Origin of the sequence: Rhodococcus sp. IEGM 1305, assembly GCF_030058635.1 — a bacterium.
GTDB classification, from domain to species: Bacteria; Actinomycetota; Actinomycetes; order Mycobacteriales; family Mycobacteriaceae; genus Rhodococcus_F; species Rhodococcus_F opacus_D.
This window is the reverse complement of sequence record NZ_JASHKX010000047.1, coordinates 1-52397: the sequence shown is the minus strand read 5'-3', so window position 1 is coordinate 52397 and position 52397 is coordinate 1. Positions and strand designations below refer to the sequence as shown.

At 66.2% G+C, this 52397-nt stretch carries 56 protein-coding genes and 3 pseudogenes; 31 read left to right on the top strand and 28 right to left on the bottom strand.

What is annotated here, in order from left to right; translation table 11 throughout:
- From QM693_RS33885 to QM693_RS37970, 3 genes are all read right to left on the bottom strand, one after another.
- Positions 1-653: TetR family transcriptional regulator (locus tag QM693_RS33885; RefSeq protein ID WP_283354507.1), on the bottom strand; the 653-nt coding region annotated here is incomplete at its 3' end.
- Between the two features lie 1931 nt (positions 654-2584).
- Positions 2585-2971, bottom strand: coding sequence for a hypothetical protein (locus QM693_RS37975; RefSeq protein WP_477956815.1), 387 nt, complete (start codon positions 2969-2971; stop codon positions 2585-2587).
- Between the two features lie 46 nt (positions 2972-3017).
- The gene (locus QM693_RS37970) at positions 3018-3575 is read right to left on the bottom strand and encodes a protein kinase domain-containing protein (protein ID WP_502942695.1); all 558 of its coding nucleotides are present in this window, start codon (positions 3573-3575) and stop codon (positions 3018-3020) included.
- A 180-nt stretch (positions 3576-3755) separates the two neighbouring features.
- Here QM693_RS37970 and QM693_RS33875 point away from each other — a divergent pair, with 180 nt between their 5' ends.
- The 8 genes from QM693_RS33875 to QM693_RS33840 all read left to right on the top strand — a co-directional run bounded on the left by QM693_RS33875 (position 3756) and on the right by QM693_RS33840 (position 10274).
- A complete protein-coding gene (locus tag QM693_RS33875; protein ID WP_283354510.1) occupies positions 3756-4265 on the top strand; it encodes an SRPBCC family protein in 510 nt (169 codons plus the stop codon).
- Positions 4266-4558: 293 nt separating this feature from the next.
- A complete protein-coding gene (gene gvpJ, locus QM693_RS33870; RefSeq protein ID WP_280783773.1) occupies positions 4559-4876 on the top strand; it encodes a gas vesicle protein GvpJ in 318 nt (105 codons plus the stop codon).
- Positions 4873-5667 (top strand): GvpL/GvpF family gas vesicle protein, encoded by a 795-nt coding sequence (locus tag QM693_RS33865; RefSeq protein ID WP_283354506.1) that lies wholly within the window; start codon positions 4873-4875, stop codon positions 5665-5667. Before gvpJ (QM693_RS33870) ends, QM693_RS33865 begins: the two co-directional genes overlap by 4 nt.
- A gap of 1173 nt (positions 5668-6840) precedes the next feature.
- Positions 6841-7491: a hypothetical protein gene (locus tag QM693_RS33860; protein ID WP_283331807.1), complete on the top strand. Its 651-nt coding sequence runs from the start codon at positions 6841-6843 to the stop codon at positions 7489-7491.
- A 6-nt stretch (positions 7492-7497) separates the two neighbouring features.
- Complete coding sequence (locus tag QM693_RS33855) at positions 7498-8874, top strand: SRPBCC family protein (protein WP_283354505.1); 1377 nt, start codon at positions 7498-7500, stop codon at positions 8872-8874.
- On the top strand, positions 8871-9254 hold the full coding sequence (gvpJ, locus tag QM693_RS33850) for a gas vesicle protein GvpJ (protein ID WP_280783769.1): 384 nt from the start codon (positions 8871-8873) through the stop codon (positions 9252-9254). Before QM693_RS33855 ends, gvpJ (QM693_RS33850) begins: the two co-directional genes overlap by 4 nt.
- Positions 9254-10030 (top strand): GvpL/GvpF family gas vesicle protein, encoded by a 777-nt coding sequence (locus QM693_RS33845; RefSeq protein WP_283354504.1) that lies wholly within the window; start codon positions 9254-9256, stop codon positions 10028-10030. The genes gvpJ (QM693_RS33850) and QM693_RS33845 overlap by 1 nt, the downstream gene beginning before the upstream one ends.
- A gap of 4 nt (positions 10031-10034) precedes the next feature.
- Positions 10035-10274 (top strand): gas vesicle protein GvpG, encoded by a 240-nt coding sequence (locus QM693_RS33840; RefSeq protein ID WP_105423879.1) that lies wholly within the window; start codon positions 10035-10037, stop codon positions 10272-10274.
- 557 nt (positions 10275-10831) lie between these two features.
- Here the strand turns inward: QM693_RS33840 and QM693_RS33835 are convergent.
- The 11 genes from QM693_RS33835 to QM693_RS33785 form a co-directional block, all read right to left on the bottom strand.
- Positions 10832-11632 (bottom strand): SDR family NAD(P)-dependent oxidoreductase, encoded by an 801-nt coding sequence (locus tag QM693_RS33835; RefSeq protein WP_283354503.1) that lies wholly within the window; start codon positions 11630-11632, stop codon positions 10832-10834.
- Positions 11633-11657: 25 nt separating this feature from the next.
- Positions 11658-12680: a sugar ABC transporter substrate-binding protein gene (locus tag QM693_RS33830; protein ID WP_283354502.1), complete on the bottom strand. Its 1023-nt coding sequence runs from the start codon at positions 12678-12680 to the stop codon at positions 11658-11660.
- Positions 12677-13690 (bottom strand): ABC transporter permease, encoded by a 1014-nt coding sequence (locus QM693_RS33825; RefSeq protein ID WP_283354501.1) that lies wholly within the window; start codon positions 13688-13690, stop codon positions 12677-12679. The genes QM693_RS33830 and QM693_RS33825 overlap by 4 nt, the downstream gene beginning before the upstream one ends.
- Positions 13687-14685, bottom strand: coding sequence for an ABC transporter permease (locus tag QM693_RS33820; protein ID WP_283354500.1), 999 nt, complete (start codon positions 14683-14685; stop codon positions 13687-13689). Before QM693_RS33820 ends, QM693_RS33825 begins: the two co-directional genes overlap by 4 nt.
- The gene (locus QM693_RS33815; RefSeq protein ID WP_283354499.1) at positions 14678-16231 is read right to left on the bottom strand and encodes a sugar ABC transporter ATP-binding protein; all 1554 of its coding nucleotides are present in this window, start codon (positions 16229-16231) and stop codon (positions 14678-14680) included. The genes QM693_RS33820 and QM693_RS33815 overlap by 8 nt, the downstream gene beginning before the upstream one ends.
- Positions 16232-16489: 258 nt before the next feature.
- On the bottom strand, positions 16490-17272 hold the full coding sequence (locus tag QM693_RS33810) for an SDR family NAD(P)-dependent oxidoreductase (RefSeq protein WP_120661805.1): 783 nt from the start codon (positions 17270-17272) through the stop codon (positions 16490-16492).
- Between the two features lie 76 nt (positions 17273-17348).
- Positions 17349-17738, bottom strand: coding sequence for a nuclear transport factor 2 family protein (locus QM693_RS33805; protein ID WP_159922185.1), 390 nt, complete (start codon positions 17736-17738; stop codon positions 17349-17351).
- Positions 17739-17787: 49 nt separating this feature from the next.
- Positions 17788-18864, bottom strand: a complete 1077-nt coding sequence (locus QM693_RS33800; protein WP_283354498.1) for a maleylacetate reductase — start codon at positions 18862-18864, stop codon at positions 17788-17790.
- Positions 18861-19757: an intradiol ring-cleavage dioxygenase gene (locus QM693_RS33795; RefSeq protein ID WP_283354497.1), complete on the bottom strand. Its 897-nt coding sequence runs from the start codon at positions 19755-19757 to the stop codon at positions 18861-18863. Before QM693_RS33795 ends, QM693_RS33800 begins: the two co-directional genes overlap by 4 nt.
- A gap of 14 nt (positions 19758-19771) precedes the next feature.
- The gene (locus QM693_RS33790) at positions 19772-20497 is read right to left on the bottom strand and encodes an SDR family NAD(P)-dependent oxidoreductase (RefSeq protein WP_283354496.1); all 726 of its coding nucleotides are present in this window, start codon (positions 20495-20497) and stop codon (positions 19772-19774) included.
- Between the two features lie 44 nt (positions 20498-20541).
- Entirely contained in the window at positions 20542-21393 is an 852-nt protein-coding gene (locus QM693_RS33785; protein WP_283354495.1) for a sugar phosphate isomerase/epimerase family protein, read from the bottom strand.
- 256 nt (positions 21394-21649) lie between these two features.
- Here QM693_RS33785 and QM693_RS33780 point away from each other — a divergent pair, with 256 nt between their 5' ends.
- Positions 21650-22300 carry a helix-turn-helix domain-containing protein gene (locus QM693_RS33780; protein WP_283331789.1) on the top strand — a complete coding sequence of 217 codons (651 nt, stop codon included), beginning with the start codon at positions 21650-21652 and terminating at the stop codon, positions 22298-22300.
- Between the two features lie 698 nt (positions 22301-22998).
- Complete coding sequence (locus QM693_RS33775) at positions 22999-23679, top strand: MFS transporter (RefSeq protein ID WP_283354494.1); 681 nt, start codon at positions 22999-23001, stop codon at positions 23677-23679.
- A 60-nt stretch (positions 23680-23739) separates the two neighbouring features.
- Here the strand turns inward: QM693_RS33775 and QM693_RS33770 are convergent, their stop codons facing one another.
- From QM693_RS33770 to QM693_RS33755, 3 genes are all read right to left on the bottom strand, one after another.
- The gene (locus QM693_RS33770; protein WP_283354493.1) at positions 23740-24450 is read right to left on the bottom strand and encodes a class I SAM-dependent methyltransferase; all 711 of its coding nucleotides are present in this window, start codon (positions 24448-24450) and stop codon (positions 23740-23742) included.
- Between the two features lie 765 nt (positions 24451-25215).
- On the bottom strand, positions 25216-25416 hold the full coding sequence (locus tag QM693_RS33760; protein ID WP_280783754.1) for a hypothetical protein: 201 nt from the start codon (positions 25414-25416) through the stop codon (positions 25216-25218).
- 166 nt (positions 25417-25582) lie between these two features.
- Positions 25583-26131: an STAS domain-containing protein gene (locus QM693_RS33755; protein WP_283354492.1), complete on the bottom strand. Its 549-nt coding sequence runs from the start codon at positions 26129-26131 to the stop codon at positions 25583-25585.
- Between the two features lie 394 nt (positions 26132-26525).
- On the opposite strand from QM693_RS33755, the gene QM693_RS33750 reads away from it, so the two are divergent.
- The 3 genes from QM693_RS33750 to QM693_RS33740 all read left to right on the top strand — a co-directional run bounded on the left by QM693_RS33750 (position 26526) and on the right by QM693_RS33740 (position 28261).
- Positions 26526-27044: a MarR family winged helix-turn-helix transcriptional regulator gene (locus tag QM693_RS33750; RefSeq protein WP_283354491.1), complete on the top strand. Its 519-nt coding sequence runs from the start codon at positions 26526-26528 to the stop codon at positions 27042-27044.
- 5 nt (positions 27045-27049) lie between these two features.
- Complete coding sequence (locus QM693_RS33745) at positions 27050-27892, top strand: EamA family transporter (protein WP_283354490.1); 843 nt, start codon at positions 27050-27052, stop codon at positions 27890-27892.
- Positions 27893-28012: 120 nt separating this feature from the next.
- Positions 28013-28261, top strand: coding sequence for a DUF6480 family protein (locus QM693_RS33740; RefSeq protein ID WP_005256658.1), 249 nt, complete (start codon positions 28013-28015; stop codon positions 28259-28261).
- 33 nt (positions 28262-28294) lie between these two features.
- On the opposite strand, the gene QM693_RS33735 is transcribed toward QM693_RS33740, so the two are convergent.
- On the bottom strand, positions 28295-28600 hold the full coding sequence (locus QM693_RS33735; protein WP_283354489.1) for an ATP dependent DNA ligase: 306 nt from the start codon (positions 28598-28600) through the stop codon (positions 28295-28297).
- A gap of 100 nt (positions 28601-28700) precedes the next feature.
- On the opposite strand from QM693_RS33735, the gene QM693_RS33730 reads away from it, so the two are divergent.
- On the top strand, positions 28701-29066 hold the full coding sequence (locus QM693_RS33730; RefSeq protein WP_283354488.1) for a hypothetical protein: 366 nt from the start codon (positions 28701-28703) through the stop codon (positions 29064-29066).
- Between the two features lie 391 nt (positions 29067-29457).
- Here the strand turns inward: QM693_RS33730 and QM693_RS33725 are convergent, their stop codons facing one another.
- A complete protein-coding gene (locus tag QM693_RS33725) occupies positions 29458-30390 on the bottom strand; it encodes an NADP-dependent oxidoreductase (protein ID WP_283354487.1) in 933 nt (310 codons plus the stop codon).
- Between the two features lie 298 nt (positions 30391-30688).
- Between QM693_RS33725 and QM693_RS37965 the strand changes: the two are divergent.
- A pseudogene (locus QM693_RS37965) lies at positions 30689-31502 on the top strand (SDR family NAD(P)-dependent oxidoreductase).
- A gap of 104 nt (positions 31503-31606) precedes the next feature.
- Here QM693_RS37965 and QM693_RS33715 read toward each other — a convergent pair.
- Positions 31607-31963 carry a glutamate--cysteine ligase family protein gene (locus QM693_RS33715; RefSeq protein ID WP_280783738.1) on the bottom strand — a complete coding sequence of 119 codons (357 nt, stop codon included), beginning with the start codon at positions 31961-31963 and terminating at the stop codon, positions 31607-31609.
- 383 nt (positions 31964-32346) lie between these two features.
- Here QM693_RS33715 and QM693_RS33710 point away from each other — a divergent pair, with 383 nt between their 5' ends.
- Both QM693_RS33710 and QM693_RS33705 read left to right on the top strand, forming a co-directional pair.
- A complete protein-coding gene (locus tag QM693_RS33710; protein ID WP_502942694.1) occupies positions 32347-32676 on the top strand; it encodes a helix-turn-helix domain-containing protein in 330 nt (109 codons plus the stop codon).
- A 130-nt stretch (positions 32677-32806) separates the two neighbouring features.
- Positions 32807-33595 carry a GAF and ANTAR domain-containing protein gene (locus QM693_RS33705; protein ID WP_283354486.1) on the top strand — a complete coding sequence of 263 codons (789 nt, stop codon included), beginning with the start codon at positions 32807-32809 and terminating at the stop codon, positions 33593-33595.
- 55 nt (positions 33596-33650) lie between these two features.
- On the opposite strand, the gene QM693_RS33700 is transcribed toward QM693_RS33705, so the two are convergent.
- Both QM693_RS33700 and QM693_RS37960 read right to left on the bottom strand, forming a co-directional pair.
- Positions 33651-34064, bottom strand: coding sequence for a DUF6292 family protein (locus tag QM693_RS33700; protein ID WP_283354485.1), 414 nt, complete (start codon positions 34062-34064; stop codon positions 33651-33653).
- A gap of 214 nt (positions 34065-34278) precedes the next feature.
- A pseudogene (locus QM693_RS37960) lies at positions 34279-34366 on the bottom strand (Hsp70 family protein); the annotation flags it as partial.
- A gap of 352 nt (positions 34367-34718) precedes the next feature.
- Between QM693_RS37960 and QM693_RS33695 the strand changes: the two are divergent.
- A complete protein-coding gene (locus tag QM693_RS33695; RefSeq protein WP_283354508.1) occupies positions 34719-34913 on the top strand; it encodes a hypothetical protein in 195 nt (64 codons plus the stop codon).
- Positions 34914-35002: 89 nt separating this feature from the next.
- On the top strand, positions 35003-35281 hold the full coding sequence (locus tag QM693_RS33690; protein WP_283331765.1) for a hypothetical protein: 279 nt from the start codon (positions 35003-35005) through the stop codon (positions 35279-35281).
- A 200-nt stretch (positions 35282-35481) separates the two neighbouring features.
- Here the strand turns inward: QM693_RS33690 and QM693_RS33685 are convergent, their stop codons facing one another.
- The gene (locus QM693_RS33685) at positions 35482-36003 is read right to left on the bottom strand and encodes a MerR family transcriptional regulator (protein WP_280783732.1); all 522 of its coding nucleotides are present in this window, start codon (positions 36001-36003) and stop codon (positions 35482-35484) included.
- Positions 36004-36130: 127 nt separating this feature from the next.
- Here QM693_RS33685 and QM693_RS33680 point away from each other — a divergent pair, with 127 nt between their 5' ends.
- The 8 genes from QM693_RS33680 (at position 36131) to QM693_RS33645 (ending at position 43337) form a co-directional block, all read left to right on the top strand.
- Complete coding sequence (locus QM693_RS33680; RefSeq protein WP_105419949.1) at positions 36131-36553, top strand: Hsp20/alpha crystallin family protein; 423 nt, start codon at positions 36131-36133, stop codon at positions 36551-36553.
- 68 nt (positions 36554-36621) lie between these two features.
- A complete protein-coding gene (locus QM693_RS33675) occupies positions 36622-36945 on the top strand; it encodes a hypothetical protein (protein ID WP_283354484.1) in 324 nt (107 codons plus the stop codon).
- Between the two features lie 397 nt (positions 36946-37342).
- Positions 37343-37732: a J domain-containing protein gene (locus QM693_RS33670; RefSeq protein WP_283354483.1), complete on the top strand. Its 390-nt coding sequence runs from the start codon at positions 37343-37345 to the stop codon at positions 37730-37732.
- A 574-nt stretch (positions 37733-38306) separates the two neighbouring features.
- Positions 38307-39842, top strand: coding sequence for an IS21 family transposase (gene istA, locus QM693_RS33665; protein WP_283354482.1), 1536 nt, complete (start codon positions 38307-38309; stop codon positions 39840-39842).
- A gap of 87 nt (positions 39843-39929) precedes the next feature.
- The gene (gene istB, locus QM693_RS33660) at positions 39930-40709 is read left to right on the top strand and encodes an IS21-like element helper ATPase IstB (RefSeq protein ID WP_283354481.1); all 780 of its coding nucleotides are present in this window, start codon (positions 39930-39932) and stop codon (positions 40707-40709) included.
- A 573-nt stretch (positions 40710-41282) separates the two neighbouring features.
- On the top strand, positions 41283-41669 hold the full coding sequence (locus QM693_RS33655; protein ID WP_283354480.1) for a MerR family transcriptional regulator: 387 nt from the start codon (positions 41283-41285) through the stop codon (positions 41667-41669).
- A gap of 424 nt (positions 41670-42093) precedes the next feature.
- Positions 42094-42594, top strand: a complete 501-nt coding sequence (locus QM693_RS33650) for a hemerythrin domain-containing protein (RefSeq protein WP_283331761.1) — start codon at positions 42094-42096, stop codon at positions 42592-42594.
- A gap of 32 nt (positions 42595-42626) precedes the next feature.
- Complete coding sequence (locus QM693_RS33645; RefSeq protein ID WP_280783835.1) at positions 42627-43337, top strand: hypothetical protein; 711 nt, start codon at positions 42627-42629, stop codon at positions 43335-43337.
- 31 nt (positions 43338-43368) lie between these two features.
- Here the strand turns inward: QM693_RS33645 and QM693_RS33640 are convergent.
- The 4 genes and pseudogenes from QM693_RS33640 to QM693_RS33625 form a co-directional block, all read right to left on the bottom strand.
- A pseudogene (locus QM693_RS33640) lies at positions 43369-43948 on the bottom strand (methyltransferase domain-containing protein).
- Positions 43949-43988: 40 nt separating this feature from the next.
- The gene (locus QM693_RS33635) at positions 43989-44450 is read right to left on the bottom strand and encodes a CinA family protein (RefSeq protein WP_280783834.1); all 462 of its coding nucleotides are present in this window, start codon (positions 44448-44450) and stop codon (positions 43989-43991) included.
- Positions 44451-45081: 631 nt separating this feature from the next.
- A complete protein-coding gene (locus QM693_RS33630; RefSeq protein WP_283331759.1) occupies positions 45082-45411 on the bottom strand; it encodes a hypothetical protein in 330 nt (109 codons plus the stop codon).
- A 100-nt stretch (positions 45412-45511) separates the two neighbouring features.
- Positions 45512-45934 (bottom strand): Hsp20/alpha crystallin family protein, encoded by a 423-nt coding sequence (locus QM693_RS33625; protein ID WP_283331758.1) that lies wholly within the window; start codon positions 45932-45934, stop codon positions 45512-45514.
- Between the two features lie 837 nt (positions 45935-46771).
- Between QM693_RS33625 and QM693_RS33615 the strand changes: the two genes are divergently transcribed.
- The 3 genes from QM693_RS33615 (at position 46772) to QM693_RS33605 (ending at position 50412) form a co-directional block, all read left to right on the top strand.
- The gene (locus QM693_RS33615) at positions 46772-47827 is read left to right on the top strand and encodes an FUSC family protein (protein ID WP_283331965.1); all 1056 of its coding nucleotides are present in this window, start codon (positions 46772-46774) and stop codon (positions 47825-47827) included.
- 896 nt (positions 47828-48723) lie between these two features.
- Positions 48724-48870: a hypothetical protein gene (locus tag QM693_RS33610; protein ID WP_283354479.1), complete on the top strand. Its 147-nt coding sequence runs from the start codon at positions 48724-48726 to the stop codon at positions 48868-48870.
- Positions 48871-49008: 138 nt separating this feature from the next.
- Positions 49009-50412, top strand: coding sequence for a diguanylate cyclase domain-containing protein (locus QM693_RS33605; protein WP_283331755.1), 1404 nt, complete (start codon positions 49009-49011; stop codon positions 50410-50412).
- A gap of 258 nt (positions 50413-50670) precedes the next feature.
- Here QM693_RS33605 and QM693_RS33600 read toward each other — a convergent pair whose 3' ends face one another.
- Positions 50671-51033: a cupin domain-containing protein gene (locus QM693_RS33600; protein ID WP_283331753.1), complete on the bottom strand. Its 363-nt coding sequence runs from the start codon at positions 51031-51033 to the stop codon at positions 50671-50673.
- 467 nt (positions 51034-51500) lie between these two features.
- Here QM693_RS33600 and QM693_RS33595 point away from each other — a divergent pair, with 467 nt between their 5' ends.
- Positions 51501-51623, top strand: a complete 123-nt coding sequence (locus QM693_RS33595; protein ID WP_283354478.1) for a hypothetical protein — start codon at positions 51501-51503, stop codon at positions 51621-51623.
- Positions 51624-52397: the final 774 nt, after the last annotated feature.

Here is a 52397-nt window from a genome sequence, read left to right as displayed (position 1 = left end):
CCACCGCACGGTGATGCGGGTAGCCGTGACACACATACACCTCTACAGTCTGCTACACGAGTGGCAGATAGTATGAGATCTATGTAGACGCTGGGTAGAAGCAGGTGCCAGGTTGTGGTCAGCCGGACGGGCAGATCGTCGAGGTGCCCGGTGGCTGCGGCCAGTAGGCGGGCTCCGGAGAGGGTTTCGACCAGGAGAAGGGCAATGGCGTCAGGATCGTCTTGGTGGAGGTCGCCTTCGGCGATGGCGCGGCGGGCGAGTTGTTGGTAGTCGGACAGCCAGGTGGTGAGCAGCGGCGTGCCGGTATCTGGACGGTCGGGAACTTCGGTGATCAGGCGGAACGCCGCTCGGACCGTGGCGTCGTTGACGACAGGATCGAGCAGGGTGCACGAGATGCCGGTCAGTGCTTCGAACGCGGGAATGTGGGAGGTGCGGAAGGGGTTGCACGCGATCGCGAAGCGGGCGCTGCCGGCGTCGATGACTGCGCGCGCGAGTTCTTCCTTGGAGTTGAAGTGGTCGTAGAGAGCGCCCTTGCTGACGTGAGCGCTGGTGGTGATCGTGTTCAGCCGGGCACGGGCATACCCGACTCGGGCGAACACCACTGCCGCTGCCTGCAGCAGCGCCGCACGAGTGACTTCCGCCCTCTTCTGCATCACTGATCACCTCAGTCGAGGCGACCGCACTACCCGAGATCCGGACCCGGATCCCGCGTGGCCGGGACGAGCGTGCTGGCGGCACGGGAATCGGGAACGCTGTGCGGCACCCCGCTCTCCGTGCACGGCTCCCGCCGCGCGCAACAACGCCGGAACAGAGTCCGACTGGTCTGTTTCATTCTCCTCTCAACAATTGCGGATGTCACCGTTGGTTCGGCGCTCTAAGCACTCGTGGATGATCCACCCCGCCGCTGAGTCGATGTCGATTCGTCTCTTGATGTTGTGGGTAAGCCGGGAATCCATCTATCCCTACCGTCACCGAAAGTGGGCACTGTCGGCTATCTCGAGCGCCGTTTGAACCACGAGCGCGACGAGGTGTGGCGGGTGCTCCGCCTGCTGCATCCCGCGTGCGCAGACAGGGGACATGGCGTGCCGTCTTCAGGCGCCCAGTCCGCTCGAGTATGCGAGCGGGGCAATCGTGCTGCGGTGAGACATCACCGGCGACGGTCGCTCGCGGTCGGTTCTGCAGTTCAGCCACTGTTGCCCCAGCCGGGAGGGCGGCATCGAAGAGAAGGGCTGGTGGCTCACCGAACTCGACGTCCTCGGTGAGCTACTCGAGGGCGCGGACGTGACCGATTTCCGGCGCCGTGCCGATGACATGATCGACCGCTGCCGACGCGCGTTCGGATAACAAGGGGATCGAGGGCAGATGAGTCCTCACTCCTCGGTGGACTGCTCGAGTCGGTACTCGGTTCACGATGTGGTGGGCGGTAACAGGGCTGAGGGACCTCGACGTTGTCGGAGAGATTGTCGCGCATCTTGTCCACTTCCTGCTCGATCCGGTCGACGGCGCTGTCGTTGCTGAGGACGGTGACCACCCCTGCGGCAAGGCGATCGAGATGACGATCGCCAGCGCGCTCAGCACCAGGCCGACGACCGCCACCCCCTTGCCGGTGATCCCCACCTGGCGGCAGCCCGCCGGCCGATCACTCCGAGGATCAACCCTATGATGCCCAGCAGCCCGACCGGGGACAGGATCACAATCAGCACACACACGACGCGGCCACCCCGAAGGCGAGCGCGAAGGCCGCGGCCGCGCTGGTGCGCGCCCGCCTGGTGACCACCCGTTCCTCGACAGCGACAGGCTGGTCGTCGACAGGGCACTCGTCGACCCTAGGCTCTATGCGCCGCGGGTCCTCATCGCGTCCCGGGCCGCTCAGCGGTCTGTTCATCGTTACCTCTGTGTCGGTCGTTTGCCATGCGGCGCACCTCGACGCTCGGTGTGCCACCCAATACGCCCAGCTCACGTGCGCCCCAACCCGGACCGAGCCCACCGCCGTCCTTCGCTGCACGCGGTACCTCTACTCGGACGTGGGAAGGAAGCCGCCGATGCGGCGGCGGGATTGACCAGTGAGGTGAGCGGCGTGGCAGGCGTACCGCCGCATCGACGCGGGTACCCGATCTGGGTGGGGCAAGGGAATGTCGAGAGGCCCCTCGTGAAGGTGATCGTTGATGAGCAATCTGTACTATCCACTGGCTGTTGCGCTGTACATCCTCGTGGCACTCTGGCAAGGCAATCTCGGCCACTGGTGAGATGCGCCGAGGGCGTCCGGCGGGTCCGGGTGGAGTGCCGCCCGATGTAGAAAATCGACGAGACTCGACGACCCACCCTTTGTGCTCGTCGATGGTGGAACGGTGTGCCCGAAAACGGGGGTTGGTCGATGTCCGGGGGACGGGTGAGGATACGTCAGCACGACGACCGTGAGGGAATCGCCTATGAGCGTGTGGATCCCGAGCGTCGGTGCCATTCGGTGGCCAGGGTCAGGCCAGGCGTCACCTTGGGTGCGATGAGGTTTCATCTTCCATTCTGACGCCCCAGCAAGCGGCGATGTCCATTCCTCGTGGTGGAGGCAAGTGCGTGGGCGGTCCGTTCAGTTCCCGCCGCCGTTGCCGCGGCCGCCACCGTTGTTGCCCCCGTTGCCGTTTCCGTTGCCGTTTCCCTGGTTCCCGTTGCCCGGACCGCCCTGGCCGTTGCCTCGGTTGCCGCCGCCCTGGTTGCCGTTCCCGCCGCCGGTGCCCGCGCCTCCGCCCGGTGCGGTGTCGTCCGGCGCGACAATGTCCGGTGCCGGGGCGATCGGTTCCGTGCTGATCATCGTGGCCGGCGGCGGCGCTGCCGGGGCGAGGCTGCTGCTCGGGGTGGGAGCGGACGGCGACAGGACCGAGGTCGACCCTATGGTGCTGCCCTCGTCCTGCGACGCGACGGCCAGTGCCAGCAGCGCGATAGCCACCAGTACTGCCGCGACCGCGGCGATGATCACCCCGGTACCGGGTGACCGTCGCGGCTGTGCGGGTGGAGGCGGGGGATCAGCGGCGACCGGGACGGGGGTGAACACCCGGGTTGGGGGAATCTTGCGCGGATTCGTGAGGGCCGCACGCATCTGCGCCGCGCTGGCGAACCGCTGCTGGGGGTCGCGGCTGAGGGCGCGCTCGATCACGGCGATCAGCGTCGGATCGAGGTCGGGGCGCACCGCGGCGAGCGGTTCGTATTGACCGTTGACGATCGCGTGAGCCAGCGACATGATCGTGTCCCCGGTGCAGGATTCCCGCCGCGTGTGCGGCACCGAGGGCGTCGAGGGTTTGGGTGAGAATGGTCCGCGCTCGCGGTGCGGGGAGCGGGCCGGCGAGGAGGTCGTCGAGCAGGGTCCGTCCGGGCAGGCGTTCCATCACGATGTACGGGGCACCGTGGTCGTCGCCGCTGTCGTGGACGGCGACGACGTTCGGGTGGTTCAGTGTCGCGGCGAGGCGCGCCTCGGACTCGAAACGCCGCCGGGTCTGCGGTACCGAGGCCATTTCCGGGCGCAGCACCTTCACCGCGACCGCCCGGGCCAGGCGCTGATCCCACCCGTCGTACACGTCGGCCATTCCGCCGCGGCCCAGCACCTCACGCAGCTCGTACCGACCTGCGAGAATCACCGACACCGACATACGTTCACGCTAGTTGGCGCGGCCACCGTCCGGTAACCACGCCGCCGACCTGGTCGGTACTCGCCCGCTTTCCACGCCAACCCTGTGGGCGTCCCCGTGGGCACCCAGTCCGTCCGAATGCACGCGGCTTTCGTGTGGGATCGGCGAGAGCCGGGTACGCGAGGGGGGCATGAGCACACCGAAGAGGTCGACGTCGATGTTCCGGTCCGGGTCGCCTACGACCAGTGGACGCAATTCGAGACGTTCCCGAAGTTCATGGAGGGCGTGCGAGAGATCCGTCAGCTCGACGACACCCACACGCATTGGGTTCTCGATATCGCAGGGCAGATCCGTGAGTTCGATGCCACCATCACCGAACAGCATCCGGACGAGCGAGTGGCATGGCATTCGGACGCCGGCCCCGATCATGTCGGGGTGATCACCTTCCACCGTCTCGACGACGCCCACACCCGGGTGACCGCGCAGATGGACATCGACCCGGACGGGTTCGTCGAGAACGCCGCCGACAAACTCGGCGTCCTCAGCCACCGAGTCAAGGCCGACATGAAGAAGTTCAAGCACTTCATCGAAGAGCGCGGCACCGAAACCGGCGGCTGGCGCGGCGACGTCGACCGACCCACCCCCTGACTACACCCGGAAGAGGTGCTCCCTCCAAACCGCCACGGCCCCGTGGGGGCGTGGTCATCGGCAGCGGCTACCAGTCTCGGTTGGGGTCGGACCGTTTCGTACGGGCCGAATCGCCCAGGCTCCAGCGGTTTTGGCGGATCGAACTGCGGCCGTTGCGGGAAGTCCGGTAGTTCCCGCGCGGGCATCCGTTTTCGGGGTATGCCCGCGCGGAGGCGAGCCCGGCCGGGGCGCCGAGCGGACCGCACACACGACAAGTTCGGGGTGGGTGGTGGCGGGGAGCGAGGAGCGAAGCGATGACCACAGCGGGCGGTCCGAGTTCGAGCAGCCTGGCGGACGTCATCGACACCATCTTGGACAAGGGCTTGGTCATCGACGCCCGCATCGTGGTCGCGAGCGTCGACACCTACCTGCGTTTCGCCGAGGCGGCGAATCGACTGGCGATCGGCAGCGAACCCAAGGGCCTGTCCGACCTCGTGTCCGACGTCAAGGGCAGCGGCAGTACGAAGTCCAAGACCAAGGGCGTCCTCGAGGGCGTGGGGGAGACGCTCGGTGAGCTGCTCGGCGGATCCGGAAGCGACCGCGAACCGGCACCCCGACGGAGGCGGAAATGAACTCCGCCGACGACACCGACGACCACGACACCGACGAGGGTGCTTCGGCGGCCGTGATCTACGTGTACGGCATCGTGCCCGCGGACGTGCAACCCGAGAAGGACGCCACCGGCGTCCACGATGCCCCGATCGAGATCGTCAAACACGGCGACATCGCGGCGTTGGTCAGCGAGATCGACCCGGACCAACGCCTCGGCGCCCCCGCGGACCTGCAGGCCCACGCCCACATTCTCGACGGCACCGCGCACGTCGCCCCGGTGCTGCCGCTGCGGTTCGGTGCAGTCGTGTCAGATCGTGACGCGGTAATCCGCGAGTTGCTCGCCGAACATCACGACGAGTTCGCCTCCGCCCTCAATGAGCTCGAGGGCTTCGCCCAATACATGATCAAGGGCCGCTACGTCGAGGAGAGCATCGTGCGGGAGATCGTCGACGAGAGCCCGGAGGCGTCCGCACTGCTCGAAACGATCCGCGACCAGCCCGAGGAGCTCACCCGCGATGCCCGGATTGCTCTGGGCGAGCTCATCGGCCACAGCCTCGAGGACACGCGGGAGACAGACACCCGCACCACGCTCGAGGCGTTGTCACCGCTGACCGACACCGTCACCGTCCGCGAACCCACCCACGACGAGGATGCCGTGCAGATCGCGGTTCTCTTCGAGGTCGACCGACAAGAGGAACTCGAGCAGACGGTCGGGGACCTGGCCGCACGCTGGGACAACCGGGTCACCATGCGGGTGCTCGGTCCCACGGCCCCCTACGACTTTGTGGTGAGACCAAAGCGGGAGGACTGACGAAGGATCTCCGGCGTGCAGGATTCGAAGAGTCGGTGTTCACCTCCTTTGTCCATGCGGCCGGGAATTTCCGAGACCGGTCACTCTCGTGCACGGTGATATGAATATGCAGACACGGGACTCTCGGATATCCGATGTTGGCAAAACTTGTGTAGACATTAGGAGGCCCACCTTCTCGAACCACGCTTCGCGCAAGGCTATTCCGTGTTCGACCGGCCCGATTTCGGGGAGGCAATGTCGACTCGACTGCCCGGTCGCCCGCCGACCGAGCACCCCCCGCAGACCGAGCACCCCCTGCAGACCGAGCCCCATCTCACGGCCTAGGATGGCGGTCAGGACAGGGGGACTTGGCCGGTGATCGTGCTGATCAGGGCGGTGGCCCGGACGCCCTCAGGTGAGCCGGGCCACCGCGGCCTGATTACTCGGTCCGATGCCGTCGCCGAAGGCGGCGCTCAGCCACCTACCTCGAACGCGACGATGAAGTCGATTCCTGCAAACCCATAAGAATCTGCGCCTTTCCTGGTGCTGAATCCACGGGATCGTCGATCCCCGCTTGCGATGCCTATCGCGCTCAGAACGAGGAGCGTTTCGCGAAAAGCGAATTTCTCACATTATGAATTTAACAACCGCCCATGATGTTCCTGGGCAATCGATTTAGGAAATGGGGGTGACTTCAAAAGTCGGCGCATGTGCTTCTCGCGTGTATTTGCGTGATCCACGACGTGAGAGGGCCGTGGCCGCGCGCGGCCGAGGTCGGGGTGGGCGAGCACTCGACCTCGGTCCGCTCGCGACGGGGCGCCCCGCCGGCCGAAGGGGTTCGGCGGCCGGAGCGGGGCTGGCTGCCCGGTCCGCCTTCGCGGCGCGGGCAGCGTATTCAGCGGGTACCCACAGACAACCGCGGTACACGGGTATCCCGAGGACCGGCAGATCCCACGGTCATTCGGTGCGGTCCTGTCCGATCGTGACGCGGTGACGAAACGAACTGCTCGCCGAACACGACGGCGCGTTCGCCTCCGCCCTCCCGGAACTCGAGGGCTTCGCGCAGATTGAGTGTCGCCGGCCCGGGGTAGTCGGCGGGAACGAAGGCACCACCCACCGACCACGGCCCCCATCCTTTTCGCCGACGCCGGCGCCGAGGTGCACCACATCTTCTCGACGACAAGGGGTTGGGCGATGACAGGCAAGGGTCAGATGGCTATGGCGGTGGGTGCCGGTTACATGCTGGGCCGTACGCACAAGATGAAGCTGGCGTTGATGCTCGCCGGGTTCGGAGCCAGCAGACGTTTTCCCACCGGGTCGCTGGGTGTTCTCAACGAGGGCCGCAAGCTGCTCGCCGATTCTCCCGAGGTCGCCAAGCTCGGTGTGACGGTGCGCAAGGAGTTGATGAACGCGGTGAAGGCGGCCGCGGTGACTGCGGCCAGCCAGCGCATCGACTCGCTCAACACCCGGCTGGAGTCGGGTGAGGACCTGGTCGGCGGCCTCGGCAAGGCTGTGGGCGGGAAGAAGAAGTCCAAGCGGGCCCGTGTCGAGGAACCCGAGGACGAGTACGAGGGCGAGGCGTACGCGGAAGACGAAGGCGAACCCGATGACGAGGGCGACAACGAGACCGGTGACGACGATTCCGAACAGGCGCCCCGCGGCCGGAGGCGGCCCGCCCCGCGCCGCCGCTCGTCGAGTGGCGGTAGTTCCCGGCCCACCCGGTCCCGGTCGCGGTCGTCGAAGGACGACGACGAGGAAGACGATCTGGCCCGAGCCAGGGCCCGCAGGACGCGCGCGAAGGCGACGACCGATTCTGTACCCGTACGACGACGCACCCGGAAGTGATCAGCGATGACCTCGAATCTCGACAGCGCGGCGAAGAAGCTGCGCCAGAACGTGTCCGGTGCGTCCGGTGAGGCCGCATCGCTGTCACCGCTGAAGAAGGCGGCGCAGGGCCTGCTCGGCACCGTGACCGACAAGGCGATGTCCACCGTGTCCGACAAGGTGCAGGGTGCGTCCGGCCGGCTCACCGACTACGCCGAGGGCGGCGGCGGCAGCCTGCTGTCCGCGGTCACCGGCAAAGAGCAGCAGGGTGACGGCAACGGGGACGAGAAGGGCGACGGCAAGTCACTGTTCTCCGGGCTGACCGACAAGGTGAAGGAGACGGCGTCGGATGTGAAGGACGCGGTCACCGGTGGTGGCGGTGGCGGTAAGGGCAAGAAGCTCAAGTTGACCAATATCGTCGAAACGATCGATGTCGGTGTCCCGGTCCAACTGGCGTATAACCAGTGGACCCAATTCGCCGACTTTCCCTCCTTCATGAAGAAGGTCGAGCGGGTGGAGCAGGAGGCGGACGAGAAGCTCGAGTGGAAGGCTCAGATCTTCTTGTCGCACCGGACCTGGGAAGCGTCGATCATCGAGCAGGTCCCGGATGAGCGGATCGTGTGGCGTTCGAAGGGTGCCAAGGGTTTCATCGACGGGGCGGTGACGTTCCACGAGGTGACTCCCGATCTCACCCGCATCGTTCTGATCCTCGAGTATCACCCGAAGGGATTGTTCGAGAAGACGGGAAACCTGTGGCGTGCACAGGGGCGACGAGCACGGCTGGAATTGAAACACTTTGCACGCCATGTCATGACGCAGGCCGTTCTCCATCCTGACGAGGTGGAGGGCTGGCGCGGGGAGATCCAGGACGGCAAGGTCGTCGAACCCGAGGATGCCGAGGACAACAACGAAGAACCAGCTGACGACGAGACCGACGAGTACGAGGAGGAGGAGCCGGAGGAGGAGACCGGCGAGGACGAGGAGGAGGAGCCGGAGGACGAGACCGGCGAGTACGAGGAAGACACCGACGAGTACGAGGAGGAGCCGGAGGACGAGACCGGCGAGTACGAGGACGAGGAGGAGCCCGAGGAAGACACCGCCGAGGCGGAGGAGGAGCCGGAGGAAGAGACCGGAGAGGACGAGGACGAGGAGCCGGAGGAAGAGACCGCCGAGGACGAGGAGGAAGAACCCGAGGAGGAGCCCGCGCCGCGCCGGCGTCCCGAGCCGCGGCGGCGTCGTCCCCGGAAGGCCGCAGCAAAGAAGGCCCCCGCGAAGAAGGCCCCCGCGAAGAAGGCCCCCGCAAAGAAGGCCACAGCGAAGAAGACCACAGCGAAGAAGACCCCTGCAAAGAAGACCGCAGCGAAGAAGGCAACGCCGCGGCGTAGGAGAGGAGCACGCGCATGACCACGGCCGGTGGACCCAGCTCGAGCAGTCTCGCCGACGTCATCGACACCATCCTCGACAAGGGTCTGGTGATCGACGCGTACGTGCGGGTCTCGCTGGTCGGCATCGAACTGCTGACGATCGACGCCCGCGTTGTCGTCGCCAGCGTCGACACCTACCTGCGGTTCGCGGAGGCGGTGAACCGGCTCGAGATCGGCAGCGAGCCGAAGGGGCTGTCCGAGATCGTCTCGGGTGCCACCGAGGGCGGTGCCAAGCACAAGACGAAGGGGGCGCTCGAATCGGCGGGGGAGAAGCTCGGCGGCCTCCTCGGGGGCGGGGAGGAAGAGGAAGAACCAGAGCGAGAACGAGTGTCGCGCAGGTCGACGCGAGGTGACCGGTGATGGCTACCCCGGAGCAGACGAAGAAGACGACCGGTGTGTATGTCTACGGCATCGTCCCGGCCGACGTCGAGGTCGCCGAGGATGCGACCGGGGTCGCGGACGGCACCGTGGAGGTGATCACTCAGGGTGACATTGCCGCCCTGGTGAGCGGACTGTCGGTGGATCGGGCGCTCGGGGCGCCCGGGGACCTGCGGGCGCATGCGGATCTGCTGGACGGGGTGGCCGGGGTGGCGCCGGTGCTACCGCTGCGGTTCGGTGCGGTGCTCAGTGGCGCCGACGCCGTGCAGGAGGAACTGCTGTCGGCGCACGCGGACGAGTTCAGTTCTGCGCTCGAGCAATTGGCGGGCAAGGCCCAGTACATCGTGAAGGGCCGGTACGTGGAGAAGGCGATCCTGCGGGAGATCCTCGACGAGGACGATCAGGCGGCGGCGCTGCGCGAGGAGATCCGCGACAAGTCGGAGGACGCGGGCCGGCAGGCACGGATGGCCTTGGGGGAACTGGTGAGCAACGCGATCGCAGCCAAACGCGAACAGGACACCCGCAGGGTCGTCGAGGCGCTCGACGATCTCGCCTCTTCCGTGAACGTGCGCGAACCCACGCACGAGGAGGAGGCCGTGCAGGTGGCGCTGCTCGCCGATGTCGAGCGTCAGGACGAGCTCGAACAGGTGCTCAGTGAGCTGGTCCAGGAGTGGGACGGGCGGGTGGAGATGAAGCTGCTCGGACCGCAAGCGGCATACGACTTCGTGGTCACCCCGAAGCCTGAGGGGCAGGGCTGAAGGCATGGGTCTGTTCTCGTTCATCGTCACCTTGCCACTGCAACCGGTCAAAGGGGTGATCTCGCTGGCGGAGTTGATCCAGCGGCAGGTCGAGCAGGAGTTGCACGATCCGGCGCGCGCCCGCCGGGCGCTCGAGGAACTCGAGGAGGCCCGGGAACGTGGTGAGATCACCGAGGAAGAGGAGATGCAGGCGCAGCAGGCGATCCTCGACCAGATGACGGGCGGTGGCGAATCCATCCCCTGACTGAGTAGGGCAAACACGGCAGCACCGAGACCCGATCCGCCGCAACGGCGGAAACGAAGGACGGCTGCCAGCCTTACCAGAGGGTGAGGGGAAGGCCAGCCGCTTCGGCGCACCGGATCCGTTCCTCGATACTGTCAGGATCGTTACCGCGCGCGAGACCGGTGCTGATGGCGGCGGCAATGGCGCGGGTGCGTCCGTGGTTGTCAACACACTTCTCGTGCAGGTCATGCCTGGCAAGAATCCGACCCTCCTGTCCTCGACCGTCGGTCAGTCGATGTGCTCAGCGAGCCGGTATGGACGAGCAACGTTTGCGTGAACCGTAAATCGTGTCAGTCCTGCGGGGTTCCGCGTTCACGCGGACGCGGTCGAAACGACATCGCGGAGTAGCACGGACCGAGCGGACGAGTCGGTTCGCCATGCGCACACTACTTAGCGAGAGTAAATATCGGGAGGGCGGCGTGGAGCGCAGAACCCAGCCCAGGAAGGTGGCGACACGACGAATCGGGGCCTGTCGATGTTCTGACAGGCCCCGATTCGGTGCGCGTGTGCGCTGTGGGTCAGGTGATGCTGCGGAATGATCCGCCGTCGACGCCGTAGACCGAGGAGGTGACGTACGAGGCTAGGTCGGAGGCGAGGAAGACCACCACGTTGGCCACTTCCTCCGGAGTTCCGATGCGCTGCAGAGGAAGTCCGCGATGTTTCATCTCGACGTCGATGGACACCTCGCGGTGCACGCCGTGGACGGCGGCGAAGGTGTCGGCGAGGCCGCCCTCCATCAGCCACATCGGCGAGAGAATGGGGCCGGGTGCGACCGCGTTGACTCGCACGAGTGGGCCCTCGCTGATGGCCAGCGAGCTGGTGAACGACAGGATGGCTGCCTTGGACGCGGCGTAGTCCGGTCCGGCGGCGATCGGCTGGCGGCCCAGGTCCGAGGCGTTGTTGACGATGACACCGCGTCCGGCGGCCCGCATGGCCGGCAGCACGTGGGTGGCGGCGCGGACCTGGCTGAGGAAGTTCAGTTCGAGGGTGGAGACCCAGTCGGTGTCGGTGAGGCTGTCGAAGGTTCCCAGGCTGCCGGCGCCGACGTTGTTGAACAATACGTCCACCCGGCCGTCGTAAGGGGCGAGGACCTCGTCGAGGCCGCCGGTCACTCCGGTCTCGGTGCTCAGATCGGCCACGGCGTAGTGCACCTCGGTGACCTGCTCGAGTTCCTTGACGAGGATGTCGAGGCCGTGCCGGTCGCGGTCGAGCAGGGCGAGGCGGGCGTTTTCCGCGGCGAAGGCGCGTGCGGATGCGGCTCCGATTCCGGAGCCGGCGCCGGTGATGACGACGACCTTGTCCCCTAGTCCGGTTTCCATCGTGATTCCTCTCGGGCGTGGGTCGTTAGTTGGTGGCGGGTTCGGAGTACCCCTCGGGCAGGCAGCCGTTGGGGGTGAACTCGTCGAGGTTGTCCTTGGTGACCACCGGCAGCGGCATGTAGCTGACCGGCGGCACGTCCTTGCCGGCGAGGACGTCCATCATGGTGGTCAGGGCGTGGGTGGAGTCCCAGCATGGTGACTGGAACAGTGTCGTCGCCATGGAGCCGTTCTCGAGCAGGGACCGGGCGACCGGGGCATAGTTGTGGCCGAGGAGTTTGACTTGTCCAGCCATCCCCGCGGCGTCGAGGGCTTGGGCGGCGCCGGAGGCCATGATGTCGTCCGGGGTGACGAGGGCATCGATCTGGTTGCCGAATCGGCTGATCAGTGAGCTCGCTGCGGTCTGGGCCTGGTTCTTGTCGAAGTTGCCCGGCTGGGAGCCGAGGAGCTTGATGTCGGGGTGGTTGGCCATCTCGCGTTCGAGGCCGATCTGACGGTTGATCGCGGCCGCGTTGCCCGGGGTGCCGCCGATGTAGACGTAGGTTCCCTTGCCGCCGAGCAGCTTCGCGAGTTCCTTGCCCTGGAGTTCGCCGATTCGTTGGTCGTTCGGTCCGGTGAACGCGTGGTACAGGCTGGTGTCGAGGTCCTCGGGGGGCTGGGAGTTGCTGATGTCGACCGGAATTCCTGCCCGCTGGGCCTGGATCAGCATCGGCTGTTCGGCGCCGTAGAGCGCGGGCCAGATGACGATGCCGTCGACCTTCTTGGCGATCGCGATCTTCATCTGCGACGCCTGCACCGAGGCGTCGTAGTTCGAGTTCATCACGAACGCGTTGACGTGGTGTTCTTCGGCTGCCTTCCGCAGGGACGAGACGTAGTTGCGGCCGTACTCGTGGTTGCGGTCCATCGGCACGAGGAAAGCGATCGTCGGCCAGTCCTCGTTGTCGGTTGCCGCGCCGGGAGCGCCGCACGCGGTGCCGGTCAGCACGGTGGCCGCGCAGACGGCGATCGCGAGTGCGGCCCGGCGGAACAGTGAATTCTTGTGCGCCATCATCGTGCCTTTCCTGCTGCGGCAGCTGTGTGGTCCGAGGATGCACCCGTGAGGGGACCGAGCAGCGACGGCAGCCGCAGGGCCCGCACACCCTCCTTGGTCAAGACGATCGCGGCGAACAGGATCGCGCCGATGGCGATGCTCTCGACGCTCGAGTCCAGCCCGCTCATCTGCAGGCCGATGCTGATGCCGCCGAGTGCGATCGCCCCGATGACGGCGCCGATCACGCTGGCGCGGCCGCCGGACAGGCTTGCACCGCCGACGACGGCGGCCGCGATCGCCAGCAGCATCACCGTCGATCCCAGGGTGGGTGAGGCGGCGACCAGGTTGAGGGTGTCGACGACACCGGCGAGGCCGGCGACGCAGCTGCAGATGATGAAGGCGAGGATCTTGCGGGTGTCGATCGAGATCCCACCCGACGCCGCGGCTTCGGCGTTGCCGCCGATGATGTAGAGCTCACGGCCGGTACGCATCTTGGTCATGAAGAACCAGAGGGCGGCGGTCGCGGCGACGGCGATGACGATGTCCGGGGTGATCTGCCCGATCAGCGGGACGCTGAATTCCAGGGCCCGGGTGGCGTCCTGCAGCGGCACCGGGGCGCCGTCGGTGATCGCCAGGGCGAGACCTTGCAGGGTGATCAGCATGCCGAGGGTGGTGATGAAGGAGTTGATGCCCACCTTGACGACCAGGAGACCGTTGATCAGTCCCACCACCGCACCGGTGATCAGCGCGAGGGGGATCGAGACGGCGAGGTTGCCGGAGACCTGCGCGGCGACGGCCGCGGTGACGGCCATGGTCGATCCGACGCTGAGGTCGATCTCGCCGAGGACGAGGACCGGGACCAGCGCGATCGCCACCAGCCACACGTCGACGATGCGGGACAGGGCGATGCCGTAGGAGCCGAGTGCGGTTGGCTGTACTGCCAGCAGCACCACGACGACCAGGGCCAGCAGGATCACCGCCCGGAATGCGGTCCAGCTCTTGAACTGGGTCAGAAGAGTGTGGCCGTTCACTTGAGACCTCCACGTCGGCGCAGGATGGCGTCCGCCGCGAGGGTCGCGACGATGATGAAGCCCTGCACGAACTGTTGCCATTGGAACGGCAACCCGGCCAGGGACAGCACACTGAGCAGCACCTGGACGAACGCGACACCGAGGACGGTGCCCAGGATCGACCCGCGGCCGCCGAAGAGGCTGGTGCCACCGATGACAACGGCGGCGAGGGCGTTGAAGTCGTAGCCGGCGGACATCGTCGAGACAGCACTCGAGCTGTAGCCGGCCAGCGCCATGCCCGCCGCGGCGGCCCCGAGCGAGGAGACGGCGAAGGTGAGGGTGAGGGTGCGGGTGGTGTTCAGGCCGGCGATCCGGGCGGCACCGCGGTTGGTGCCGGTGGCCCGCAGCGAGTACCCGAAGCTGGTGGCGGAGAGCAGGTTGTGGGCGAGCACGGCCACGACGGCGAAGATCAGGAACAACACCGGAATGCCGGCGACGGAGGCGTTGCCGATCCACGACAGCAGCGTGGTGTTTCCGGAGTACTGGGCGCCGCCGGTGATGTAGTTGAGCACGCCCATGCCGGCGGTGGCGGTGGCCAGGGTGACGATGACGCCGTTGCCGCGCATCAGTCCGGCGCCGATGCCGTTGACGATCGCGAACACCAGGCACGCCAGGATCGCGGCCGGTGCGGCCACGGCGATGCCGTGCGGGCTCAACGCGATCACGACGATGGCGGCGAGGGCGATTTGCGGCACCACCGACAGGTCGATGATCAGGCCCGAGACGACCACGAACGTCATTGCCAGTGCGACGAATCCGAGGAAGGCGCTGTTACGCAGCAGCGTGCCGAGGTTCTGTGCGGACCAGAAACCGTCGAGTCCGACCGCGGCGAACAGCAGTAGTGCGATCAGCGCCCCGGTGACCACGATGGCGGTGGGGTTCTCATCGAATTTGCGCCGCAGGGGCGGCACGTAAGGTGCGACCTTCCCTGCCGGCGCGATCTGGGTGTCAGACATGTGCGGCTTCCTTGCGTTGGTGCGTGGTGTCGTGATGGGTGCCGAGCCGGACGATGGCCTGTTGGTCGGCCTCGGCGGCGGGCAGTTCGCCGGTGATCGTGCCGTCACGCAGGACCGCGATCCGGTCCGACAACGACAGCAGTTCCTCGAGGTCGGAGGAGACGACGATGACGGCGGTGCCCTTCGCGGTGAGGTTGCGGACCAGTTCGTGGATTTCGGCCTTGGCTCCGACGTCGACGCCGGCGGTCGGCTCGTCCAGGACGAACAATCGCGGATTGGTGGGCAGCCACCGGCCGAAAGCGACCTTCTGCTGGTTGCCGCCGCTGAGCAGTTTCACGGTGGCCGAGGTGTTGGCGGGGCGCAGGTTGACCTCGCCGGCGAGTCCGGTGGCCATCTTTTTCAGTGCCTTGGTGCGGATCTGTCCGAACCGGCTCAGCGCGGTCAGCGAGGGCAGCGCCAGGTTCTCGCGCACCGACCGGGCCAGCAGCACCCCTTCGGTGCGGCGGTCTTCCGGGACGAAGGCGACGCCGGACCGGACAGCGGAGCGGTAGGAACTGATGGTGCGGCGGTGGCCGTCGTAGCTGAGGGTGACCGATCCGCGGGAGCGGGGTTCGAGGCCGAGGATGGCCCGAACCAGTTCGCTGCGGCCCGAGCCCATCAGACCGCCGAGACCGAGGACCTCGCCGGCACGGACCTCGAGGCTGGTGCCGAACACCCCCGGCGCCCAGAGGTTGTCGACGGACAGCACCACCTCACCGAATGAGTCGGTCTTCTCTTCCCGCTCGTGTTGTTCCTGGTCGAGCAGTTTCTGCCCGACCATGCTCTCGACCAGCCGATCCGTGGTGGTCTCGGCGAGGTCGAGGTGCTCGACCAGGCGGCCGTCGCGGAGCACGGTGGCGCGGCTGCACAGTTCGAAGATCTCCCGCAGCCGGTGCGAGATGTACACGATGGTCACACCCTGATCGCGCAGGGACTCGAGCAGTTCGAGCAGCTGGTCGGTCTCCTGGGGTGTCAGGGAGGCGGTGGGCTCGTCGAGGATGAGGATCTGCGGGTCCAGGCGCAACGCCTTGGCGATCTCGACGAACTGTTGCAGGGTCGCCGGCAGCTGACCGACGAGGGTGTCGGGGTCGATGTTCACGCCCAGCCGCGCGCATAGTGCGGCGGCGATCGAGCGCATGGCTTTGCGGTCGACGAGTCCGTGTTTGGTGGGAGTGGTTCCGACGCAGATGTTCTCGGCCACGGTCAGGTCCGGGCACAGGCTCAGTTCCTGATGGACCAGTGCGATGCCGGCGGCCTTGGACGCTGCGGTTCCCCCGGACAGCGGTTGCCCGGAGACCAGCACCTGACCCTCGTTGGGGCTGTAGAGGCCGGCGAGCACCTTCATCAGCGTGGATTTGCCGGCGCCGTTCGCGCCGACGATGGCGTGGCAGGTACCGGAGTCGATGCGGATGCTCACGTCTTTGAGCGCGTGCACACCGCCGAAGTGCTTGCTGACCCCGGTCGCCTCGATGGCAGCGGGTGACGAAGCGGGAATCTGTGAGGTCACGGAGGGCTCCTGATACAGGCTGGGAAATAACGCGGTACTGCGGGGCTCGGGGGTAGAGACGCCCCAGACGGCTTTTCATCGTTACTTAACCGTGTGACGCCCACCATAGCATTTTGTTCAGCGTGACTGTCAACACCACGGAAATACTTAGTCATATCGATAAATGTTCATTATCGCTAAATACAGACGCGGTGGTAACCGATCGGGTGAATCCCGACCGGTTACCACCGCGGTGTCTGCGCCGAGGCGGCCGCAGGTCTAGAAGAAGACCTGCTCGCCGCCGGTGAGGTTGAGAGCGGAACCGGTGGTGAACGAGGCCTCGTCGGAGGCCAGCCAGGCGACCATCCTGCCCATGTCCTCGAGAGTGCCGAAACGTCCCGTGGGGATCTTGGCGTCGAGGTAGTCCTGCAGCTTCTGCTCGAGCGTAATTCCCTCGCTCTGAGCGATTTCCGCGAACGACTTCTCCATCATCTCGGTGTGCATGCAGCCGGGGCAGATGGCGTTGACGGTGATGTTGTAGGGCGCCAGTTCCAGCCCGAGGGCCTGCGTCATCAAGATGACGGCCGCCTTCGATGCGGAGTAGACCCCCTCGTTGGGGCGGGCGAGCTTGCCGAGCTGGGAGGCGGTGTTGATGATCCGCCCCGACTTTTGCTCTTTCATCACCCGGGCGGCCGCACGGGATCCGTTGAAGACGCCGCCGATGTTGACGTCCATGGTGCGGCGGAAGTCTTCGTCGGTGACGTCGGCGATTGCACCGTAGGTGTAAATGCCGGCGTTGTTGACCATGATGTCCAGGCGCCCGTGCGTCTCGACAGTGGAACCGACCAACTCGTCCACCGACGCCGCGCTGGACACGTCGACCTTGGCGGAGCTGCTCTTCGGGCTGCCGGCGGACTGCAGCGTGGCGGCGGTGTCCTCGGCGCTGTGCAGGTCGGCGCAGACGACGGTGGCCCCGCGCCGGGCGAGTTCGACGGCGATGCCCTCACCGAGTCCGCGGCTGGCTCCGGTGACGATGGCGATCTTGTTCTCGAGGGTGGACATGGGGAATCCAATCTGGTGTTCGGGTGGGGTGAGCTCCGCCGGCACGCCGGTGCACGGGGGAGTCGGGTGAGGGGGTTTACGCGGTGGGCACCGGGGTGGGCTGGTAGGCGAGGAATCGCCAGCCCGCATCATCGGTGTACTTCCATACGGCCAGGCAGCGGTTACGCAGCTTCTTCTCGCGTCCGCCGGCGGTGATGCTGGCGTTCATCTCACCGATGACGAGCGCGACGTCGTCGACGATCCGGATGAACTCGATCGGGTGGTCGATGTCGTGATAGACGTAGTAGCCTGACCGCACCTTGTCGAGGTAGGAGTCGAGGCTGTCCGTGTCGCCGGAGGAGTGCGAGTAGGCCAGGTCGGGGTGGCTGAGCTCGGCGAACCGGGCCAGGTCCTGGTCGACGATCGCCCGGTACCGGGCGTTTTCGAGATCCCGGATGGTGGTCGTCGCGTCGTGGGTAGCTGTCACGTCGGCTCCTGTGCTGTTCAGGGTGGGTGAGGGTGGGTGTCGTACCGGGTCATCGGCGGGTGGGCCGATCGCCGCGCAGAGCCTGGCCGAGGAGGTGACGCAGCCCGTCCTCGGTGACCGGGGTCGGGTTCGAGTAGGGGTTGGACAGGGCCTCGTCGATGACGACAGGGAGTTGGGTTTCGCGCACGCCGAGTTCTTCGAGCGAGTGCGGGATCTGCAGTTGCTGTTCGAGGTCCCACAACGCGGTCGACGGGTCACCGTCGGCGCCCAGCGCCCGCTGCAAGGCGGCCCGCGCTGCCGGGGCGTGGGATTCGTTGTAGGCCAGCACGTAGGGCAGCACGATCGCGTGCGTCTGGGCGTGCGGCAGGTCGAGGGATCCGCCGAGGACGTGGCAGAGCTTGTGGTGCAGCGACATCGTGGTCGCCCCCAGGCAGGCGCCGCACAGCCATGCCCCGTAGAGGGCTTTCGATCGGGCGTCGAGATCGTTGCCGTCGGCGACCACCGCGGCCAGAGATTCGGCGAAGGCGCGTACTCCCTCTTCGGCCATCAGCGAGATGATCGGCGAGGCGTCCGGGGCATAGAGCGCCTCGACGGCATGCGCGACCGCGTTCAGACCGCTGGCGGCCGAGATCTCCGCCGGCAGCGTGGCGGTCAGCTGTGGGTCGTAGATGACGCTCTGCGGCAGTACCTTCGCGTCGCGCCCGGTCTGCTTGCGCCCGTCGCGGGTCAGACCCCAGATCGGGGTCATCTCCGATCCGGCGTAGGTGGTGGGGATCGCGATGATCGGTAGCCCGTGTTCGAGGGCGATCGCCTTGCCGAGGCCGATCGAGGAACCACCGCCGATCACCACGCAGCTGTCCGCGCCGAGCTCGCGGGCCCGGTCCCGGGCGCGGTCCGCGGTCTCGACCGGCACGTGCATGCGGGCCTGGTCGAAGATGCCGGCACCGCGGTCACCGAGGTGATCCATGACGAGATCGGCCAGGTGGTTCTGCTCGGGGGTGCACAGCACCAGCGCCCGGCTCAGCCCGAGTCGGTCGAGTTCCTCCCCGACCTTGGTCACCGCGCCGACTTCGAAGCTCACCCGCATCGGCAGGGCCTGATAGTGGAAGGAGCTGGTGAAGGTCACAGTCCGGCCGCCTCTCGTACCTCGGATTCGAGCAAGGTCACATCGAAATGGACCGTGCGAAAAGGATTGTCGAACCCGAGCTCACGGGCCCGTTCCGGGTCATCGACCACCGGGAACTCCCGGATCAGGCTTTCCTTGACCCCGAACACGACATCGGAGTCGATATAGGGGGTGCCGTCGACGAACAGGTGGGTGGTGACCGGTTCGTGGCCGGGTGCGGTGACGATGAAATGCACGTGCGCCGGCCGGTTGGGATGGCGTCCGGTGATCGCCAGCAGTTCCCCCACCGGTCCGTCGTCGGGGATGGGGTAGTACCGGGGAACGATCGAGCGGAACCAGAACTTGCCCTCGTCGTCGGTGGTGAATAACCCGCGCAGGTTCAGTTCCGGCTGGATGCCGGGTTGCTGGACGTCGTAGAAGCCTTCGGCGTTGGCCTGCCACACGTCCACGCTCGCCCCGGCCAATGGGGTGCCGTCCGCGCTGCGGACCTGCCCGGTCACCAGGCACGGCTCACCACCGTCGTCGAGGGCGATGGTGTCGCCGAGCTCGCGCGGCGGGGAGTCGACCATGTGGAACGGGCCCAGAACGGTCTGCTCGGTGGCGTGATCGAGGGCGCGGTGGTTGATCGTCTCGACCAGCATCGATACCCCGAGGACGTCGGAGAGCAGGATGAATTCCTGACGTACGTCGTTGCAGGTGTGCCCGGTGCGGGTGAGGAAGTCGATGCCCTTCTCCCACTCGGACTCGGTGAGCTGGACGTCCTTGACGAAGTCGTGCAGGTGCTGGATCAGGGAGGTCAGAATCTGCCGCAGCCGGGGATCGGTGTCGGCTCCGAGGCTGTCGATCACCACCTCGGCTGAGCGGCCTTCGGTGAACAGTCCACGATCGGTCATCGGTTCAACTCCTTTCACGGTGCGGTGTAGCCGCCGTCGACCGGCAGTTCGATGCCGGTGACGTAGCTGGCCTCGTCGCTGGCGAGGAACAGTGCGCCGTAGGCGATTTCGCGGGGATTGGCGGCACGCTTCATCGGGGTGGCGGCGATCACGTCGGCGGTGATCGCCTCGTCCTGAGCGTCGATCATCGGGGTGCTGGCCAGACCTGGGTGCAGGGAGTTGACCCGGATGCCGTCGTCGACGTACGACAGGGCGGCGTTCTTGCTCATCATCCGCACCGCGGCCTTACTGGCCTGGTAGGCCGAGACTCCGGCGGCGCCGACGATGCCCCAGATCGACGAGACGTTGACGATCGAGCCGGCGTGCTGGGCCTGCATCGTCGGCAGGACCGAGCGCATGCCGTAGAAGACCCCGGTCTGGTTGACCGCGATGATGTTGTGCCAGTCGTTGAGGTCGATCTTGGCGATCGCTTCGTAGGAGCCGACCAGGCCGGCGTTGTTGACCAGGATGTCGATCCGCCCATGCGCGGCGATCACCGAGTCGACGAGCCCCTGCCAGCTGTCGAGTTGGGTGACGTCGAGGGGCGTGAAGGTGATGTTCGGGTGATCGAACGGCTCCGGCTCGCGCAGGTCGCCGACCACCACCCTCGCGCCTTCCTCGGCGAACAGTTCCGCCGTGGCGCGGCCGATACCGCGAGCTCCGCCGGTGACGATAGCTACCTTCTGATCCAACCGCGCCATTGCGATGTCCTCTTCTTTCGGTATTCGATCCGTATCAGGGCAGGTCAGCGCAGGTACTTCATCGACGCTTCATAGGCGGCGGGAACGGCCTCGCCGATCGGGAGCTTGCGGTACGCGGCGGACAGGATCTCCACGCCGTAGATTCCGTCGTAGCCGGTCTTACGGATGGCGTCGACGAAGCCTTGGACGTCGAGTTCGCCCTCACCGGGAAGCCGGCGACCGTTGAAGGTGTCGGCGATGAGGTCACCTTCGAACGTCAATGGAGCATCGTCGAGTTCGACGTCGAAGATATACTTCGCCGGGATGTCGGCGAGAGTGTCGAAGTCGACGCCGGCGCGGGCGACGTGCCAAATGTCGATCAACAACCCGCCAGCGGGATGATCGGCCTTGGCGATGAACTCGAGTGCCTGCTGCGGCGTCTTGACGTTCACGAACGGCATCGGCTCGAACACCACCGTGGTACCGGCATTTGCAGCGTCGGTGCAGAGCTTCACGAACTCGGCCGCCATGTGGTCCGCATCGAATTCACCACCGCTGAAGTCGCCGCCGACCTTGATGTGGCGGGCGCCGAGGGTCTCGGCGGCCCGGAACATGTTCGCGCGAATCTCGTCCGCGGCCGCCCGGCGGTCGTCGGTGAGAAACCAGTTCTCCAGGAACTCGAGCTCGAGGTGAGCGATGCCGTTGTCGGCGAGCATGGTCTTGACGGTGGGGAACCCGTACTGCTGCTCGGCGTCTAGAAGATCCAGGTAACCAATGCCCACGCCGGTGAATCCGGCCTTCGCGGCAACCTCGATGCGCTCCTGGAAGCTGTGCGGACTGCGATCGTTCTCCGCGTTGCCGGCGTCGGCGTCACCAGCGGTCGTCCACGTTCCAGCGATCAATTCGATCTTGCTCACTATCAATTCTTCCTTCCAGAGGGGGTTGGGTGGGTTGCATCCTGCGACGTAGCGCAGGTTCATCACGATGCCAGACCGACCAACTCAATAATTCATCCTGGCTTAAATCTGTGACTCCAATCATGCAAGTCGTGTAGTGTGAATGTCAACATCGGGCGATGAACTGCGGTGTTGCACCACTGCCGGAGTTAAGCCAGAGTGGATATCGAGCGTCAGACACACAGAACGGGGCACAGTGGTGGAAGAGGAAATCGGCGTGGCCTTGAAGCGGGCCCGCCTGGACAAGAAACTGTCACTGCGCCAGATCGCCGATCAGCTCGGCATCTCCACCAGCCTGCTCTCGCAGGTCGAGAACGGAAAAACCCAGCCGTCGGTGAAAACGCTCTTCGGTCTCGCGACCGTGCTCGAGGTCTCCCTCGACCAAATAGTGTCCGGTCGCAGCGGTCTCGACGTCGAGCTCCCGCAGAACCGCGACGCGGCGGCCGGTATCCAGCGCGCCGCAGACAATCCCGTCCTCGAAATGGAAAACGGGGTCACCTGGCAGCGGCTGGCCACCGGGGGGCGCACCGAGATCGAACCGCTCTACGTCACCTACGAGGTCGGCGCCTCCAGCTCGGTCGACGGCAAACAGATGCGCCACGACGGAGCCGAGTTCGCGTACATCCTCGAAGGCACGCTGCGGCTCCGGCTCGACTTCGACGAACACGATCTGGGCCCCGGCGATTCGTTCTGCTTCGACTCGAGCCGGCCACACCTGTTCTACAACCCGGGCACGGTTCCCGCCCGCGGCGTCTGGTTCGTCTTCGACAGCGCGACCCACACCGCCGACGTCAAATCGTTGCTCGACGCGATGCGAACCGCCAACGGCAGCGGCCAGGGCCGCACCCATTTGCCCACGTTCAGGTAAACCCGCCGGGCTGTCCCCCACACCCCCGGAAATCACCTCCGCTTGGTCGCTGCGTGCCGGTGAGTCGCCTGCACCGCCCCCTGAGGGCGACCTCTGGGCTGCGTGGTGCGCGCACCACCTTCCGTGAATAACTGTCCGACGGCGTGCACACTTATCGCTGCCGAGAGGAACCTCGATGCCCCGAGCCGATACCACCCCGGCCACCGGGACCCGTGCGGCCATGCCGACCTGGCTGGTGCTGCTGATCGCGACTGCCTGCGCAGTGGTGGTCGCCAATCTCTACTACTCGCAGCCCCTGATCGGCGAGATCAGTGCATCGCTGGGCCTACCTGCCCAGTCAGCGGGGCTGATCGTCACACTCACCCAGATCGGCTACGGCGTAGGGCTTCTCCTCGTCGTGCCACTCGGTGATCTCTACGAGAACCGCACCCTGGTAACGGTCCTGCTGGCCGCCGAAACGGTGGTCCTCATCGCAGCGGCCCTCGTGACGGCGCCGATTGTCTTCCTGGTGATCTCCGCACTCATCGGGCTCGCCGCGGTCGCAGTCCAGGTTTGGTTCCCTTCACCTCGCACTATGCCCCCGAACACCAGCGCGGCCGGGTCATCGGCACGGTCATGGGCGGACTCACGATCGGAATCATGCTGGCCCGCCTGCCGCGAGCCTGATTGCGAGCCTGTGGTCCTGGCGGGCCGTCTACGTGCTGTCCGCCCTCCTCGTCGTGATGATCGGCGCCGCGATCCGATTCACGATGCCCGCCCGGCGGCCCGAACACACCGCGGGCTACCGCGCACTGCTGGCATCCCTACCTCGCCTCGTGCGCGACATCCCGGTCCTGCGTCGCCGCGCGCTTTACCACGCCTGCCTGTTCGGGTCGTTCAGCCTCTTCTGGACCGTCGTTCCGCTGCTGCTGACCAGCGACGCGTTCGAGATGTCCCAGAGCGGAGTCGCACTGTTCGCCCTCGCCGGAGCCGCCGGAGCCATCGCATCACCGATCGCCGGCAGAATGGCCGACCGCAACCGAACCCGGTCATGGACGCGGATCGCCATCGGCTGCGTCCTGATTGCACTGCTGGCCGCGGCCCTCGCCCCCGCCGGATCCGCCCTCGGGCTCTCAATCCTCGTCGGTGCGGCAATTCTGCTCGACTTCGGTGTCATGACCAATGTGGTGCTCGGACAACGCGCCATCTACAGCCTCGGACCCCAACTACGGGCCCGCCTCAACGGCCTCTACATGGCCATATTCTTCGTCGGGGGCGGAGTCGGCTCAGCACTCGGCGGATTCGTCTACGCCCACCACGGATGGACAGCCGCCGCACTGACCGGGGCCGTCCTGCCCGTCCTCGCCCTCGGATACTTCCTCACAGAGCGACACGACTAACACCCGGATGACGATCCCTTGCGGGACAGCACGTCGTCATGAATCTGTCGCATGAGGCGGTCACGATGCGCGTCGGGCGAGTATGAGTGCTCCGCGTTTGGTCAACGGCAGCGGCAGGGGCCCGCGGTCGGCCAGCGCATCGGCGAGAAGCTCTGCCCGGTGGTGCGGCACCAGGCGTGCCTGAAGGAAGTCCCGCACAGCGTCCCGGTCGGGCAGCGTGATGAGCGACGCGTCCCAGGGCTCGGTCTCAGCCGCCCCGAAGGCGGCGGCGACCAGCTGTTGAGCGTCCTCTGCATCGAACGGTGTCGGCTCCGGTTGCCAGAACGGCGCCAACTCCGGGGAATCCACCCTGGAGATCGTGCCGGCGATGAACAGCCCGTCCGGGCGCAACACACGGTAGGCCTCGCGCAGGCCCAGCTCGGGCCGGTCGAGGTGGTCCAAGACGTTGACCGCGACGACGGCGTCGGCTGCGGCGTCCGCGACGGGCAGTGCGATGACATCGCCTCGCGCCACCGGGCAGCGCCGCACCGCCGCTGCTGTCATCGCCGTCGCGGCATCGATGCCGAACACCCGTAACGCGCTGCCGACCGCGGACCGGGCCAATGCCCCGTCACCACAGCCGATGTCCAGCACGCGAGCGGCCCCGGCATCGAGCAGCAGACGCACGATCCGGGCGTGCAGGTCCGCTCCGGGCCGGACATGGGCCGCGGTGAGACGGACACCGCGCCGAAACCGGCCAGGGTCGGCGTCATAGTCTCGCGGGGTGGGCACACCTCACATCCTGGCCTTCAGCGCTGCTGCCCGCGCTCGCTTTCGGCGTTGACCGAACGCCGGCCGTGCCGACCAGCACCGCCGTTTTGCTCCGCGATACGGCCCAACGCACTGCACACCCTCCACGTGTGCCCGCAGGGTGCACGTCATGGCCGACCTCTGGCTCCAGACGATTCACAATTCGGTTGGATACGGCAGGGCTCGGGGCTCTAGTGCACTGATGGACGGAGCCCTCTGCTGAACCGGCCCGTTTCCGTGTCGTGGACGGACGGGTAATGCGCGGTCCTGCGACCCGACCGCGGCAGGTGTTCGAGGCCCGGGTGCGGGGCGGACGGATTCAGGTCCGGCAACCGGACGAGCAGCGAACGCTCCGCACCAACCCTGGTGCCGGCGTCAATGATTGACGCTCCGCGGATCGGGTAAAGGTCATCGCCGACGCAGGTGAGAGGCGACCGAGGGCACCGACCGAAGTTCATGTCGATGTGGTCGGTCGTCGTTCTCTGTTTCAGGTGGATTGATGTACGCTCGCCCGGCTAGTGATTGCGAAGCTCGTCGATGAGATACTTCTTGTTCAGCTTCGAATAACCTTCCAATCCAGATCTTTGGCACGCTTCTTCGGGTCGTCGACCGCCCAGTCCTCGGAGGATTGTGACTGTCCGATATTCTTGCGGCCACGACTCGCTGCAGCATTGGAGACGTGGGTCGCCTTCCTTCGTTCGAGTGGCCTGCCCGTGCCCCGGGCACCTCAAACCACGGCGAGGCTTCTCAGGTGGCCAGCCACACACGTCGTCGCGCGACGGCCTTCATCCGCTCGAGCAGGTCGGGGCGCAGGGGGGTGGGCGGGGAAAGTTCCAGATATTCGGCCAGGTACCGGAAGAACGCCGCGGCGTCCATGCCGAAGTCGGCCATGATCGTCTCAGCGGGGCCTCCGCCCAGGGCGCACCACCGAACTTCGAACGCCACCATCCGATTCACCGCAGTGGTCCCCACGGTTATCGCAGTTTCTGCGAGGGGCGTGCCGCGTCCGCTTCCATGTTCCCGACCTCGCTGCCGCCGTCGCCGTGCTCCATGCGATCGAGGTGGTGCTTGATCCATGCGGTCGACCACGCTGGCGGGTTTGAGTACTGGTTCGTCATCGGGCGATGCCTTTCCGGTTGAGCGCTGTAGGGGAGGGGAGGGTCGCGAGAGAGCAATGCAGCGAACGCGATCGGTCGAGGACCGGAAATGTCGGTGTGTGATCTGCGGTGGAAGCAGAGTAGGCGAGTGCCGCGTGGAACGCTTCGGCGACGGTGTCGAAGCAGGGCGCCGCCGTGCTGAGCCCGATTCGGTCCAGGACCGCGTGCAGGCCGGCCGGAGCGGCGACGGTCAGACGGCATCGTTGCTCGGCCAATCGGGTGGCGGCGTAGTCGAGTGCAGCCAGTCCGGCGCAGCCGACGAACGGAACGCGCAGAAGGTCGACGACGACGCTGTGGCCGGTGAGCACCGCCTCGGCGAGGCACGCGCTCAGCACCGGGGCGGTGACGACGTCGACGTCGCCGCGCACCCGGAGCACCCCGGGGCCGCCGGTGGGTTCGTCGATGTCGATGCGGAAGCCGTGATCGGCGTTGCTGCACAGGTCGGTCCCGGACAACGATGACCGCGTCAGACCGGGAGAATCGAAGATGGTGCGAAAATTGGCCATGGGTGGCTCCCGGTGTGTGACCGGCCGCGGAACCGAACCAAACCCTGGAATGAAGGGTCTTCGACACACAAGTCGGCGATCCCACACCGGTGGCGGCGTTGTCTGCCAGGCTGTGATCTCAACCTCTGATCAGAAGATAACGCGTCTTCGCGCGGAAGGAAACCCTGCACACGCGTCGGGGTCCTGCGGTCCGGTGCACGAGGTCGGGAGTGCGCGCACGGTCTCGCCGAACCCGATTTGCGCGGCAGAACTGCGCAAGCCTGCCCGGTCTCGGATAGGTGCATCAGTACGTTGTGGAACGACCGGGTAGGTCTGTGGACCCCTCTCGAGATCGCGACACCGTCCCCGTCGTGAGGTCTGGACGGCCACCCTCACCGAATGGTATGCATGAGTCATGCATGGAAGTCGCACGGCCAACCTCCTCGGGGCCGCGGCGCTGGCTGTGAGCGATCTCGTACTCACGAGTGTCACCCGCGTCAGCCAGGTCAGCCCGAGCGGTGCTGCCGCGCTGGTGGTCTTGTCGGCCACCCCCGACCTGAGCGTGACAGAACTCGGCCGGCGCGTGGGCCTGACTCAATCGGCCGCGGCACGCATGGTCGAGTCACTCGAGGGCAAGAACTTGGCGCAACGGAAACGCGGTGCGGGACGGGAAAGGGCTGTCGCCCTCACTTCGGAAGGGCAGCGGGCAGCGCGTGCCGCCCTCGGGGCCCGCGGGGATGGACTGGCCTCGCTGCTGGCGGCACTCGACGACGAAGAACGCGAGGCGCTGGCCGGTGTGCTGGACAAATTGTTGGCCCGGATTTACCAGGATGTCCGTGACTCGGAATTGCTCTGCCGGCTCTGTGATCGCCGGGCATGCACCACCGACGCGGTCTGTCCGGTCGGCAACGCCGAAAGAGCGACCGAAAAGTAATCCGGATGGGACCTCTCCTCGCGCTCACCTCGGCACTCTTCTACGGCATCTCGGACTTCACCGGCGGTCTGCTGTCCCGTCGCGCCCATTTCGTGGTTGTCGCGGCCGTGGGTCAGGTCGGTGGGCTCCTGTTCGCCGTCGTCGCTGCCACAGCGGTCGGCTCCTCCGGTGTGCCGGCGCCGGTCGACCTGGCCTGGGGCGCCCTGTCGGGGGTCGGTACCGGAGTGGGGATGTTGTTCCTGTTCCGTGGCCTCAGTCATGGGGCGATGAGTGTGGTGGTTCCGATCAGCGCGGTCTGCGGTATCGCCTTGCCGGTCCTGATCGGAGTCGCCGCTCTCGGTGAGCGCCCGTCCACGCTGTCCTGGCTCGGCATCGTGATCTCGGTTCCCGCACTGTGGCTTGTCGCGGACACCGGTACTCGCGCTGGACCCGCGCTGCCGGCAGCCGCTCTCGATGGTCTCATCGCAGGAATCGGCATTGCCGTGCAGTATATTTCGCTGGCGCAGGCCGGGTCGGGGGCAGGATTGTGGCCCGTTGCCGCCGGGCGGGTCGCGGCGATCCTCACCATCGTGCCGCTGCTGTCGACCGTGGGACGCGCACACATGCGGCGGTCTCTTCACACCGTGCCGGCGGCAGCCGTCACCGGGGCGGCAGCAGCACTTGCGCTCATCGCGTATCTGCGCGCCACGAGGGAGCAACTCGCCGTCGTCGCCGTCGTGTTGTCCGCCCTCTACCCCGTCGTCCCCGTCGTGCTCGGTGTCACCGTTCTTCGAGAACGCCTGATCCCGAAACAGTCGGTCGGCCTTCTCGCCGCCGCGTCCGCGGTGGCACTTCTCGCCACCAGCTGACCCCTTGGCGCGAAACGCGGTACACGCGTCCGGCGTGTGGGTGTGGCAAATCCGGGTACCCGCATGTCACAGCCGTCCGCTCGAACGCCGAGCAGCCGTATTCCACGGAGGGCCGTTACTATGACCGCTCAACCTCCGGACCCTGATCCGGCGAACACTCCCGATCTCGAATCGGGCGGCGGTGTCCGACCAGGCTCGACGCCTCCGGACTCCGCCCAGACGTCGGGGTTGTCCGAGCACGAACCGCGCACCAGTTGGTCGTTTCCACCGACAGGCATTGCCACGATGGTGGTCATCGGTGTGATCGTCGTGGTGTTCGTGGCGATCGCGGTCCTGCTGGTGCTCGATATCGTCGGGGTCTTCGACTGAGTTCGGTCTCCCCTTCGAGGCACCGCCCGATGATCATTCCCGCCGCACGTCCTCGGGATTCTTGTCCGTGCGCAGGCCACGCCAGGTCGGGTGCCGGAGAAGGTTCGCCGTGGTCCATTCGGTGAACCCGACCTCGCCGACCAGCCGGGGAGTGACCCAATGCGCGTCCTTGCGTTGGGCGGTCGTCAGGGTGTCGGTGAACGGGCTCGTCTTCCGTGAGAGCCGTTCGAGTTTTCGCGTCAGGGACTCGAGCATCGGTTCGGTGAATCCGGTGCCGACCCTGCCGACGTACCGGAGCCCGTCCGTGTCCGGGATGCCGATGCGGCTGTCGGTATTCACCGGCTCGAGCAGACTCGTCCTGCCCCTCCGCCCGACCATCAATCGCGATGAATTGCCGTTGCGTCCGTTCGACGATCCGGAAGGGGCTCAACCGATCCCGGTGACGCAACTCGTGCCCGGTGAAGAGCACTGGACCGTCTCACGGGACCTGGTGCGCTATATCTCCGCTCTCGAGGTCGTCAAGGACCTCGGCGTCATCCGTTTCGACAACAGCGGACTCGAGGTCGCGCGACGGGCGTACGAGCGCTACAGCTGGGTTGGTGACGACTTCGGGTCGGTTCGCGGTGAAACGGAGTGGACGGTCACCTTCGAGCGGGAAGACTGGAAAGCGTCGACGACCACCCGCACCGTATTGACGTCCACCGCGGAAAACTTCCGCATCCAAGCCGAGCTACGCGCGTATGAGGGCGGCCAGTGCGTCGCCACCCACGAATGGGACCGCACGGTACCCCGTGACCTCGTGTGAGCAATGCGGCATGTCATCTCAGAAGGCAGCAAACTCTGAATATGATGCTCCGGAACGGTAATCGGCCTGGTCCGCGTCCACCTGATCCCGGATGGCCAACGGTGTGTTATCCGAATTCCTGGGTTCCCTTCGTGACCCTCCACACGACAGCAGGATCCGGCGCATTCTCGGCCATGAAACGCGCTCGCGACATGCACGCTCATGGAGTGCCTGCCCGGCCCATCGACGGAGCACAATCGACCGCGTCCCGGCTCTGATCAGCAGCCTGGCGTCGGATGCCGCTGCTCGACTTGTCATCGGCATCATGAACGTCCGACCAGAACCTGCCCACCTCAACGCTGTTGTCAATCAGAATCTTTCACCGCGAAATCGGGCCGTGTCCCTCGCCGGGTCACGCCCGCGTGGTCTGTTCCAGGTCGATCACGATCTTACCGAGCACGTGCCCGGACTCCATCGCGCGCAGGGCTTGCGGCGCTTCATCGAAGGGGTAGGTCTGCAAGATCTTGGGGTCGACCTTGCCCTCGGCGACCAGGCGGGCGACGCTGGGAACCCCTGCGGTGCCCGATACCAGGAACGTGCCACCGATTTCGTCGACACCGGGATCGACGATGGAGACGATGCGGGCAGGGTTGGTGATCAAAATGGCGACCTGCCGCAGGGGTCCGCCGCCGACAAGGTCCAGGATGGCATCGACACCACCGGGGAGCAGTTCCCGCATCTGCTCGACGACGTCGCCACTGTCGTACGGCACCAGCGTCGCTCCGAGACTCTCCACCAGCGGCCGCTTGGCCGCGCTCCCGACACCGAAGACCGCGGCACCACGGTCCCGCGCCAGCTGTGCCCCCATCACGCCGACCCCGCCACCGATGCCGTTGATCAGCAGCGTCTGGCCCTCGACGATGTCGAGTCGCTCCAGCACCTCCCAGGCGGTCCCGCCAGCCACCGGAAGCGCCGCCGCCTGCAAGAAACTCAGCTGCGGGGGCTTGTGCGCGGTCGCCTCGGCGAGCAGCACCGCGTGCTCGGCGTAGCTACCGTGCTCCGGTGCGGACCTGCCCATCACCGCGTCGCCCTCGGAGAAGCCGGTGACGTCGGATCCGACCGCCACCACGACACCCGACGCTTCGACACCGAGAACCAGGGGGAAGGCCGGGGTGGCTTGCGGGTCGGCCATCGCTCCGCTGCGGATCTTGTAGTCGATCGGATTGACCCCGATGGCCTTGACCCGGATCACCAGCTCGCTGGGACCCGGGGCCGGCTCCGGCCGGTCGAACCAGGTCTCGGTCTCGGGACCGCCGTAGGAGGTGTAGCCGTAGGCCCTGCTCATCCTGGTGTCCTCCTGAACGTTGCGGCACGTATCCGTTCCCATCCTGCCTCTCCCAGCCCTGCGGCCGCAGGGCGATCGCGAAGGCCGGAAATGTGCGTTCGTGGTCCGGGGTGCGCACGGCCACGACGGCCCAGGGACCACCGAGTTGGATGCGCAAGGTCATCGCGAATTCTTGGGCGACGAGCGACGGCGTGGGGGCTACGGCAGCCGCACACTCCTCGAGAGGGTGGCGGGGTGTACGGGTGGGCCGTCGGGGTACTCGAGTCCGCGACCCGGAATCCGACGAAAGGCAGGGGACGTGACCGAAAAACCGGACACCACGCAGGCACCGCGACCACTGGCCCTCGTCACCGGCGCTTCGCACGGCATCGGTCTGGAACCGGCGAAGCTGTTCGTGCAGGACGGGTACGACCTCGTCGTGGTGGCGGACTCCGACGCACTCGACTCCGCGGTCGCTGACCTCGCCTGCACGGGAGCGACGATCATTTCCGTGCGCGCCGACCTGAAGACCGAGGAGTGCGTGACCACGGTGTACGCGGCCGTCGGGGAGGACGGCAGGCCTCTGGCCGCGGCGGTTCTCAATGCCGGTGTGGGACGCGGTGGTTCATTCGTCGATACCCGCTCGCCGACACGCTCGCCGTCGTCCACCTCGACGTCCGCTCCACCGTGCACCTGGCCAAATTGGTTTTCGACGACATGACGCGACGGGGCATGGGCAAGGTGCTCGTCACCTCGTCGGTGGCGTCGACGATGCCCGGCCCCTACCAGGCGGTGTACAACGCCTCGAAGTCCTTCGTGGAGTCGTTCAGCGAGGCGTTGCACAGCGAACTGACGGGCACCGGTGCGTCACCATCACCGCGCTGATGCCCGGGCCGACGGACACCCACTTCTTCGCGCGGGCGAGATTGGGCGACACGGCGCTGGGGCAGGGCCCGAAGGATGATCCCGCCGCGGTCGCGAAGCAGGGGTACGACGCGATGTGGCGGGGCGAGCGGAAGGTGGTCGCCAGTTCCGTGCTGTCGAAGGTGATGGCTACGCTCGGCGCCGCCACGCCGGACGCGGTCGAGGCGGCCGCACACAAGGTCCTCGCCAAACCGGGATCGGGACGGTAGCTCGGCCGCACCACCGCCACGGGGAGCGCCGACAGTCGAATATGCTCCGGGGCAATAAAAATAACCCAACTCTGATGTGCAGATTGGTGGGCGAGGGTGGTCCGTTATGTCGAGCGGGTCCGGCGGTGTGCCTGTTCCGAAGGTGCGGCGTTGCTGGATGGCGCCGGTGCCGCGGGCGAGGACCGCTGGTGGGCCTGGTGCGCCCGGTGGTAGTCGCTGGTGCGACCCAGGGCGGGGCGAAGATGGTCGAGCAGGCGCAGGATCGGGTCGGTGGCTGGGACCAGATGCCCGGAGACCGGGTCGATGCCGTGCCCGTCGATTCCGTCGCGGGCGGCGCGCCAGTACGCCGCGTGCGTATCCACCGGGCTGGGGGTGTAGCCCCGGAGGAGCGCGGTGGGCGGTGACGACAGACCCTGGATCAGGGTCGCCACTACCGCGGCGTCGTCGTCGGTCGCGGGCACGTCGGCGATTCGGGCTTCGATGGCAGTGGCACGAAATTTCTGTAGTGCTGACTGTAGACTTCCTCCAGTCATCGGCATAATATTGACCGCAGATCGGCGGAGACGACCCCTCCGGGGGCCGCCCCGACAAGACACCGACGGGAGCGGAACTCTTCCAGATGCGGGTTCCGTACCCGGAACCCGCATCTGACGAATGAGACTGTTCATCCGTAGGCGCGGGGTCTCGAGTCGAGAGGCAGGTGTTGCGTAACTCACGAGATCTGAAAGCTGTGCATCGAATGTCGGGGTACCGGCGGCCGCTGACACCGTGGTGAACGCGGGCGGGACCCCGGTACCGCAGGCGCGCAGTCCCGCCCCGACCATGAAGAAGCACCGAGGTATTCGTGGACGAGAACCCTGACCGTGAAACATCGAGGAACGAACTCGACAATGACGACTATCCGGCGTTCAGCATGGGCCGCGCCGTCGACACCCTCGGTGTCACCGCCGCCTTTCTCCGCAGTCTCGACGACATGGGTTTGGTGGTGGCGCAACGTTCTCCGGGTGGGCATCGCCGGTATTCGCGGAATCAACTCCGCCTCCTCTCCCGCGTACGCGAGCTGGTCAGTAACGGCACCGCCGTGGAAGCCGCGTGCCGCATCGTCTCGCTCGAAGAACAACTCGCCGACGCGCGGCGCGATCTGCGGGATCAGACCGCCGACGACCGTTCCTGACGGCGATGCAGGATCAGGGATTTCGAGTACAGCCAACCGGCGGGCGCCGTTACCGCGCTTTCAATTGGTTAGTCATGAGCACAATGCCTGAAAGAGGTATGTGAGATGGCGTCTGAAAGAGGTATGTGAGATGGCCGCCGAGCTAGTTGGTGACATGTCGGCGACCAATGCATTGGACGTCGTCATCGAGGGGGTGGCAGCACTGCGGGGTGAGGCGGCGACGCAGAATCTCGAGACGGTGCTGGGTCGGCTCGCGAAAACCGCCATTGTGGCGGTTGCCGATGCGGATGCGGTCAGCGTCACGCAACTCGAAGACGGGGTTCCGCGCACCGTTGCCTCGACCGACGACGCAGTAATCGCCCTCGACGAATGCCAGTACGCCGCTGGGCGGGGCCCGGGCCTGCAGGCCGCGACGCCATTGCGTCCGGTCCGAGTGGCGGGCGCAGATCGCGACCGGTTTCCCGAATTCACCATCGCCGCAGAGAACGCCGGAATTCGGGCGTGTCTGTCGGTACCGGTTCTGCTCGATGATCGAGATCCCGGCGATGTAGTGGGAGCGTTCAACGTCTACAGCTACCGTGTCGAGGCATTCGACCCGTTCGACGAGCGGTTGCTGCGGTTGTTGACTACCGCAGCGTCGGCCGCGATCGGCAATGCGCGGGGTTGGCAGCATGCCAGCACGCACGCCGAACAACTCGCGACTGCGTTGGTCTCGCGGGCGGAGATCGATCAAGCCAAGGGTGTGCTGATGGCCGTTCACGGGTTCACCAGCGATCAGGCGTTTCGCCATCTCAAGCAGATTTCCCAGCGCACGAACACCAAACTCAACCAAGTTGCCCGCAAGTTCATGCAGGACTGCACCACTGATCGCCTGTCGAAGCGCGAACCGGGCGGTGAAGCAGCGGGGGATTCCGTGTAGATCCCGGGTGGGAGATCAGCCAGGCAGGCCTGTTCCGGCCTCGCCGGTTCGATCGTTACCGCTCCCGCGGTTCGGGAGCGGTGGCATCCTCACCGATCCAGTGGACGAGCGTGGGGACCGGAAAGGCCTCCGGGGTTCGGCATTCAAGGTGCAGCAGATCGGCGATGAGTTCGTCCGTTCGGTCGCCGATACGCTCGGGCTGAGGGTGTGACCCGACTCCGAGTCCGGTGATGATCAGGATGCGGTCGATGCGCTGGCCCTCGATGCCCAATGACCAACCGAAATGGTGATTCCAAGCGACCAGGATGCGGCGTCCGCTGTAGTACCGGAACTGCTTCGGTAGCACCACCAGTGCGTCGAACGTGACCGTGTCCCATCGGCGCATCGTTTCGGTGTTCAGTGCGACCGCGACCGCGACCACGTACGCACTGATGTCCGAGGGGTCGGCGGCGCCGGCGCGATGCTTCATCGAAGAACTCTTTCTCTTTCGCGGAACACCCGACCACCGTGGTGACGTCCATGATGCTCCATTGGTCCTGGTCAGCGCGCAAAGAGCGGGGCGATCCCGCCGGTGTGGATGGGTGTGTCGGACCGGTCAAATGTGGGGGATTCGATCTGCCGGTGCGACCGGCAAAATCCGCAACCGCGGCTTTGCGCTGTCGCGCTTGGGATGGTCACAGTCAAGACGCGACCACCACCGGGTCGCCGCCCCTCCAGCACGCACACCACCGAGTTCGTGGTGCCGAGATCGATCCCGACCGCCCGTGCCACAACTCCCTCCTTACACCCCGGGCGCACCCTCGGCGCACCGCCGAAACCCTCCCGTTGACAGTTCAATTTTCTCTCCGTACAACAACCAGCGTCAAGAAAATATGCCACAATTGCAGGATGTTTTCTCCTGCCGCGGGAGGACCTACGACGGTGCTGGCTACCGCCCCGCGCAACGCATGGGTGGGGTCAACCCAAGGCCGGCATTGCCGTAGCCGCCCAGGCAGCCACTCGCCGCCTCGCACCGCCGAGGGCGAGATTTTCTCTCCCAGATGCACGAGGTTTGTGGCAGAATGTAACCGCTCGGACAGGCGCGGGCGGTGGACGCCCGCACATATGGTCGGTGGCGGTGACGATGACAGATGAAACACTGGTGGCGCTGAAAGACTACGAATACCTGATCCTCGAGCACGGCTGCGAGAACGTCAGCCTGGTCTGGCATACCGACTCGCTGGTGTTCGGCGAGGCCGGCTGCGCCGACATCGACATGCTCGCCCAACCCGGTTTCACCCCGGCCACCGAGTGCTTCGCCCGCCGCGAGGACACCTGAGACGGCCGCGGAGCGGAACCGCGGGGCGGACCGGCACCCGCCATCCCCGCGATCGGATGCGATCCCCAGCAGCGAGGAGGTCGATGACGATGACAACTTCACCCCGCATCACCACCGCACACGACGAGATCCGCCGGTGGATTCAGGCCCATCGCGGCGCACCGGCACGCGATGCGACGGGTGCTCTGCGGATCGACTTCCTCGGCGTCACATCCGGACTCGAGCACCTGTCCTGGAACGAGTGGTTCACCGCCTTCGACGAGCAGGGCCTGGCCCTGTGCTATCCGCACCCCCATATTCGCGGCGGAACCAGCGCCTGGTGCGAACTGGTGCCCCGCGCACGGACCGGTGCCGGTTCGGCGAGATGAGCACCTGGCACAGTCACTATCTCGGCCCGGGACCGAACGGAGCTGAGGTGGTGGCGCGACAGCTGTCACAGCAATCTCCGGCGCACATCGCCTGCTGCGGCACACATACGGTGAGCGAGCAGACTCGCCGCCCGTAACCGGTCATGTCCGCGTTGACGAGTGTCCCGGCACGCCGGTGCCGAAACGGTGTGCCGGGTGCGTTAGTGGTGTTCGCGTTCGCCGGCGCTGTGGGTGCGGGTGGGGCCGGCCCGCAGGCGGGGATTCTGCCCGGAGGCTGACCGCCGTCGAGGCCTTCCGGGCTGCGCCGCATCACTCGCGGACCGGTCCTCGTCAGCGTCGACCTCGGGGGCACGGGAGGCACCAGTGTGGTCTGTACTGGTCACGGGATCCTGCTCGGCGCGCAGTTGCGCGTTGTCGGCTTGCAGGCGGCGGTTGTGGCGTTCGAGTTCGTCCGTGCGGTGCTCGAGGTCGAGAACCCGGCCGATACCGACGAGGTTGACGCCGGCCTCGATGAGTTCGGCGATGCGCCGAAGCCGGGCCAGGTCGTAGTCGCTGTAGCGGCGGGTGCCGCCGTCGGTGCGGCCCGGGGTGATCAGCCCGTAGTCCTCGTACAGGCGCAGCGCCGCGACCCCGAACCCGGACAGCTCTGCGGCTACCGAAATGCCGTAAACACCGCGCAGCGACGGTGATTCGGAGTCGTACCGCTCGGATTTTTCGGGCACTTTTGCTCCGATCGGGAATTTTCTCGCACAACCTCTTGTCATGGTCTACGACAGATGCTATACCAAACCTACAGCATCTGCTGGAGTTTACCTGGTGGAATGAAGAGGGTTTCAGGAGGTGGACACGATGTTGATGCGTACGGATCCGTTCCGCGACCTCGACCGTCTGACGCAGCAGTTCCTCGGCACCGCGGCCCGTCCGGCGGTGATGCCGATGGACGCCTGGCGCGAACAGGACCGGTTCGTGGTGGAGTTCGATCTACCCGGTGTCAATGCCGACTCGCTGGATCTGGACGTCGACAAGAATACTCTGACGGTGCGCGCCGAACGGTCCGCGCTCGACGAGAACCGAGAGATGGTTGCAGCCGAGCGTCCGCGCGGGGTGTTCAGCCGGCAGTTGTTCCTGGGGGAGAACCTCGATGCGGACAAGATCGAGGCGAATTACGACGCCGGGGTGCTGCGGTTGACGATTCCGGTCGCCGAGAAGGCCAAGCCCCGCAAGATCGAAATCAGTAGTGGGCATTCGGAGAAGAAGGCGGTCAACGCCTGAGGCACGGTCGACGGGGAGACCGTCAACGCTCGACCGAGGTGACAAGCTCGGGAGGGGGTGAATTGTCGATGACATTGGCGAACATTGTCACCGAGTTGAACGCCACCGTAATTCCGGAGCGCAGCGAACGCCAAGTGGTGTGGCCGTGGCACGAGCTCGACTACGCAGTGCTCGAGGCCGATTCGGATCACATCCTCGCCGACGCGCTGACGCCGCAGGCCGTGGTCCTGCTCGCTCGGTTGGCGAATGCGCCGGCCGGTCCGCCGCGGCCATCCCCTCCCGCTTCGATGGGGTGGACGGTGTCGGCTCCTCCGGTCCCGGAGATCCGGGCCACACAGCGTTCGCCACCGACATCCGGAAAGTCCCTCCGCAAGAGCATGTTTCGTATGTGATGCAATTCGGAAAAGGGGTGATGAATCAGACGAGTGCACCCAGCTCACGGGGTTCGACCGCTGCCGCCTCCTTCACCTGTCAATCCTTCGCGCGCGGCGCGCCGAACCCCGGGCACGCCGCCCGATGCCGCCGATCAACGAAAAGACCATACGACCGCGCACCCGACAACAATCCGTGGTGGTTGTGTCGGATGGACCGGGGCGCACGGCCATCAGTGGCGGACGGGGTCTTCGTCGGCCGTTCCGGGCGGGGAGTGCCCACCCCAGACATCTGGAGAATCAGGAAAAGCGTGGGCGGACCTTCCTGTGGTTCGGGCCCGCCCCGTCCTGGTGGTTCCGGCACCCCGAACGCCCGGAACCACCTTTCTCCTGCGCATCACACGAAAGGGGTGAGGTGATGGCCACCGGGCGGGATCCATATCGGGTGCTGGGCCTTTCCTCGTCGGCGTCCCGGGCTGACATTGCCAGTGCCTTCCGGCGGTTGCTGCGTGAACACCACCCCGACACCCGCACCCACCACCAAACCCCCGACCCGGCGGCGGACGAACGCCTCCAGCGCATCCTTTCCGCCTACACTCTGCTGCGCGACCCCGCACACCGCGCCGCCCACGACCGGGCAGTCACCGACCGCGCAGCGGCCGAACCCGGTGTCCGGCCTCCCCGATCGCCGCGGGCTCCGACCCAGCCTGCCACCCCGGTCCACATCCAGGTCGTCGTGCGCGGTACCCCGCCGCGGCGCCCACCCGCGGCCGGGTTGTGGGTGAGTCCGGTGCGATGGCACCACTGACAGGTGCACTTCTCCGGCTGAGGCCCGGTCGAACGCCAGACTGGATATACCTTTCCCGGTTGGGCACATTTTCTCCCGAATTGCAGCCCGAACCGCCCGAGCGGCCGGTATGAATCAGCGATTCTCGCAGCATGTTTGGTGGCTCGACCGAGTCCCGCGGGATGCGGAGGGCGGTGGTTTGGACCCGGTGGCGGCGCGGCGGGACAACCGCGTCGGCCACCCCGGTGGTGCCTTCGCGACGGGCGACCGTTCGGCCGTCTCGAGCGGAAGGCGAAGAGAATTGTGCCGGCGACATCGCCGTCGAGCGAATCCTCGGCCGGTACGAGAGTGTCGGCGGACATGAAAAACTGCCCATAGGCGGACACGAAAACGCCCACAGGCGGACATGAAACTGCCCACTGGCGGACACGGGTTTCTGCCCACTGGCGGACACGAAACTGCCCACCCGGGTCTGTCCGCCTGATACGGCACGTTCGATTTTCTTCCCGATCGCCTCCCCGGATCGGGGCCTCTCCTCGGGTTCGCTCGACGGTGCTACCACGCCGAGAATGCGAGCCACCGAGGAGAGGCCACCGTGAAGTCTGCCAAGGAAGTCATGGAAATTCTTGCTGCCTACGACCTGACGAAGTCCTACCGTGCCGCCGCCGCACTGGCGGGGTGCTCCCATCACACCGTCGCCCGCCTCGTCGCCGAGCGCGACACCGCCGATGCGCCGACCCCACCGCGGGAGAAGAGACCGATGCTGATCGACGAATATCTACCGAAAATCGAAGAATGGGTCGAACATTCGAAGGGCCGGGTCCGAGCCGACATCGCCCACGACAAGCTGCTCGCCCTCGGATTCACCGGCACCGAACGCACCACCCGCCGCGCCGTGGCCCGGATCAAACGCGCCTACCGACTCGGCCACACCCGGGTGCACAGGCCGTGGATCACCGAACCCGGCCTCTGGCTGCAGTACGACTTCGGCGACGGCCCGGTCGTCGACGGCACCAAGACGGTGCTGCTGTGCGCGTGGCTGGCCTGGTGCCGGCACCGGGTGGTGATCCCGTTGCGCGACCGCACCGCCCCGTCCGTCTACGCGGGCCTGGACCGGACCTTCCGCCGGATCGGCGGTGTCCCGACGTATCTGCTCACCGACAACGAGAAGATGGTCACCACCGAACACATCGCCTCGGTCGCCGTCCGCAACCCCGGCGTGGTCTCCTTCGCCCGGTTCTACGGCCTGGTCGTGAAGACCTGCCTGCCCGCGGATCCGGCCACCAAGGGCGGGGTGGAGAACACCGTCAAACTCGCCAAGGCCGACCTGGTGCCCACCGACCACAACCTCGCCGCCGAGTACGACAGTTTCGACGACCTCGAGGCCGCCTGCACCGCGTTCTGCGAGCAGGTCAACACCCGCCTGCACCGCACCACCCGCCGCATCCCGGCGGAGATGCTCGCCGAGGAACGCCTGCACCTGCATCCGGTCCCGGCCGCCGCACACACCGTCACCTGGGGTGTGACCCGCACGGTCCCGGACAACACACCGATGGTCGCGTTCGAGAACGGCCAGTACTCGGTGCCGCACACCCTGCGCGGGCAGACGGTGTTCGTCCGCGCGCACGGCACCGGTTCCTCCGAGCGGATCGTCTTCGTCCACCACGGCGAGGGTGGTCCGGTCGAGGTCGCCCGGCACCGGCGGGCCCGCCCCGGCTCCCCGCAGATCTGCGACGAGCACTTCCCGCCGCCCCCGGCCGGGATCCTCGACCGTCAGCCGATCCCGCGGACCGACGCCGAACACGCGTTCTGCGACATCGGTGCCGGTGCCCGGCTGTGGTTGTGTGAGGCCGCCGAGGCCGGCACCGGGAAGATCCGCGTGAAGATGGAGCACGCGGTGTCGCTGGCGAAGCTGCTCGGCGCCGAACGGGTCGACTGGGCGCTCGGGCACGCCGCCGCCTACGGCCGCTTCGCCGAGGGCGACCTGATGGCGATCCTCGACGCCCACCCCGCCGGCGTCGCCTCGGATCGCACCCACCGGGCCGGAGAATCTCGGTCCCTGGCCCAGGGCACCAGCGGCTGGGCCGCCCTGGGGGACGGGGTTCCCGACGAGGAGGCCACCGAACTCTAGCGACACCCGCATGAACACGAAAAGCTCTGCACCACCAACTAATCGAGTTCACCGTCCGATTCAACCGGCACCCCGAAGGAGACCCTCGTGACCACCGCACCACCGGCGGCGCCGCCGCTGCCGACCGACCTGGAAACCCTGCTGCACCGGCTGCGGCTGCCGCACATCCGCCGCGCCGCCCCCGATGTCCTGGCCACCGCCCGCGCCCAACGGTGGGAACCCGCCGAGGTCCTCAAGGCGCTGCTCACCGAGGAGGCCGCCGGGCGGGAGCGCTCGGCGCTGGCCACCCGCCGCGCCACCGCCGCGTTTCCTACCGGCAAGACCTTCGACGCCTGGAAACCCGAGCTGTCGTCCATCCCGGCGCCGACGCAGCAGGCGCTGCGCACCCTGGAATGGATCGAGCGGCGCGAGAACCTGGTGGTCTGCGGCCCGTCCGGCACGGGCAAGACATTCTTCCTCGAGGCCCTCGGCCAGCACGCCGTCGAACAGGGACGGAAGGTGTTGTGGTTCACCCTCGAAGACCTCGGCGCCCTGATCCGCCGGCACCGCGCCGACGACTCGGTCTCGGGGGCTCTGACCAAGCTGCTGCGCGCCGATCTCGTGGTCATTGATGACATCGGCCTGTTGCCGGTGGCCGCCGACGCCGCCGAGGGCCTCTACCGGTTGGTCGACGCCGCATATGAGAAACGCGCCCTGGCGCTGTCGTCGAATCTTCATCCGGCTGGATTCGACGAGCTGATGCCCAAGACCCTGGCCACCGCCACCGTCGATCGGCTCATGCACCACGCCCACCTGTGTCAGACCAGCGGTAAATCGATCCGGATGAGCCAAGCCCTCGCCGGCACCGGCGTCGACCCACTCACCTGACCACAACACAACACCGTGGGCAGTTTCGTGTCCGCCAGTGGGCAGAAACGGATGTCCGCCAGTGGGCAGAAACGTGTCCGCCTATGGGCAGGTTTCGTGTCCGCCAGTGGGCGGGAACGAATGTCCGTTGACACGAGAGGGCGGCCAGTCCACGGCGGCCGGTGCGCGGAGATCAACCAGAACCCAGATTTTCTCACTCCCGGTACGTTCGCGAGTGAATGTGCGCGGTCGCCGCTCCGCCCCCGCGGGTGGAGAGGTGGCCCGTCGACATGAAACCTTGCATCTCCGAAATATCTGTAGTGAAGACTGTAGACATTGCGATGTCGCCGTTGTAGAGTTCCTCTTGTCGCAAGGAAAGAGTTCACGAGGTGCGGGAGAGGATGAACTGCCCGCAGAGAAGTACCGCTAGACCAGGATGTGCTGGGTGAGGGTTGATGTGAGTGTGTAAGGCCCCGGCACATCCGGCGGCTGCCGGGCGGCACGAAGAGCCCGACGGCCGGAAGAAGTGCAGTAAATAAGGAAGTGAATCCCGCTCCGGCCCCCGGTGCCTCACGGCGCCGGGGGCCCTGTCCGTTGAAAGGTGTCACCCCCATTCAGGAAGATTCGCCCGACCGTGACCCTGCCGGGAAGCTCGACGACGAGGACTACCCGGCCTACAGCATGGGTCATGCCGCCGAGATCCTCGGCGTGACGCAGGCATACCTGCGCAGCCTCGACGCCGCGAAGCTGCTCACCCCCGGACGCTCGGAGGGCGGCCATCGCCGCTACTCCCGATACCAGCTGCGTCTCGCCGCGCGAGCCCGCGAACTGATCGACCAGGGCACCGCACTCGATTCCGCGTGCCGCATCATCATCCTCGAAGACCAACTCGCCGAGGCCCGACGCATCAACGCCGAACTCCAGCAGGTCCAGCAGGCCCACGGGCCCTCATCCGGTCGGATCGGCCCCGCCCTGGGATGAGACGGCACCGGCGTCGGTCGCTGAAGGTCGCGTCCTGCCAGCTCGACGTTGACCAACTGACCATCGCCCTGGGAGGCGAGTTGGAGTGGTGAGCGCGTCGTTGGTGACGTAGCCGGTCGAGTCATGGGAGTGCCTTTCTCGGAGGGTAGGAACTCGAATGTCTGTTGCCGAGTGGTACCACTGCATCCCACCGTGAAACAGCCACGGCACTGGGTGCCAGTCACCGTGTGGACCCGCTGCGGCACTGGTCGTTGCAGGCGGGGGTGCGCATGAGTTCTGTCCGTCGGCGTCCCGGCGGAGGTGGTCAGGTCGCGGCGCAGCGGGATGCGGATCTCAGGCCCGTGTTAGCGCGTGGTGTGGGTGGGTAATGCGTAGAGGACGTCACCGCCCGTCCTTTTCCATCCGATTCCCATGTGAGGTACCCATGTCGACTGATGCGATCGTGCTTCTGAAGAACGACCACAAGGAGATCCGGAAATTGTTCCGGGATTTCCGCGGTGCGGGACCGAACGCCGAGGTGGAGAAGGGTCGCATCGTGAACAAGATCATCGAAGCGCTGACGGTGCATACCTATATCGAAAACGAGGGGATGTATCCGAAGGTGCGTGAACTCGTCCCGGATCTCGAGGACGACATCCTCGAATCCTACGAAGAGCACCACGTCGCGGACGTGCTGGTCGTCGAGCTGGCAGCGATGAAACCCGACGACGAGCGGTTTGACGCGAAGACCACCGTGCTGATCGAGAGCGTCGAGCACCACATCGAAGAAGAAGAGCAGGAGTGGTTCCCGAAGGTGCGAGAACAGCTGGGACGTAAACAACTCCAGGAAATCGGCGCGAGGTTGCTGGAATTGAAGGAGAAGGCGCCGAGGTCTCCATCCCAACCGTCGGCATTGAAGAAGACTGTCGACGCCGTCCTGAAGTAGGGGGTGTGAGCGCGGACGGACGGCAGCGAACCATGCATCTGGCGGAGCGGACCCTCGATACCGCACGGACGCTGTTTGTGGGGATGCCGTTCCGGGTGGCCGCCGCGATGCGGGGCGGCGTCCGGGTTTTCCATCCGCGTGGCCTGGTAGCAACGGGGCACATCGAACTCGGCTCCCCCTGGTGGACGCTGAAGACCGGAACACCGATCGACGTGGTGGCGAGACTGTCCGGGGGAGTGGGAACTCCGTCGGGAGTACCGGACGTGCTCGGGCTGGCGTTGAAGATCCCGCTCGATCCGCCCGACACCGAATGGGATCTTCTGCTGGCCAGCTCAGGCACCTCGGCGGTGACTCGAATTCTCCCGCTCCCCGCACGGGGGTGGAGCAGCGCCCGGTACAGCAGCCTGATGCCCTATTCGTCGAACGGAACGGACACCCAATGGGTGCTGGCCGTCCCGGTGGGACCCCATCCAGCGACGACCTCACTGGATTCGCTGAGGCAGTCCCTCACCGACGCGCCGCTGCGGTTCCGCTTGGATTTGGTCTCGGCGACCGGGTCGCCCGTTCCGGCTGGGCAGGTGACGCTGACACGGGTGCAGGAGCTGACGGACGACGAGCAACCCACCTTCGACCCGGTACTCCACTGTCCACCGGGGTTGGCGCTGCGCCCCGCATGGCTCGCCGGGGTGCGGGTCGGCGCGTATCGGGGTAGTCGCCACGGCCGCGGCGACCCGTCCTCGTAGATCTCGCCGAGTAACGCTCCGACGACGGCGTCTATGCATGCTGACGGCCGCGGATCACCACGATCTCTTCGCTGCGCTGATCCGCGGTGATGATGCCGCGGGACGCGAGCATGCGGCGACGCGCGGTCAGGACGGGACCGAAGGGAATCTCCCGCCGAGCGATGACGTCGACCCTCAAACCCTGCTCTTCGAGCATGACCTGGGACGTCGGGTGCCTGGGTGCAAATTCGGTCGAGGAGCAACCTGTCGGTGCCGGCATCCCAGGCGCGCGCCATGCCGGAGCCGGGGATTCGGTCTTCCTCAGAGGGCACGTACGGTGGGGGAGAGATCACCAGGTCGAAGCATTCGCCCCGGACGCGCACGGTGACGCTGCCCTGTAACACCGGATCGTGTGCCCGTGCACGCGAGCGTTGATACGTAAGTACCGCGCGGCGCGAGATGTCGATCGCGGTGACGCTGCCGGCCCCCCCACTCGGCTGCCCGAACGGTGAGCGCTCCGGTGCCGGTGCAGATGTCGAGGACACGCGTTTGCGCGTCTGGTGGTCCGCCAGGGTGCCACCGAACAGCCAAGTATCGTCCTGTGGTGGATAGCCCCGGGATCGTAGGATCAAGACAACTCCTCATGCCTTCGGGACCGAAACGCCGCACTTATCAGCGCAGTGCGTCTTCGAGCAAGAACAGGGCATGAGCGGTAGTCGCTTCCACCACGTCGCCGGGATCTCCATCGAAGTGCCGCAGCTCGGTGCGAGCGGAACCGTCGACAAAGACCCCGAACCAGACGGTCCCCGGTGGTTGTCCGTCCTGAGGTTGGGGTCCGCCGGCACCGGTGACCGCCACCGCAAGATCCGCGCCGAGCAACTCCGCTACTGATGTCGCCATCGCGCGGGCACTGGGTTCGCTGACAACCGGGCCGTCTGGAACCTGCAGTAATCCATGTTTCACCGAGCTGGCATAGGCCACGATGCTGCCTCGATACCACTCGGACGACGACGGCGCGGCACCGAGAACGGAGGAGATTCTCCCGCCAGTCAATGATTCCGCGGTCGCAATGGTGAGTTGCCGGTCGCGCGCCACGACAGAGATCCGTTCCGCACGCTCGTCGCAACTACTCACTCGCCGCGCCCCGGCCGATGCGGTGAAGTCCAGATACACTGGCCATTCCGGCCGCGAGCACAATCACCAACAACATCACATTGATCATCGGACCTCCACCTCGTGCTTCGAGCAGGACTCGTTGCTGACTCTCCCGGACTGCAATTCCTGCGAGTAGTGCACCGCTCGCCTTCGACATTCAGTCGCCGGCGCCGATACTTTTCGGCGGCCCCGCCGGCTACAGGCTGAACCGGGGAGCCTGGCCGTCATCGCGTCCGGACACGACGACGACGTGAGTACCGAAATACCCCGCGACGAGTAGGCGCAATCCCAGAATCGCAATCGCCATACACGGGAGTGCCAGTCGGCAGAACCACTGCGCGCCATCTGACGATGAGCGAGGGGGTGCGGACCGGGCCCCCACAAGCTCGTATCGACGACTCGCGGAGTCCCGGTTCGGCCCGAAGTGCAGGAAGAATTAGGGCCAGTCCGCGAGTTCACGGACTGGACCCGAGGGAGCGCACCTGAAAGCCGCAACAGCCACCGAAGGGTGCTATCAATCAGGTCGACACACTGCGCATGCATATAATTACCCACCACCCTAGGAGCGCACGGCCTCCTTGGTTCTCAACCTTCGGGGCGTGCGTATACGTCAGAGGTTGGGAAGCGCTGCGGCGAGGAAGACGACGCCGGCGGCGATTCCGAAAGTCCCGGTGAGCATGCCGAGGAGCGCTACCAATCCCTTGGACTCGTTCCCTTCGACCCCGGGGTGTCGGTTGGCGGCGATTCCGGCAGCGATGGCGCCGGCACCGAGCAGGATGCCGAATCCGAGCATCCAGAACATCACGTTCGACAGCGAGCCCAGCATGATCGAGAGGTCACTGCAGTATTCGCCGAGAGGACGACGCGGCCTGGTGGGCCAGGATGAGTGTGGCTCGGAATTGTGGCGATCGTGTCGGAACTCGGTCGTGGTGGCAGTCATCTCTCAGGTCCTCAGAGTACGGGCAGTGGGTCGGATGCGTTTGTCCGGCATCGGGTTCGGTCCAGCGGTGTGTCGCTGGACCGAACCCGGGTGCGTGGTATCAGCCTTCGATGGGGGTGCGGTCACCGCATGCGACGGGTGAGCCGCTGCGGGTGATCTCGATGCGCCGCGGTTTCGCTCGTTCGGTGACCGGCAGGATTACGCTGAGAACACCGTTGTCGTAGCTCGCCGAAATGCGGGCGACGTCGATGTTCTCTCCGAGCGACACCTGGCGCCGGTAGCGGCCGCTGAAACGTTCCGATGTCAACCACTGCACACCGTCGTCTGCCTGGCTTCGATGGGCGGTCAGGGTCAATACCCCGGCGTCGACATCGATGTCGATCGAGCCGGGGTCGATGCCGGGCAGATCGGCTCGGGGTGTCGCCTCCCGGGTCCACTGGAGACTCTCGGTGACCCGATCGGCTCTGTCGGCGGGTTGGAGGAATGGGAAATAGGCCTGTTCGGCTTCGAAGGGTGGGATCATCGATCTTGCCGTGAAGCAGACGGTGGGCGTGGCGGTGGGTTTGCTTACTGGGAAAAGCGCGTTACCGTGTAGAGCAGAGGTTGAGTTCACAGCCCGGCAGACAGTGTCCGTCACCGGCTACGATTCTCGGCCTTTCTTTTTGGGTTTCTCGGGTCGGTCCCACCCTGGAGGAACCTCATGACCTATTTCCATTCCGTCGTCGACTCTCCGGAACAGGTGCAGTCCTGGTTTGCGGACACCTGGCGGTGGAACACCACCGCTGCCGGGGCCACCGAATCCCGCATCGACATCGACGAGCCCCCCCCCGGGCGGCCCGGTCGTGATCCGGGAACGTGGACGCCGTCACCGTGCCGGCGTCCCTCGAGATCGCTCGCTTGTCGCCGGCTTCAGCAGGGGGCATCTGACCACGGAAAAATAGACCGATTGGTATTTTAAGTTTGTTGTCTCGTGCGCCGAGCATCGTGGCCGGTCTCCGGCGCAAGGACTCGCCGCGGACCAGACTGCCCACCGACTGTCATCGCGGAGATGTGGCGCATCTTGGAGTCCTCCCGGGAGGTCGAGTCGTCGTTGTTTTCCTCGCCGGAGGGGGAGCGTGGCCGGGACCGGGCGCGGCGCGAAGCGCACCCCAAACGAGTCTGCCCGGCCGAGAACACGAGTGGCACGTCTGCCGTGCAGAACCGAACTGAAATGAGTTGACACCGAGCTGATGACTTCTGTACCTGCTGAGAGTTTGACATGAGATGGTTTCTTCCCGCGCGGACCGATATTCAGACGCAGCGACCGAGTTCGGGTGCATGGGGTACCTGGCTGCGCAGTGCCCTCCAGCAGCCGGGGTTGGTGTCGGCCGTCAAATGCACTGTGGCGGTGCTTATCGCGTGGTGGCTGGCCGATCGAGTGCTGCAGAGTCCCGAGGCCTTCCTCGCGCCCTACGCCGCCCTGTTCATCATCGGCACCACGGTCCGCAGTTCGGTCGCCGCTGCCGCACGTCAGGTCACCGTCGTAGTGCTCGGTGTGCTTGTGGCCGCGCTGGCGACACAGACCTTGCCCGAACTCGCCGCCATCGCAGGTGCGGTCGCAGTCGGTACGATCCTCGGCCGCAGCCGGTGGCTGGCGCCGGACGGGATGTGGGTGGCGATCACCGCGCTGTTGGTGTTGCTGTACGGCACGGCAACAGATGCCACCCTGGTGTTTCATCGTGTCCTCGACGTCACAGTGGGTGTGCTCGTCGGTGTCGCGGTCAACGCTCTCGTCCTGCCTCCTGACAGGCTCTCCACGGCGCGTGATCTGATTCTGCAACGTGCCGAGGAACTCTCCGCCCTGCTCGCCGATCTTGCCCACGGGCTACGGTCCGGGCGCCACGATAGTGATCGAGGGCGGCAACGGGTGTGGGATCTGCACAAGTCGACCGGCGCCGGCGCTGCACTGAGTGAGGGTCGGGAAAGCCTGCGAGGCAACATGCGCAGCGTCGGCTGGGCCAGAGTCGGGGGATCTCGGGTGTACCAGCCGATAGCTACGATTCTCGACGACACGTTGCTGCAGGTGTCAGTGCTGGAGGTCGCAGTCGAGGCACTCACCGCCTCCGAGGATCGGTTGGAAGGTTCCACGGCGCCCATTCCGGATCAGCTTCGGTGCGAAGCAGCAGGGCTGATCGAGGGGTTCTCGGCTGCATTCGACAAACTCACGTGGGATCCTGCCCACCATCGAGAGCCCTATCTTCACGTTGTGCATACAGCTCTGCCCGATGCGCGCTCGCGCCTCGAGTCCTTCAGGGAGACAGTCCAACGGCGCCAACCCTCATCCGGTGCGTTGCAGGCGATCGCCTTGGCGGCGGATGGTCTGTGGGCCGCCCTGACCGTGCTGGATAATTTCGACGAGCAGCGGGAGCATCATTAGTTCCAGGTGCAGTCGACAGGGCCGGCCATGGTGGATGGTGATCGCCCCGTGGGGCGCAGAGATCTGTCACATCAACCGCAGCGGTGGAACAGGGGGTGGGAGTAGCTGACCGTCGTTTCACCGAGGCGGTGCGGCTCGATCAGTTCGCTGTGGTGGGCCCGCCCTCGCGCGTCCGTGGTTCTGTTTCGTATTCGCTGGTACTCCAGTCGACTCACTTCTTCGGCCATCGCCTTTGATCAGTTCATCTAGGACGCGGCGCTGTCGATCGCCGAGAAGGTATGCCTCGGAGGGGTGTGTAGAGACCGAGCCGTGCGGTTGCGTTCCACGCCGCCCGCTGTAATTGGCCGAGGGGGATCGGCAGAACCGCGGCGAAGCGCTCGAGCGTCTGCCGTTGCGATCGGCCGTGTGTGCCGCCAATAGCCGGGGAACGTGACGTGCGGGAGTCGGATGCCTCGCTGCTCGGCAATGTCGGCTGCCTGTCTGGCACTCACCGGTTGACAGTTCAGCCGCTCGCCTAGCTCGCTCACGGTGGCAGGCGGGCCTCCGAGCATGCGCGGCCTCCGATGCCCGAATCCCAACGCACGTGGTATCCGCCTCCTTGATGGAACCACCGACCCGTTAACGACCCGGGCGATGGAGGTGAGCGCCGATGCCTCCCACCTGCGGGGTTCCTGAAGAGTGGCGGCGCCGTCGCCAAGGCGGGTCTCACGTGGGTACGGCGCCGCTCGTTGTCCGGTAGCCGGTGCATCGTTGCCACGCAGGTCCGGCGTACGCGGGTAGTGGGGACGTAACGCTACTGCGCGTGAATCAGATCACATAAATGCGTGGTTGCTGAATACATCGACGCGGCCGCTCGCGGCGGCCCACCCCAAAAAAGCGACGAAGGCAGACTTCTCATGGCGACACCCACGAACCCGACGTTCTCCGTGTCCACACCTCGCACGCTGCGGCGACCCGGCGTGATGGGCACCGCCGAAATCAAGGCGAGAATCGAAGCCATCTATGTCGACGATCGCCGACCCGTCACCCGCACTGCTCGCTGACACAGTGCCGGTGGAGCACGGACCGGAGATTTGAGTAACGACCAAACGTCGCGCTTCGTTCCTCCTGCTTACGCTCGAACCTGCTTTGCTCATCGACACATCGCCTCGACACCTCGACACCTCGACAGGACAGCCAGGATGGAACCGGCAGCGGCGGACCCTCGTCTATTGCTCACGGTGATCGAACGCGCTCCGGATCTGGTCGCCATCTCGGACTACGACAGCGGTCGCCTGCGCTATCTCAACCCCGCTGGCATGCACCTGATGGGGTTGGCCGACGAGGCCGCGGTCGGGGCACGCAGGGCGCCGGAGTTCTTCACCGACGTCGGGGTGGTGCAGGCGCCCGAAATGGAATCGGCCCTGCTCGAGCAGGGCCAGTGGGAGGGCAGGTCGGAGTTCCGGCATTTCGTGACCGGGGAACCGATCCCGGTGACCGTGTCGATCTTCGTGGTCCAGCACACCGAGGACCACCGTCCGGCGGTGATCGCCTGCATCGCCCAGGACCTGCGGACGGCGCAGGAGCACGAACAACGCTTGCACACGGCGATGGAGGCGGCGGCGTACCGGGCCCGCGAACAACAAGCCCTCGCCGAGCTGAGTCGGCTCGCCGTGGACGGCGACCTCCACGACGTACTCGCGGGCGCCGCGGACGCGGCCGCCGCGTTGATGGGGGTCAACTGCGCCGCGGTCGCCCGGGCCGGTGAGTCGGGCGGGGTGTTGCGGGTGCTCGCCTACCGGGGGCAACCACCCGCACTGCAGGCCTTCGCCGCTGGTGCCGCTTCCCAACCGGGATATGCGGCGGCGGTCAACGAGACCATCATCTGCCCCGACCGCTATGGGGAGCACCGATTTTCCACCGACACCATGAAGACCCGGGGACTGCGGTCCGGGGTGTGCGTCCCTATCGGAAGCGCCGGGTCGGTGTGGGGTGTGTTGACCGCGCACAGTGTGCGCCCCCGGGAGTATTCCGACCGCGAGGTGATGTTCCTGCTCTCGGTGGCCGCGGTGCTGGCGGCGGCGGTCCGGCGTATCGAGGCGGAGGAGGGGCTGCGGTATCAGAGCGTGCACGATGTGTTGACCGGACTACCGAACCGGGCCCTGGCGCATCGGCGGATCGATGTGGCCTTGGAGGCGGCGCGCCGCAGCGAGTTCGGGGTTGCGGTGTTGCTGGTCGACCTAGACGGGTTCAAGATTCTCAACGACCGGCTCGGCCACGCGGTGGGCGATGACGCCCTGATCCGGTGGGCCGAACGGCTGCAATCGGTGGTGCGTCCCGCTGACACCGTGGCGCGGATCGGGGGCGACGAATTTCTCATCGTGTGCCCGGAGATCGGTTCGGTCGAGGATGCCATTGCAGTCGCGACCCGGGTCACCGAATTGCAGGTCGGCCCCGGTTCGGGCGGGCGTGGTCTTCGGTTCACCGCCAGCGTCGGCATCGCACTCGCCGGTCCGGACGGGACCCGTGAGTCGCTGATCCGGCGCGCGGACGCGGCGATGTATCAGGCCAAGGCCACCGGGAGTGGGTTCGCCGTGGCTCCATGAGCTGAATCGCCTTGCCGCTGAGTCGATTTTATGCTGACGTCGGGATGGTGGCTCGAGAAGGCGAGCGGAGTCTCCGACGCCATCCTGTCCCGCCACATTGCCACCGGCGTCTCGAGCCGGACGAGCCTCCCATGACCGGCTGCGAAGACCGCAATGTGTTGACGCCATCGCCGCGGTCATGGAGCGCACCGCGCCCGCCGACGCGTGCCACGCCTCCTCGCGCGCGTGCGATGAGTGGGCGGGACACGGTGCAGTCGTCTACCGTTTGGCGTAGTCGGCGACGCCGGTCCAGTCGATGACCACGCAGGGCTCATCACCGAGGATCCAGGCGTCATGTCCGGGCGGGCAGACCATGAGATCACCCGGCCCGAACTCCATGTCCTCTCCGTCGTCCATAACGATCTTCATGCGACCCGAGATGACGTAACCCATGTGAGCGGCTTGGCAGCTGTCGGTCTTGGCTATGGGTTTGACGTGTTTGGACCACTTCCAGCCGGGCTGGAAGGTTGCCCTCCCCACAGCGCCGGACGGGACGTTGACGAGTTCGAGCTTGCCCATGTCGTCCTCGAAGGGGCGGGTTTCCTCGGGTGAATTGAGACTCTTGCGGATGAGACCGGACATTGTTGTCCTCCCACGTCGTTGTGGCGGTACCGACTGAGGCGGCGGACCTTCGACCGCTAGATCGGAACCGCGCGCTGAAGCGAATTCCTCGTCCTCTGATTCTGGGCGGGCTCCCTGGCTGCCGCAATACTTAGCCTGGCCACGGGGTGAGTCGCTGCCGCCGACACGCTGGTGGCTGCTCGAGGATCGCGGTGTGAACGCTTGGAGGGGGACGGATGCGCGGCGTACGGGCCCTACCAGGACATGCCCGGGTGACCAATTGACGTCGCAGCATGAGTGTGAGACCAGGAAGTGTGTCCGGCACCACGGCCGTGGGGATCGGTGAGTGGAACTCGCCTTAGAATGGCTGTCTCGCTGGCGCGGGAAGCGGTCGAACACCCACACCCGTCATCGCTAGCACGGACCCATGACCGGAACAAACGGAGCTGCGCCGTCCCGACAGGGCGGTCCCGCCCTGGACGGCATCAATGGCCAAGGCCAAGGCCAAGGCCAAGGCCAAGGTGAGGCAGAAGCTGGACGGAGTGCTCGGGCTCGGGTCACAGCCGACCTGGTCAGCGGGCACCGTCGAGGTACGACGCCAGGTTCGCTAGGGAGGAGGCGATCCCGGCCTCGTGCCCCTTGGCCGATGCCGGGTGGCACGTCAGCGGCGGTGACGGTCACCTCGGTCCCGTCACCGGCGGCAATGAGGTGCCAGGTTATCGTCATGGTGCCGCGTACGACGGGTCGTCGGCTTCGAACACCGTCCGCTGTACTACTCGCTTCGGTGGCGTCAGGTCGGTGCGGGAAGTCGTGTTGTGCAACGACATTCCGGCATTGTTCAGACAGGCCCTCGGCCGAGCCGGGCTCGGGGGCGACAGGCGTGAAGGGGAGATGGTGGGTGAGAACGAAGCATCAACGGGTGCATGCAGTTTGGTGCCAAGATGGCGATCTGTGTCAGTCGCACTATTTGCCGACATGCACCGCACACTTCGCCGGTCGCTCGTTGACTCACATTCACGATTAGTCTGTGCGGTGATGGATACGTCCGAGAAGGCCGTCCGTGCGTCGGCGGCCGTGACTGCGGAAGGCAAGCGGAGTTGGCAATGAACGTTATCAGCGGTGCCGCGCGCGCCGCCAGAAATGCAGTCGGGGTTCTTCGGGACGCGGGTGAGGGCGCCTGGTCCTTTACGAGCAGCAAGCTGCGGCGACGGACGCAAACATCTGAGGAAGCCAGAGCCGGACGCGAGGTGGAACCCCAGTTCACTACCGAACCCGAGTCGGAGCCGATCACATCCGAGGCGCCGACCGCGAAGAAGGCTGCTGCTAAGGCGTCCGCGAAGAAGGCTGCGGCCAAGGTACCTGCGAAGAAGGCTGGTGCCGCCAAA

What these genes read in the sequence shown, in the direction of transcription:
- QM693_RS33855 (WP_283354505.1), top strand. Translation starts at nt 7,498, where the DNA reads ATGACCTCGAATCTCGACAGCGCGGCGAAGAAGCTGCGCCAGAACGTG.
- QM693_RS33830 (WP_283354502.1), bottom strand. Translation starts at nt 12,680, where the DNA reads ATGATGGCGCACAAGAATTCACTGTTCCGCCGGGCCGCACTCGCGATC.
- QM693_RS33675 (WP_283354484.1), top strand. Translation starts at nt 36,622, where the DNA reads ATGACATTGGCGAACATTGTCACCGAGTTGAACGCCACCGTAATTCCG.
- QM693_RS33750 (WP_283354491.1), top strand. Translation starts at nt 26,526, where the DNA reads ATGCATGGAAGTCGCACGGCCAACCTCCTCGGGGCCGCGGCGCTGGCT.
- QM693_RS33645 (WP_280783835.1), top strand. Translation starts at nt 42,627, where the DNA reads ATGCATCTGGCGGAGCGGACCCTCGATACCGCACGGACGCTGTTTGTG.
- QM693_RS33705 (WP_283354486.1), top strand. Translation starts at nt 32,807, where the DNA reads ATGGCCGCCGAGCTAGTTGGTGACATGTCGGCGACCAATGCATTGGAC.
- QM693_RS33595 (WP_283354478.1), top strand. Translation starts at nt 51,501, where the DNA reads ATGGCCAAGGCCAAGGCCAAGGCCAAGGCCAAGGTGAGGCAGAAGCTG.
- QM693_RS33670 (WP_283354483.1), top strand. Translation starts at nt 37,343, where the DNA reads ATGGCCACCGGGCGGGATCCATATCGGGTGCTGGGCCTTTCCTCGTCG.
- QM693_RS33625 (WP_283331758.1), bottom strand. Translation starts at nt 45,934, where the DNA reads ATGATCCCACCCTTCGAAGCCGAACAGGCCTATTTCCCATTCCTCCAA.
- QM693_RS33650 (WP_283331761.1), top strand. Translation starts at nt 42,094, where the DNA reads ATGTCGACTGATGCGATCGTGCTTCTGAAGAACGACCACAAGGAGATC.
- QM693_RS33630 (WP_283331759.1), bottom strand. Translation starts at nt 45,411, where the DNA reads ATGACTGCCACCACGACCGAGTTCCGACACGATCGCCACAATTCCGAG.
- QM693_RS33860 (WP_283331807.1), top strand. Translation starts at nt 6,841, where the DNA reads ATGACAGGCAAGGGTCAGATGGCTATGGCGGTGGGTGCCGGTTACATG.
- QM693_RS33760 (WP_280783754.1), bottom strand. Translation starts at nt 25,416, where the DNA reads ATGGTGGCGTTCGAAGTTCGGTGGTGCGCCCTGGGCGGAGGCCCCGCT.
- QM693_RS33605 (WP_283331755.1), top strand. Translation starts at nt 49,009, where the DNA reads ATGGAACCGGCAGCGGCGGACCCTCGTCTATTGCTCACGGTGATCGAA.
- QM693_RS33865 (WP_283354506.1), top strand. Translation starts at nt 4,873, where the DNA reads ATGAACTCCGCCGACGACACCGACGACCACGACACCGACGAGGGTGCT.
- QM693_RS37970 (WP_502942695.1), bottom strand. Translation starts at nt 3,575, where the DNA reads ATGGCCGACGTGTACGACGGGTGGGATCAGCGCCTGGCCCGGGCGGTC.
- QM693_RS33610 (WP_283354479.1), top strand. Translation starts at nt 48,724, where the DNA reads ATGGCGACACCCACGAACCCGACGTTCTCCGTGTCCACACCTCGCACG.
- QM693_RS33795 (WP_283354497.1), bottom strand. Translation starts at nt 19,757, where the DNA reads ATGACCGATCGTGGACTGTTCACCGAAGGCCGCTCAGCCGAGGTGGTG.
- QM693_RS33695 (WP_283354508.1), top strand. Translation starts at nt 34,719, where the DNA reads ATGACAGATGAAACACTGGTGGCGCTGAAAGACTACGAATACCTGATC.
- gvpJ (WP_280783769.1), top strand. Translation starts at nt 8,871, where the DNA reads ATGACCACGGCCGGTGGACCCAGCTCGAGCAGTCTCGCCGACGTCATC.
- QM693_RS33840 (WP_105423879.1), top strand. Translation starts at nt 10,035, where the DNA reads ATGGGTCTGTTCTCGTTCATCGTCACCTTGCCACTGCAACCGGTCAAA.
- QM693_RS33680 (WP_105419949.1), top strand. Translation starts at nt 36,131, where the DNA reads ATGTTGATGCGTACGGATCCGTTCCGCGACCTCGACCGTCTGACGCAG.
- QM693_RS33845 (WP_283354504.1), top strand. Translation starts at nt 9,254, where the DNA reads ATGGCTACCCCGGAGCAGACGAAGAAGACGACCGGTGTGTATGTCTAC.
- QM693_RS33790 (WP_283354496.1), bottom strand. Translation starts at nt 20,497, where the DNA reads ATGGCGCGGTTGGATCAGAAGGTAGCTATCGTCACCGGCGGAGCTCGC.
- QM693_RS33745 (WP_283354490.1), top strand. Translation starts at nt 27,050, where the DNA reads ATGGGACCTCTCCTCGCGCTCACCTCGGCACTCTTCTACGGCATCTCG.
- QM693_RS33875 (WP_283354510.1), top strand. Translation starts at nt 3,756, where the DNA reads ATGCACGCGGCTTTCGTGTGGGATCGGCGAGAGCCGGGTACGCGAGGG.
- gvpJ (WP_280783773.1), top strand. Translation starts at nt 4,559, where the DNA reads ATGACCACAGCGGGCGGTCCGAGTTCGAGCAGCCTGGCGGACGTCATC.
- QM693_RS33600 (WP_283331753.1), bottom strand. Translation starts at nt 51,033, where the DNA reads ATGTCCGGTCTCATCCGCAAGAGTCTCAATTCACCCGAGGAAACCCGC.
- QM693_RS33755 (WP_283354492.1), bottom strand. Translation starts at nt 26,131, where the DNA reads ATGGCCAATTTTCGCACCATCTTCGATTCTCCCGGTCTGACGCGGTCA.
- QM693_RS33725 (WP_283354487.1), bottom strand. Translation starts at nt 30,390, where the DNA reads ATGAGCAGGGCCTACGGCTACACCTCCTACGGCGGTCCCGAGACCGAG.
- QM693_RS33820 (WP_283354500.1), bottom strand. Translation starts at nt 14,685, where the DNA reads ATGTCTGACACCCAGATCGCGCCGGCAGGGAAGGTCGCACCTTACGTG.
- QM693_RS33690 (WP_283331765.1), top strand. Translation starts at nt 35,003, where the DNA reads ATGACAACTTCACCCCGCATCACCACCGCACACGACGAGATCCGCCGG.
- QM693_RS33810 (WP_120661805.1), bottom strand. Translation starts at nt 17,272, where the DNA reads ATGTCCACCCTCGAGAACAAGATCGCCATCGTCACCGGAGCCAGCCGC.
- QM693_RS33835 (WP_283354503.1), bottom strand. Translation starts at nt 11,632, where the DNA reads ATGGAAACCGGACTAGGGGACAAGGTCGTCGTCATCACCGGCGCCGGC.
- QM693_RS33740 (WP_005256658.1), top strand. Translation starts at nt 28,013, where the DNA reads ATGACCGCTCAACCTCCGGACCCTGATCCGGCGAACACTCCCGATCTC.
- QM693_RS33700 (WP_283354485.1), bottom strand. Translation starts at nt 34,064, where the DNA reads ATGAAGCATCGCGCCGGCGCCGCCGACCCCTCGGACATCAGTGCGTAC.